The organism is Hymenobacter arcticus (genome assembly GCF_054779975.1).
Map to the genome: position 1 here is coordinate 1 of NZ_BAAGXF010000001.1, position 57,671 is coordinate 57,671.

Sequence of the window (57,671 nt, forward strand, 5' to 3'; positions counted from 1 at the left end):
GCGTTCATCCTGAGCCAGGATCAAACTCTCCATTGTAAAATATTCCTGCACCATGGCGAACCATGGCTGATGTCGAGTGCTAATCCTGCTCACGTATTGACGTCTCGTTGTCTAATTCGTTTCGCTTTGTGTGTGCTCCTAATTACTTAGCAGAACTACTTACTATTTGTCTATTTCCGTCATTCAAAGAACGTGCGTCGCTTCCAATTGAAGCAACCGTGTGGGCTGTTTTACCAGCCCTTTTCTTGCCGTTTGCAAGCCCTGTTTGTGATTGGGAGTGCAAAGGTAAACAACTTTTTTGACTTTCCAAATTTTGAGGAGAAAAGTTTTTTAAGGACTTTTCTGCCGTTTTGGGAGTCTGACCGCCTCCGGTTGAAGCGGGGTGCAAAATTACGAAGAATTTTTGATTTTTAAAATCTTTTTCGACTTTTTATTTTCGAGGCTGATTTTAGTTTCCCTGGCGCTGAGAGGCTAGTGAGCAGCCTTAGGCGGTTTGGGAGTGCAAAATTAAAGCTTTTTGTTGGCTTCGCAAGCTATAAGAATGAAGATGGCCAATAAAAACGGGGCTTACTTACTTTGGTTACAGCCTATTTATTTGTAATTGTGGCTGTTAGTCTTCAAAATTATTCCAAATGTTCTGCTGGACCTGTGAATCAAGACAGTGTATATACTGATTAATTGCTGAGTCTGCTTCTTACAAATAAGAAGTGGTAAGAGGCAGGCAGGGTACATCAGAAAATGCCTCAGCAGAGAGCGGAAGGCGCGACCCACCTTCTATAGATGCTATGGCTTACTCGGTAGATACTCCTGTATCTATTAGGCTGTCTTAATAGCCACCGGGCTGAATTATCTGTTATACTCGTCGTGAAGTGAGTTGCGAAAGTGCTGAGTAGAAAGTCCTAAACTTGCGTCATAGAATTGCACCTAAGTCCCGCTGAGCGCCAAGCCCTACGCGAGTTGCAAGGGCGATGTGGCAAGCGAGCGGACTATGTACCGGTAACGGTCGTGCTGCTGCTGAACAATGGCCGTTCTGTAGCCAGCATCGCCGATGATTTGGGCGTGTCCGTGACCACGGTCTACCGTTACGCCGGGGCCTACCAGGCCCAAGGACTGGCCGCCTTTGGCAAGTCCGACACCCAGGCCGGGGGGTACTGGGGCCTGCTGACCAGCGCCCAACTGGCCCACCTCTGCCAGGAACTGGGCCGCCACCTCTACACCGATTGTCGGCAAATCGCGGACTGGCTGGCCCTGACCTGCCACGTCCAGTACTCGGTTTCAGGCCTGACGGACCTGTTGCACCGCCTGGGTTTCTCCTATAAATTGACCACCGCCGTGCCCTGTGAGGCGGACGCGGCCCGGCAACACGCGTTTCTGGCCGACACCTTGCGGCCGTTGCTGGCCCAAGCCGCAGCGGGCACGGCGGCGGTGTATTTTGCCGATGCCGCCCACCCCACCCACGACACCCGCGCCACCCACGTGTGGACCGCCACGGGCCAGCAGCGCCCCCTGCTCACGGTCAGTGGACGCGAACGCGTCAACCTCAACGCGGTCCTGAACGCGGTGGTCGCTACCGAGCTCTACCTCGATGAAACCGACTGTGTGAATGCCAAAAGCACGCGCCGCTTGTACGAGCAACTGCTTGAAGCCCACCCTCAAGGCCCCGTCTACGTCGTCTGCGACAACGCCCGCTATTACAAAAACAAGGCCCTCGCTACCTGGCTGGCCGACACGCACTTGGTACAGGTTTTCTTGCCGCCCTATTCGCCCAATCTGAACCTGATTGAGCGCTTCTGGAAGTTCTTACGCCAACAAATCATCAACACCGCTTTTTACCGGACCAAAGGCGCGTTCAAAACGGCCGTGCTCGACTTTTTCACTCGGCTCGACGAGTTTGGGCCTGAACTCGCGTCTTTGTTAACACGGCTACCGAGGCCGTGGCCGCCCAAACCAAACGCAGCCTGGGCCTGAACTCGCGTCTTTGTTAACCCGCAATTTTCATGTTCTCGACGCGCAACCCACTTCGTGACGAGTATAGTATGCTTGTTACCGCTGCTGATAAGTCAGGTAGTCGAAATGGAGCCCGTTTTTTTGACGCAGCCAGCAGCTATAAAGGTATTAGCTTCCGCCTGCGCCATCACTGCCCGCAGTATACAGTAATTTTAGGCTGCGGCGCTCAATGCTTTGAGCTAGCCACGGAACTGGTAGGGCTAGTGTCTGTGTGGCGATATCTGCCAACCCAACGCTTACTTCCTCCTTCTCCCAGCAGAGGAAGCTTGCTGGGGCTACTACTATACATGGGCCTTCTCAACCAAGAAGCTGGGGCGAAAGCTCATCCTGTATTTTAGCAGCCAACAGCATATGGGCCTGCGCTCATATTATAATACACTATAGGCAGCCTGGCGATTGAAAATGACTGTTAGGTTGCTAATTAGTAATCGCCATTTGCACGGCGGCTGCTCCGTAGCGACTCACCGCTAGCCGGGCTGGTTGACCGGGTCGCAACTCTACTTTAAATAAGTAGTCAAACTCCTCATCCTTAATCTCCTGCACAGAGGCCGTTATACCCAGCGCAGTTAGAAGGGGTAGCAGGGTGTTGGAATGGCCCACTACGACTACCGTGCGGCCCGCATATTCTTTATACAGCATAATGGCTACTCCATTGGGGTCCTGCGCATTATATACTAGCGGGGTCAGGTTGGTAGCCTGGGCCAGGGGGGCCAGCGTAGCGCGGGTGCGGCGCGTATCGGTGGTGAAAAGAGCGGCCGGGTGGCGGCGGGCCAAACGCTTGGCTAATACTTGGGCACGGGCCTCACCAGCGGGCGTGAGAGGCGGGTCGGCGAGGCCAGGTGTGAGAACCTTTTCGGCGTGGCGCACGAGGTAGATGGTGGTAACGGGCGGCTTGGCAGCGGCCGGGCCAAAGGCTACCAGCAACACACTCACCATTAACACTATGTGTGAAAAAATAGCTTTCATAATACTACGCGAGGTAAGTCTCTCAGAGATAGCCGGCCAAAGGTAAACGCAAAAAAAGCGGACTACTCCTTGGGACAGCCCGCTTTTTGGCGGGGCACCGGCCCCGCCGATTAGCTGCTGCATGGCCACCCGCAAAAGGAGTAAGCAACGGCGCGCCGCCAACTATTTCTTCATCTTCATTTAACGCACACCATTTCTTCATCTTCATTTAACGAAGTAGTCCCGTATGTTGTACCATCATTCCTCCTTCACCCCTCCCCGCGCATGCACGTTCTGCTCGTTGAAGACGAAAAAAGCCTCCACCAAGAGGTGCGCCAGTTTCTGACGCAGGCCCAATACCTGGTCGATTCGGCCTATACCTACGCCGAGGCGTCGGAGAAGCTGTTTGTCAACTCCTACGACTTCGTGCTGCTCGACCTGGGCCTGCCTGGCGGCGATGGCCTCGACTTGCTGCGCGATGCCCGCCAGAGCGAAAAGCAAGAAGCTTCGTTCATCATCCTCACCGCGCGCGGTGCCCTCGACGACCGCATTAAGGGGCTCGACCTGGGAGCCGATGATTATTTACCCAAGCCCTTCTCTCTCTTAGAGTTGACGAGCCGCATGCAGGCCATCACGCGGCGCAAGTTTGGCTTAAAGCGGCCCGAGCTGGCCTTCGGCGACGCCTTTGTGATGGATGTGACGGCCCGCACCGTGCGCTACGGCAGCACGCCCGAGGTGCCCGGTCCCGAGGTGCCCCTCACTAAAAAAGAGTTTGACCTGCTGCACTACCTCCTCTTGCATCGCGGCCGCGTACTCACCCGCTTGCAGCTGGGCGAGCACCTGTGGGGCAACGTGCTGGAAGACGATTCGGACTCCAACTACATCGACGTGCACATCAAAAACGTGCGTAAGAAGCTGGCCCAATTCGGCGCGGCCGACTTTATCGAAACGGTGCGCGGCATTGGCTACCGGGCGGTGTAAGGTTGTTACCAAATAATGTAGCTAAGTAGCTAAAACAGAACGTCATGCTGAGCTTGCCGAAGCATCTCGCTCGCCTCGTTGGATTACTCCTACAGCGGCGCGAGCGAGATGCTTCGGCAAGCTCAGCATGACGTTCTGTTTTGCAGCCTGCCCGCCGACCTTTGCTTGAATTATGCGATTAGAAACCAAACTCGGCCTCTTCAACGGCCTCTCTAAGCTGCTGCTGGTGCTGCTGGGGGCGCTCTTTATTCCGCCCATTGTGCAGCGCGTGGCGGTGAGCCATACCGACCAGCGCCTGCACGACAAAAAGGTGGAGCTGCTGCACCTTATCGACCGCGATGGCCTGGCCGCCTTTCTGCGGGCCGAGCAGAGCGAGAGCTACGCCGATTATAATATTCTCAAGCAGGAGTACATCACCATTACGCCCCTGCCCAGCGCGCCCGGCAAGGTGCTGGCACCACCCATCGAGCGCATTTTTGAGGAGCGCCGCATGGTGGACAAGGAGGTGGAGGACTTCCGCATTCTGAGCTACGTGGCGGCCCTGGAGCCGGCTGCCACCGCGCCGCGCCGCTACCGCCTCGAAATCGGCTCGTCGCTGGCCACCGTGGAGCTGCTCACCGACACACTGCGGCGGTTGGCGCTGTGGGTGCTGGTGGCGGGCGCGCTCATCACTGTGTTTGCCGACGCCGCATTTGCCCACTACCTGCTGCGGCCGCTGCGCGAGCTACTCTCACGCAAGCTGCGCAGTATTCGGCAGCCGGGCGAGTTTTCGTTTGCCCGGCTCGATACAGATACCACCGACTTCCGGCAGCTCGACGACTCTCTCTCGGCCCTGATGCGGCAGCTTCAGATGTCGTTTGAGAAGGAGCGCGAGTTTATGAGCAACGTGAGCCACGAGCTGCTCACGCCTACCAGCATCTTGCAGTCGCGCTTTGAGAATATGCTGCAAGACCCTACGCTGCCCGAGCAGCACGGCCAGCAGATAGTGGAAAGCCAGCGCACCCTCTACCGCCTGCGCAACACCGTGCGCACGCTGCTGCTCATCGCCAACATCGAGAACGAGCAGTACCTGCGCGACGCCAATGTACCCCTCACCCAAACCGTACACGATGTGGCCGAGGAGCTTGACGACCGCCGCCAGCAGCGCGAAATCGACCTGCTCATCGACCTCAGCCCCGACTACGTGGTACCGCGCGCCAACGCCACGCTGCTGCACACGCTGCTGCGCAACCTGCTCAGCAACGCCATCAAGTACAACCACGAGGGCGGGCAGATTCGGGTGCTGGGCCGCCCCACCTCCACCGGCGGCTACACGCTGCGCGTAGAGGACGAAGGCCCTGGCATTGCGGCGGAAAACCTGCCGCTGCTCTTCGACCGCTTCCGGCGCTTCCACGCCACCGGGCCGCAGGCACCCGAGGGCTACGGCCTGGGCCTGCCCATCGCCCAAACTATTGCCACGTTTCACAAGGCCACGCTGCGCGCCGAGTCGGTGGTGGGGAAAGGCACGGCGTTTATTCTGGAGTTTGGGGCGGCTAGTTAAGCAACTAAGCAGCGTGCGTCATTGGTGAATGCTAACGCTCTTCTTAGATTGAGTTAAGGCTAAGATTTTCTAGGCCAGCCAGCAAAGTACTGAATCACTCTTTCGTGTCTTTACCCTGCTGATTGGTTAGAGCCATACGGGTTATCAGTTCGTTAGCCTGGAGCAACGCAAAGGAAACTTCTACCCCAGCTATCCGAAATAATCCCGCTGTTTGCAGCGGAAACCGCAGAATTGTCACTATTTTGGGCGGCGCTACCAAGGTAAAGTCGTAATATGGTAAGAGCAGAAAGCCTTTGGCAAAAAGATTCTCTTGCAGGAAAATACCCGTTTCAGAAAATGAGACATACATCCCATTTTGATAACTGGCCGCACCCACCACTACCGACACCAAGTCCATAAGAACGGGGCCCGTAGGGGTGCCATAGCGCTTATAAAGGTATTTCCAGCCCTTCTGAAAGGGATTGATGCGTAGTCGGCCCAACGCAACGTACCGAAAGGTGGCATAAAAGAACAACCCCTGACCTAGGAGCAAGAGCACCGTTAGCAGCCATTGGCCCAGAGAATAGCAAGAAAAGCAATAGAGCAACGCGTTCGGCATGGCAGCCAAATCGCATGCATAAATGCTCAGAAATATAGTAAACAGCATGATAGCTAGTCGATGAGAGCTATCCGCACCTGCGCCACCCGCTCCGCCACGCTGCCATCGAGCAAGGTGTAGGGGATGCCCAGCAGCTCCAGCTGCATCAGGATAGCGCCGTGCTGAAACTGCCGCAGCGCCTCGGGGCCGCGCCAGCCATCCTGCTCGAAAGGCACGGTGGGCAGGCACACGAAGGTGCGGGCGTAGCGGGTGGCGCACACCCGCGCCAGGGCCTGCAAGGCCGGGTCGCAGCGGTGAAAATAGTAGTAGGAATAGAGCGCAGTGGTGGCCGCGTTGGTATCGCAGATGAGCCAGCCGCGGGCCTGGGGCGTGGCCTCGTCTTCCAATTCCAGCTGGCGGCGGCCGATGTAGAGGAGGTCCTCGTAGGCCAGCGCGCCGTGCTTTTGCTCGTGCAGGGTGCGGCCGTATTCGGGTACCCAGGCGGTGCCCAGGGCCTCGGCCAGGGCAGTGGCCAGGGTGGTTTTGCCGCTGCTTTCGGCCCCCAGCAGCACCAGGCGGGGCACGGCGGCGGGCGGCACCGCGCCGTACTGGGCGGCAATGAAGGGGTGCAGGTACCGCGAATCGAGCAGGTGGTACGAGGTGGCATCGGCGGCCAGCGCGGCGCGTAGCCCGGTGCCACTCACGGGCACCTGCTGGCGCGGCTCATCTACCATCACGTGCGCCACGCCCAGGTGCTGGGCAAAGCCGGGGCCGTATTGCTCACTACTGAACACCAAGTCGATAGTCTCGGCGTGGCGCGCCAGCCACTGGCGCACAAACTCGCGCTGGGTGGGGTCGTCGGCCGCGTCGGGCGGAATACCGTCGGCGGCGGTGAGGGCAATAATGCGCAGCGGCGTGGGCCCAATGCGCGGGCCCTGCGCGTGGTCGTCGCCGCGGTAGAGCGCGCGCAGCCAGCCGGCGCGCGTGGGGGCCGGGTGCGTGGCATCGTCGGGGTTAGCATACACGAGTACCAGCAGCTCGGCCACTTGGGCGGCGGCGGTTTCAAGCAGCAGCTGATGGCCCCGATGCGGCGGCCAGAACTTACCTACCACGAGGCCCAGGGGATGCTTCATAAAGGAAAATGTAGGGTAAGCTTTAGCTGGCCGTTTCGGAGATTTTTAGTTGCAGGCTACTCAGCAATAATACTAGGGCAATTTACTAATAAACAATGACTTACTCAGCTAGTACTTCATCCCTACGCAGCTCGCGGCGCACCAGGCGCAGCAGCTGGTAGCGCTGGCGGGCCGCGTCGTAGCGCAGGGCCACGCCGGTGCCGGTGCTGGGCCACGCCCCGGCCGGGCTGGGGCTGCCCGCGCCGGCCCCCAGGGCGCGCCCCTGGCCGTCGAAGAGCGATACCTGGCCGGGCTGGGGCTCGGTGAGGGCAAGCACCTGGCGGGTGGGGCCGAAGTCGAACCACTGCACCGGCTTCTCGCCCGAGGTGAGCAGCTGGCGGCTCAGCAGCGGGGCCACGCCGGTGGGGCCGTATATGTCGAGCTGGCCGCCATCCTGGCGCACCACCACGAACGAGCCCACCCGCCCGCCGGCCGCCGGCACCAGCCGGAAACTGGCCGTGCGGCTCCAGGTGGCCACCCGGCGGCGGGCTACTACGTCGCCGCTTAGCGTAATAGTCAGCAGCTCACCGTGTTGGTTCACGGTGCGCAGTTGGCTGCGGGCCAGCGTGGGGCCCACGGCGGCCAGCAGCGGCCCATCGAGCCGGGCCCCGGCACTCACGGGGAAGCCGGGGTAGCGCCCCCCGGCCTGGTCGAAGGCATAGATGTAGCCGTTGCGCAGGGCGGCCACTACTACGTCGCGCCCGCCCACGGTGAGCAGCAGGGGCGGGCCGGCCAGCGGGGCCTCCAGGTGGTGGGGCCAGCCGGGGTAGCGGCGGCCGTTGGTATCAAACAGCAGTAGGTCGTGGCCGGCGGTGGCCACGACCAGGCGCGGCGAGGTACCGGCCGCCACGCTGGCCACCGTTACGGTATCGGGCAGGTTGAGCGGAAAGCCAGGGGCCTCGCGGCCATCAGCGGGGCTGAGCCAGTGCACCTGGTGCGGCGTGGCCAGCAGCAGGCGGCCGCGCACCAAGCGCGGGGCGGGGCCCACCACGGGGCCGGGCAGGCTATCGGCCCAGGCCAGGCTGGCGGTGCCGGTGGGCAGCAGGCGCAGCACGCCCAGCGAGTCGGCCACCAGGGCGGGGGCGGCCAGGGTGCCATCGGCGGCGGGGGCGGTGGGCAACAGCACCGGGCGGCCCGCCAGCGCCGTGCCAAAGCGCGTGCTCACGCCACTGCCCGTAGCGGCCGAGTCGGCGGCCAGTATCTGACTGGGGCGGCGCAGCAGCAGCTGGGCAAAATACTGGCTACCAGTACCTTCCTCCTCCGATGCCTGCTCAGGGGGCATGAGCTGCCAGGCCACCTGTGAAAAGTGCCGGAGCAGGCTTTCGTTGCGCAGCAGGCCGGCCCGGCGGTCTTCGGCCAGGCTGCCGAGCAGGGCGTTCCAGCCCTGGCGCACATCGGCCAGCAGCGTGAGGCGGGCCGTGGGCAGCGTGTGCTGCAGCAGCGCCACCTGGGTGGCCGAGCGGCTCCATACCTGCCCGGCGGCCACGTCGGCGAGATAGCTGCGCAGGCTGGCGTTATCACTCAGCACCAGGTAGTTATTCACAAATGCCGTGCTCAGCGCGCCGCCCGAGTCGGGCTGGCCGGGGGCGGGCAGCTTATCGGCCAGCGGCCCCAGCAGGGGGCCAGCGGCAAAGCCGGCCTCGTATATGGCGTAGCTGCCTACCCGCGCAAAGGCCGGCGAGGCCCCGCCCAGCCGCCGCAGCCGGGCCAGCCACTGGGCCGTGCGCTGCGGAGCAAGGCAGCGCAGCAGCGTGAGGCGGGCGGCGGGCACGCCCGGCGCGGCCGTGCCCAGGTAGACCAGCACCGCGCCGGGGGCCAGCGAAGCGCGTAGGCTGTCGAGGGCCTGGCGGGTGGCGCGGGCCGTGTCGGGGGCCAGCGGGCGGGGCAGGGCCAGCGGGCCGGCCACCGCCAGCACCAGGGCCGTGCGCTGGCTGAGTACCTCGGCCAGCGGGCGCAGCGACTGGGCGGGCTGGCCGCGCAGCTGCTGCTGCCACGAGTTGGCGGCGGTTTCGGGGTTGGCGAAACCGGTGAGGGCCACCTGGCCGGGACCGAAGCGCAGGCCCAGCAAGCCCTCGTGGGCCAGGCCCAGCGCCTGGTCGAGCAGGCCGTGGGTGCCGGGCTGAAACAGCACATCGAGCAGCCCCGGCAGCCGCCGGAAATTGACCAGCACCGTGGCATCTACGTCGGGCAGGCGCAGCAGGTCGGTACCCCCGAAGCCGGCCCGCACGGTGGGCGCGTCGGGGTGGTCGAGGCGGTGCACCACGGCCTCCAGCAGCGGCGCGTGGGTGCTCAGCAGCAGGTGGTTGCGGTAATTGAGCACCGTGAGCTTGCCCCCGGTGCGGGCAGTCAGCTCCTGCAGTTCGTAGCCCTCGTACTTCCGAATGCCGAAGGTGTAGCGCGGGTCGCGGCCCAGGGTTTCGAGCAGGCCCCGCGCCTGCCGATACTCGCGCACGCTGGTGAGCGGCAGCTGGTAGAGCACATCGACCTGGCCCGGCCTGGTAATATGCAACGACGTGATTACCAGTTTTTTACCTAAAAACGTTAGCAATCCCCGCTGCCGGCCCGTGACGGGGTTTACCGGCCGGCCGCCGTTGTCGAGGCTGTCGGCCAGGGCCAGCTGCCCGGCCACTTGCTGGTAGTAGCGCACGCCGGTGAGGTTGTCCCACACGCCGGCTTCCTGCAAGTGCTGCACCAGGGCAGCGTGGTCGTGGGTGGCCAGCACCAGCACGGCATCATCGGGCACCAAGGCGTAGGGGTCCACGGGCCGGGCGGCCAGCGTGCGGCGGTAGTAAACGTAAGTGGCCAACGAAAGCAGCAGAAACGCGGCCACCAGCAGGGCCAAGAGCTTGCGGGACATAGGGCAAAAGTAGGTCGGCCGCGCCGCAAGCCACTTAGCGCACAGTTAGCGCACAAGCGTGAGCGTGGCCTGCATGGTGTCGGGAAAGCGGGCGGCCGGGTTTTGCAGCACCAGAGCCACCGCCGTGTCGTCCACCTCCCCTTCCTCGCCGGAGCGCTTGCGGTAATGGAGCTTGATGCCGGCGGCGGGCAGCTCGTAATACGTCAGGTGTATCGTGGTGTCGCGGTCGCTGAGGGGCAGTTCGTAGCCGTCGGGCATTTGCAGAAACCGGTAGCCGGGGTGGCGGTTGTGCAGGCGCACGGCAATGGTGTGTAGCTCGCCGGGGTGGAAATTGACCGTATTGGCGCGGCCCAGCGTCAGGTCACGCTCGTAGGCCGTGTCGTCGGGGTTGGCAAACCAGTAGTGGGCGGGCGGGGCCGAGAAGTCTCCCGGCGGGTAGTCCACCACCAACCGGTAGTAGAGCCCCTTCTGGTTGCGGAAGCGCAGGCGGTAGCGGCCTTGCGCGTCGGTGCGCACCGAGTCGGTGGCGCGGGCGGCATTCGTCAGGTCGTAGCCAGTATTGCTGCGCACCGAGAGCAGCAGGCCCGGTATAGGCTGGCGCGTTTCGGCGTTCAGCACGGTGCCCTGCGCCACGGTCAGCTGGCCGGCGGGCGCGTCGTTGCTGTGGGTGCTCAGCCCAACAAATACAAGAAGCAATATATACCAGCCGCCACCGAAGAAGAAAAACAGCAGAAAGCCGCCAACCAACACGGCCGCGCCGCAGCCCAGCAGCCCCTTACCGTTGCGGGAGAGAAAAGAAGGGGGCATTGTTTCGTGCGGGTTAGCAGTGAAAACCAGCGGCCCGCCGGCCGCCGGGCCGCTGCAATGTACAGCAGCGTTGTTTCTTTGGTAAAAATCTGCCCTCACCCCTGCTTTTTATGACCGAGCCGCTACCCGTTTCCCCCACCACTCCCGCCGGCGACGCGCCCGGCCACTTCAAGCGCGCGCTCACGCTGTTCGACTCCGTGATGCTCGTGACGGGCTCCATGATTGGCTCGGGCATCTTCCTGGTGTCGGCCGATATTGCCCGGCAGGTAGGCTCGGCGGGCTGGCTGCTGGTGGTGTGGCTGCTTACGGGCCTCATCACCATGGCCGGCGCCATCAGCTACGGCGAGCTGGCGGCTATGTTCCCGAAGGTGGGCGGGCAGTACGTGTACCTGCGCGAGGCGTTTGGCAAGCTCACCGCGTTTTTATACGGCTGGACGCTGTTTCTCGTCATTCAGACCGGCGTAATCGCGGCCGTGGCCGTGGCGTTTGCCAAGTTCACGGGCGTGCTCCAGCCCTGGTTTTCGGTGAAGAACGTGCTATTCAACATCGGCCCGTTTCCGTTTAGCTCGGTGCAGCTGCTGGCCATTTTGCTCATCGTGGGCATCACGGCCATCAACGCCCGCGGCGTGCAGGCCGGCAAGCTGATTCAGAACGTGCTCAGCTCCACGAAGTTAGTGGCGCTGGCGCTACTCATCATCTTCGGCCTGCTGCTGGGTTTGAACGCCAGCGCGGTGCAGGCCAACTTCCACGACCTCTGGACGGCCACGCGCTCGCCCGCGCCGGGCGTGGCGGGCAGCATCGTGCCGCTGGGCCTGGGCAACCTGGTTATCGGCATCGGCATGGCCATGACGGGCTCGCTGTTTTCGTCCGATTCGTGGAATAATATCGGCTTTGCGGGCGAGGAAATCCAGAACCCCGAGCGCACCCTGGTGCGCAGCATGGCCATCGGCACGGCCATCGTGACGGTGCTCTACATCCTCATCAACATCGTGTACCTCTTGGTGTTACCGCTGCACGGCGCGCCCGAGGCCACCACGCTGGCCGGCCGCGGCATCCAGTACGCCACCGACGACCGCGTGGCCACGGCCGTGGCCGAGTCGGTAATGGGCCAGGCCGGGGCCTACGTGCTGGCTATCCTCATCATGCTCAGCACGTTCGGGGCCAACAACGGCATTATTCTAAGCGGTGCGCGGGCCTACTTCGCCATGGCCAAGGACGGGCTGTTTTTCCCCTCGCTGGCTACCCTCAACCGGACCGGCGTGCCAGGCCGGGCGCTGTGGGTGCAGTGCCTGTGGGCCTGCCTGCTCTGCCTCAGCGGCAGCTATGGGCAGCTGCTCAACTACGTCATGTTTTCGGTTATCTTGTTCTATCTCATCACGATAATCGGCATTTTTGTGCTGCGCCGCACCCGGCCCGACGCGCCCCGCCCCTACCGCGCCTGGGGTTACCCAGTGCTGCCGGGCATCTACGTGGCGCTGGCGGCGGCCTTCTGCATCATCTTGCTCGTGGCACCCGACACGGCCGAATACTCGCGCTACGGCTTGGGCCTGGTGGCGCTGGGCCTACCCGTGTATTTTCTGTTTGGGCGCCGCATGGCGTAGGGCAATTTGCAACCGCCCGCCCGTACCGAAGGCCCTGGGTTAACGTTGGCCGATATGCCTCTCAAGCACTTTATGTGCTTGTTTGAGGCCGAAACCCCGCTGCAAGTAGTCGCGCTGGGCGATACCATGCACCCGGCTAGTGGCTACGTTAACGAGGCAATAGTAGGCGAAGTCACGGAAGTAGGCCACCTCTTGGCTTACCCTTACGATTTCGCCGGGCTGGTCTTTTTCGAAGCAGTAGTACCGCAGGCGCGCATCACCTATCAGGGGCAGCAGTACCGGCTAACTGGTACTGCTAAATTCCTGGCGCGCCTTGTGCAGCGCGCCAGCGCACTGAATGCGGCCGCTGAGGGAATGCCGTTCACTGTTCTAACCACTTATTGACCGTCTTTCAAGAACACAAGAACAAAAAATCCCTGGCTCGTTGAAGCCAGGGATTTTTTGTTTATTGAGAATATGGCTATTGAAACGCAGCTTTCAGGCGCGTGGCGGCGTGGTCCTGGGCATCGTTGGCGAGCGGCACCACGGCGTAGGTGCCGAAGAACTCGTGCGTAGTGCCGGGGTACAGCGTGTATTCTACGCCCACGCCGGCGGTGGTCAGCTTATCGCGTAGCAGCTGGCCTTCGGTTTGCAGCGGGTCAATTTCGGCGGCGATGATGGTCGTAGTGGGCAGGCCCCGCAGGTCGGCTACGTCAACCAGCGACAGGAGGCGATTGTCGCCATCGGCGGGCGTAGTAAAGTACAACCCGGTGAAATACACAATGCCGGCCTTGTTGAGCGGCACCGCGTTGACGTACTGCTGGTAAGAGGCCGTATTCAGGTTGTTGTCGGCCACCGGGTACACTAGCAGCTCATGGATGGGCAGCGCCAAGCCGCGCTCGCGGGCCAAGATGCACACGGCAGCTGCCATGTTGCCACCGGCGCTTTCACCAGCAATGGCAATTTTGGCGGGATTGATGTTGAAGCTGGCCGCGTTCTCGCGCACGAACTTGTAGGCCGCGTAGGCGTCTTCGTGGGCCGCCGGAAACTTATTCATCGTTTCGGAAGCCAAGCGGTAGTCTACCGATATCACCACGGCCCCCGTGCGCTCGGCCAAGGCCTGCGCCGAGGGCTCGTACACGCTGAGCGAGCCGATAACCCAGCCGCCCCCGTGGTAGTACACAATGCCCGGCCGCGCGCCCGTAGCCGCTGCCGTGGGCGTATAAATGCGCACCGGAATGCCGTCGGGGGCCGAGCCGTTGGTAGCCGGGGCCGCCAGCACGCGTTGGCTCACCGTAACGGCGGGCGACGGTGCAATGCGGTTGTTTTTAGCTAGTTGCGCATTCACGGCGTCGGTTACGCTGTGGGTCATGCGGGCCTGGCGGGCAGTGAGGGTGGGTAGTGCGGGGTCGTTGAAGGCCACAAACTGCTCAATCACGGCCTGCATCTGGTCGTTGATAGTGGGCGCGTAGCTGGGCTTGGCACCCGTGGGCTGAATGAGGCTGGGCGAAGAATCGTTGTTTTTATCGCACGAAGCCAGGGGGCTGGCCAGAGCCGCGGCCAGGCCGGCCAACAGGAAGAAACGCGGGAGCGGCTTGCGCAAGCCCTGCGGCAAAAATGGGAGGCGAGGTTGTGACATAACCAGGAAATGTTTGGACTGCGGAATAAATTACCTTTTCCCCATACGCCCTTTCCCGACCAGAGAGTTGCCCCATCCCACCCGCTCTTCCCAAGTAAGCCGAATAGTAAAAAGGGCTACGCTGTTAAGCATAGCCCTTTATCACATTTTTTAAAATCTTTCTAAAACTCGGCCAGGCGCTAGCGGCGGGCGCGGCGGCCCGTGAGTTTGCCGCTGGGCTTGGGCAGCAGCGTCACGTTGAGGGGCTGGCCGTCGCTGCTGGTGGCCGTTTCGTCCTCGTAGCCGCCGTAGCCCACCGAGAAGGTGTTGGAGCCAGTGGGTACTTCGAGCGAGTAGCTGCCGCTGGCGTCGGTGCTGGTGCCTTTGCTGCTGCCGCGCAGCAGCACGGTAGCGCCAATAAGGGGGCGGCCGTTTTCGTCGAGGATGCGGCCGGCCTGGGTGCGGGTGGTGGGCGCGGCGGGGGCGACCGGGGGCTCGGGGGCTGGCACAGCGGCGGCTTCGGCAACGGGGGCAGTGGCGGGGGCCACCAGCGGAGCGCTGGGCAGGGCCCTGGCGGGCTTTATGCGGGCTACTACTTTGGCGGGGGCAGCGGCAGGTACCGGGGCCGGGGCGGCCACCGGGGCCACGGTGGGCGCAGCAACCAGCGCGGGTACGGCAGCTGGCGCGGCGGCCGTGGCTGCTTCCGGAGGGTGGCCACAACCAGCCAATGCCACCGCTACGGCCAGCCCAGCCAGACCCCAGGCCCGCGGCGGGCGGGCGGGCCTAGCAAAGACGCGTGAAGTAGCCTGGGCCAGGAACGAGCGAACGGTAAGCAGAGAATTCATAAGCGGGAACAAAAGGGGCAGCAAGATAAGGGGCCCCTTTCCAACGCCAAGCGCCCTGCATTCATTTTGCGTCGAAAGCAAATTTCCCGGCCGCGGACCGGGGAGGCCGCAACTGGGAAATTAACTTAGCAACGCAGAAAATCAGCTAGTTGCTGGTTTCATCCTGGTCTATTTTGGCGGGGCCGCTGGGCTCCTTTTCGCCAAACTCCTGGTCGTGCATCCGGATGCCTTCGCCCAGCTCGTAGCTGCCTTCCTCGGTGAAACCGGGGCCCTGGGCCTGCTCGCCGGCAGTGGCATGGTTGCTGCCGCCCTGCGGCTCGGTTTCGGAGCCGCCGATGTGCAGGTTTTCGAGCTGGTCCTTCTGGTCGTTACGCTGGGTGTAGCCGTTAGCCCCTACGTTGCGGTGGGCGCTGGCATCGTCGCTCTCCTTGCCATTGCTTTGGTCGCGCTGGTAGTCGCGTTCCTTTTGCAGCGCCTCATTCTTACCCGCCTCAATGGTGTTGGTGGGGTTTTGACCAGGAGATTCATTCTTGCGGCCTTCCTTGCCGGTTTGGGTGCCGTCTTCTTCGAATAGCTCGTCGCTGAGTATCATATCGGGGTGGGGAAATTTTACGTAAATGCACTGGATGGGCTGGCCTGCGCCGGCCCATTGGTGTACGCGCCGGCCGGGCCGAGGTTTGGCCCCCGGCGGCTGGCCACCCGTTTTATTTGTGTTTTCATTCGTAATACTTCCGCCCCGTGGATTTAGCCAAGTTATACCGCCCCCGCCTCTTCAATTCCTGGCAATTCATTGCCTTCACCGGCCTGCTTATGAGCGGCGGGGCCGAGCTACTCATCCGCTACCTGGTGCGCCGGCCGCTGCCCGCCGGCTACGGCTGGCTCTACGTGTGCTGGGCAGTGCTTTTCGTGGGCGGCGCATTGGTCAACCTATTTGGCAAGCCGGCTGAGCCGGGGCATCACCACCACTAGCCAGCGGGGGCTGGCGGCACAGCCCAAGCCCTACCAATTCAGGTTTTCGGAGCAGTTGGCGCCTATCTTTACATATCGACCGGCACCTGCCGGGTAACTACTGTTACTGACAGACGCACTACCTACTAGCCAAGGATGTTTCACTAACTTTCGTAGCGGCTAACGCGGTGGCTTTTACGCCGTTGCCCCCAATGCTGGCGGGGCGTGGGTTGCTCCAGGCAGCGCAGGCTCGCTTTTTACTTGTTTGCTTTTCTTTTACCCTTCACCCATACTTAATGATTTTTTCTTTACCCTTCCTGCAAACGACCTGCCGCCTTGGGCTGCGAGCGGCCCTCGGGGCGCTGCTTTTTGCCCATGCCCCGGCGGCGGCCGAAAATCTCACTACCCATAGCCTGCGCGAAGCCCTGACGGCCACCGGCACCCTGCGCCCCGGCGTGCAGGGCTCGTTCAGCACGACGGGCTTCGAGTTGCACCTCGACGCGGCGGGGCGGCCCTCGTTCCGGCCGGCCGGGCTGCGCACGGTGCTGGGCGCGGGCGATGCCAACTGGTCGACCGCCTTCGGCAATAGTAACGGGCCCGACGGACCCACTTCCGCGCTGGTCATCGACGCGCAGGGCAACCTCTATGTGGGTGGCTCCTTTAGCCACGTCGGCAGCGTAGCGGCCAACTACGTGGCCAAGTGGAACGGCACTACCTGGAGCACCCTGGGTACGGGCCTGGAATTCAACGTACTGGCCATGGTAATGGACGCCAGCGGCAACCTCTACGTGGGCGGCTCCTTCACGAAGGCCGGGGGCGTGAGCGCTACCCACGTAGCCCGCTGGAACGGCAGCGCCTGGAGCGCCCTGGGCGCGGGCCTGGGGTCCACCAACGTGTCTGACGGGACCACTGACGTAAGGGCCCTGGCCCTGGATGGGCGCGGCAACCTCTACGCGGGCGGCGACTTCCGCGTGTCCGGCACCGTGAGCGTCCGGCACGTAGCCCGCTGGAACGGTACCATCTGGAGCGCCCTGGGCGACGGCATAAGCAACGACGTGCGGGTGCTGGCCACCGACGCCGCCAACAACCTCTACGTGGGCGGGTACTTTGAAACGGCCGGGAGCGTGAGCGCCAACAACATAGCCAAGTGGAACGGCACCACCTGGAGCGCCCTGGGCAACGGCACCAACGACACCGTGCAGGCCCTGGCCCTCGATGGCAGCGGCAACATATACGCGGCGGGCTCCTTCACCATGGCCGGCGGTACCGCCGCCGCCGGCGTGGCCCGCTGGAACGGCACCGCCTGGAGCGCCCTGGGCGCGGGCCTGGCGGGCGGCGTGGGCTTCACCTACGCCCGGGCCCTGGCCCTCGACGGCACCGGCAACCTCTACGTGGGCGGGGGCTTTGCCACGGCCGGCGGAGTAGCGGCCAAAAACGTGGCCCGCTGGAACGGCACCACCTGGAGCGCCCTGGGCACCGGCGCCAACAACGCCGTGTACGTGGCCCGGGCCACCAGCACCGGCTGCTACGTCGGCGGCACCTTCACGGCGGTGGGCGACAACAGCAAGTTTATGACCCGCGTGGGCTTATACACCGCGACCCCGCTGGCTACTACCCCGGCTCGCGCCAGCCAGCCCCTCACCGTATTCCCCAACCCAGCCCACGCGGCCGTGGCCGTGAAGCTGCCCGCCAGCTGGCCTGCCGGGGCCACCACCCTCACCCTGACCGACGCGCTGGGCCGGGTGGTGCGTCGGCAGGCGCTGGCACTGCCCGCCGCTGGGGCACCGGCTTCGGTGCCGCTGGCTGGGCTGGCCCCAGGGCGCTACCTGCTGCAAGTGCAGGCCGCCGACCAGCTAGCCGCCGCCGCCGTGCTGGTCGAGTAGCCTACCCCAAGCGGCAAGCCGCCCAGTCTCAACCTACGCCGCCCGCCCGGGTCGCCCTGCTTGCCGGGGTGCCGGGGCGGGCGGTAAAGCGTGGGGGTTGGTAGAGGAAGTTGGCCGCTAGGTCGAGCGATGGCGGCGGCGCGCCTCATCCGTCAGCCACGCACCGCGCTGAGCCGTATAGGAGGGCTTGCCGGAAAAGTATGCCTCGCCGGGAACCGGCGGACCAGCCCCGGCCTTGCATCTATCTACTATGCGAATTATCGTGCCCCCCCTCGCAGCCGGGCTACTGGCCGTGCTGAGCCTGGCCGCCTGCGGCTCTAAAGACAAAGCCGCCGATGGCAAAGGCGGCAAAGATGGTGGGCCGCAGCCCATCAAGGACTACCCCGTGCTGGTGGTGCGGCCCGATACGGTGACACTCTACCAGGACTACCCCGCCACCATTCAGGGCCAGCAAAACGTGGAGATTCGGCCCAAGGTAGATGGCTTTGTCGAAGCCATTTACGTGGATGAAGGGGCCAGCGTGCGCAAGGGCCAGAAGCTTTTCCACATCTCGGCCCCGCAGTACGAGCAGGAGGTACGCACGGCCAGCGCGGGCATCAAAACCGCCCAGGCCGACGTGGACGCCGCCCGCATGGGCGTGCGCAAAGTGCAGCCGCTGGTGGCGCGCGGCATCATCAGCAAGTACGAGCTGGAGGCTGCGCAGTACACCCTCGAAAGCAAGCTGGCCGCCCTGGCCCAGGCCCGCGCCACGCTGGTAAATGCCCAAACCAACCTGGGCTACACCACCATCGTGAGCCCGGTAAACGGCGTGATGGGCACCATCCCCAACAAAATTGGGGCGCTGGTGAGCAGCACGTCCACCGACCCGCTCACCACAGTTTCGAGCATTGGCAACGTGTATGCCTACTTCTCGCTCAGTGAAAAAGCGCTGCTCAGCTTCGCCCGCCGCCGCTCGGGCAACACCCTCCAAGACAAGCTAGCTAAGGTGCCCGATGTGCGCCTGGTGCTGGCCGACGGCAGCGTGTACACCCACACCGGCCGCGTCGAAACGGCTATTGGTCAGATAAATACCGAAACCGGCACCAGCAGCTTCCGGGCCACCTTCCCCAATCCGCAGGGCCTGCTGCGCAGCGGCAGCAGCGGCTCGGTGCGCACGTTTCAGCCCGTGAAGGATGCCATTATCATCCCGCAAAGCGCTACGTATGAGCTGCAAGGCAAGCGCTTTGCCTACGTGCTGGGCCGCGACACGGCCGCCCACGCCGCCGCTATCACGGTAACGCCCACACCCGACGGCGACTCCTTTGTGGTGCAAAAGGGGCTGAAGGCCGGCCAGGAAGTGGTGCTCGAAGGCATCAGCGGGCTGAAGGAGGGCACAAAAATCAGGCCTAAGGTGGTAAAGAAGGCCACTACGGCGATGGCGGGGTAGCTAAACAGGAATCTACAATCATCTGTCATTGCGAGCGCAACGCAGTGGAGCGCGGCAATCGCACCAGAACGACACCTGCGCCAGTCGTTCGGCAATCGTTTTGGTGCGATTGCCGCGCTCCACTGCGTTGCGCTCGCAATGACAAACGGCTTTAATACAGCATATTACCTAGTGACTCACTTATGCTAAAAATATTCATTGAGCGCCCCGTGCTCTCCACCGTTATCTCGGTTATTCTGGTGCTGCTGGGCATCTTGGGGCTGCTGTCGCTACCCATTGCGCAGTACCCCGACATTTCGCCGCCCACGGTGCAGGTGTCGGCCAGCTACGCGGGGGCCAACGCCGACGTGGTGCTCAAAAGCGTGATTGTGCCGCTGGAAGAGCAGATAAACGGCGTGGAGGGTATGACCTACATGACCTCCACGGCCACCAACGACGGGGCGGGCACCATCCAGGTGTATTTCAACGTGGGCACCGACCCCGACCAGGCCGCCGTAGACGTGCAAAACCGGGTATCGAGCGCTACCAGCCTGCTGCCGCAGGAGGTGACCCTAGCTGGCGTAACGGTGCGTAAGCAGCAGAGCAGCAACCTGTTGATATTTGCCCTCTACAGCGACAACCCGGCCTACGACCAGACGTTTTTGCAGAACTACGCCCAGATTAACATTGTGCCCCAAATCAAGCGGGTGAATGGGGTGGGCAATTCCAACGCCTTTGGCTCGCGCGACTACGCCATGCGCGTCTGGCTGAAGCCCGATGTGATGGCCATCTACGGCCTCACGCCGGCCGATGTGACGGCGGCGCTGGCCGACCAGAACGTGGAGGCCGCCCCCGGCAAGTTTGGCGAAAACTCCGACCAGAGCTTTCAATACGTAATCAAGTACACCGGCAAGCTGCTCTCCACCGACCAGTTTGGCGACATCGTGCTCAAGGGCACGGCCCAGGGCCAGCTGCTGCGCCTCAAAGACGTGGCCCGCATTGAGCTGGGCGCGCAGGCCTACAGCAGCAACAGCGCCACTTTCGGCAAGCCCTCGGTGGGCATTTCGGTAAACCAGACACCGGGCTCCAACGCCCGCGAGGTTATCGAGAAGTCGATTGCCGTGCTGGCTGAGGCCGAGAAGTCGTTTCCAGCCGGTATCCACTATACTAACCTGGTGAATATCAATGACTTCCTAGATGCTTCGATTGACAAGGTAATCCACACGCTGATTGAGTGTTTTGCGCTGGTGTTTTTGGTGATTTTCATCTTTCTTCAGGATTTTCGCTCCACCATCATCCACGGCGTGTCGGTGCCGGTGTCCATTATCGGTACGTTCTTCTTTCTCAAGCTCTTCGGCTACAGCATTAACTTATTGACGCTCTTTGCGTTGGTGCTAGCCATTGGCATTGTGGTCGATGACGCCATTGTGGTGGTAGAAGCCGTGCACGCCAAGCTCGAAAGTGGCTATACCTCACCGCGCAAGGCCGCCATCGACGCCATGAGCGAGATAACGGGGGCCATTGTGAGCATCACGCTGGTGATGGCGGCGGTGTTTCTGCCGGTCACGTTTATCACCGGCTCGGTGGGCGTATTTTATAAGCAATTCGGGATAACGCTGGCGATAGCCATTCTTATTTCGGCCGTTAATGCCCTCACGCTGTGCCCCGCGCTGGCCGCGCTGTTTTTGCTGCCGCCGAATCACGAAGCCGATAAGCAGGCTGAGAAAAAGACCCTTATGCAGCGCTTTAGCGTAGCCTTCAACGCCGCTTACGATGCACTGGTGGATAAGTATACCCGCGCCGTGCAGTTCCTCATGGGCCGCCGGTGGCTGGCGCTGGCGGGCGTGGCGGGCTTCGGGGTGGCATTGTACTTTTTAATGACGAGCACCCCCAGTAGCTTCGTGCCCAACGAAGACATGGGCACCGTGTTTGTGAACGTGAGCCTGCCGCCGGCCTCCACCCTGGAGCGCACCACGGCCATTAATACGGAGGTAGATAGCCTGATTCGGACCATTCCGGCGGTGCGGGGCACGCTGCGCATCACGGGCCAAAACTTTTTGGCCGGCGCGGGCAGCGCCTACGGCATGGTGATTGTGCGCCTCAAGCCCTGGGACGAGCGCAAGGACATGAACAACGAGGCCGTTATCAAGAAGATAACCGAGCTCACGGCCCACATTCGGGCCGGCGACATTCGCAGCATTTCGCAGCCCACTATCACGGGCTTTGGCTCGACGGGCGGCTTCACGTTTCAGCTCCAGGACAAGGGCGGCCACACCACGGCCGAGTTCTACAAAGTGGCCCAGGACTTTCTGGCCAAGCTGGGCAAACGCCCGGAAATCCAGTTTGCCACCACAGCCTTCAACCCTGGCTTTCCGCAGTACCAACTCACCGTGAACGTGCCCAAAGTGAAGGAGGCCGGCCTCACCGAGAAGGACATTCTGAACGCCATGCAGGTGTTTTATGGTGGCTCCTACGCCTCCAACTTCAACCAGTTTGGCAAGCAGTACCGCGTGATGGTGCAGGCCGATACCGCATATCGCGCTAGCCCCGAGGGTCTTAGCAAGATATTCGTGCGCAACGCCACCGGCGCGATGGCCCCCATCACCGAGTTCGTAACCCTGACCCGCATCTACGGGCCCGAGAGCTTGTCGCGCTTCAACCTGTTCACGGCCATCTCAGTCAACGGCTCACCCAAGGAGGGAACCAGCTCGGGGCAGGCGCTGGTGGCCATTCAGGAAGTGGCGCAGCAGCTGCCGGCCGGCTACGGGTACGAGTTTTCGGGCATCAGCCGTGAAGAGCAAGGCAGCGGCAAGCAGTCGCTTTACATTTTTGCCTTGTCGCTGGTGTTTGTGTACCTGCTGCTAAGCGCGCAGTACGAGAGCTACATTCTGCCGTTTGCGGTGCTGCTTTCCATCCCTATCGGCCTGAGCGGCACGTACTTATTCGCCAAGATTTTTGGCATCGACAACAACATCTACCTCCAGATTTCCATCATCATGCTCATTGGCCTACTGGCCAAGAATGCGATTCTGATTATTGAATTCTCGCTGGGCCGGCGGCGCGACCACGGCCTGAGCATTGCCGAGGCCGCTATTGAAGGTGCCAAAGCCCGCCTGCGGCCGATTTTGATGACCTCGTTTGCCTTCGTGTTTGGCTTGCTGCCGCTGCTGTTTGCCAGCGGCGCGGGGGCCAACGGCAACCGTAGCATTGGGGCCGGGGCCATCGGCGGTATGCTGTTTGGCACGCTGGTGGGGGTGTTTTTTGTGCCGGTGCTGTTCCTCATTTTTGAGAGCTTGCAGGAGCGCATCAGCGGTCCGCCAAAAACGCAGGCGCAGCTGGAAGAAGAGGAACAAGGCGGTGGCCCACCCGAAAAGCAGGACGAGCAAGCGCCCAAAGAACCGCAGCCAGACCCGAAGCAGGTGCCCCAGCCGGCGCTGGCATAACCGCACGAGCCGCGCACAAAATAATCAGCATCCGTGATGACTACCAATAGATTACTTCGGCTGGCCGCCCCCGTGCTCCTGCTGGCCGCCGCCAGCGGCTGCGGCATCCTGCACCCCTACGGCCGGCCCGAAACGGCCACCACCGGCCTCTACCGCGGCGCCGCTACCACCGATACCACCACGCTGGCGCTGCGCCCCTGGCAGCAGCTTTTTACCGACCCGCTGCTGCAAAAGCTCATTGCCGAGGGCCTGGCCAACAACCGCAACCTGCAAGTGGCCGACGCCCGCATTGCGCAGGCGCAAGCGCTGCTTTCTCAGAGCCGGGCAGCCTTTTTGCCCAGTCTCAATGGGCGGGCTACCACCACGCTCTCGCGGGTGGGTGGGGCGTTTGTGGGCACTAGCACGGGGGGCAGCACCACCACTACCGGCGGCACTACTACGGGAGGCGGCACCACTACCGGGGGCGGCACTACCACGGGCGGCGGCACCACCGGTGGCGGAACGACTACGGGCGGTGGCACTACCACCGGTGGCGGAACTACCACGGGTGGCACCACTACCGGCGGCACTACGGGCACCACCGACCAATCGAACGTCATCACGGGCGGGGCGGCCCACCAATACTTACTGGGCCTGAGCAGCAGCTGGGAGGCCGATGTGTGGGGCAAGTTGCGCAGCACCCGCCGCTCCTACGCGGCGGCCGTGCTCCAGAGTGAGGCCTACCGGCGCGTGGTACTAACCCAGCTCATTGCCGACATTGCCGATAACTACTACTCCCTGCTGGCCCTCGATGCGCAGCTCGAAATAACCCGCCAAACGGTGCAAAACCGCATCAACGACGTGGAGGTGATGAAGCTGCTGCTCGAAGGCGACGTGGTAACCGGGGCCGCCGTGGTGCAAAGCGAAGCCCAGCGCTACGCCGCCGAAGTCACCATCCCCGACCTGCAACGCAGCACCCGCGAAACCGAAAACCTGCTGGCTACCTTGCTGGGCCGGGCCCCCGGCCCCATTGCGCGCGGCACCCTGGCCGACCAGGCTCCCGCCCCGCCCCTGCTCACGGGCGTGCCCGGCCAGCTGCTGCGCAACCGCCCCGACGTGCAGCAGGCCGAATTCGCCTTCGAGTCCACGTTTGAACAAACCAACGCGGCGCGCACCTACTTCTACCCCAGCTTCACGGTGACCGCCAACGGTGGCCTCACCAGTACCACCCTCGAAAACCTGTTTTCACCCACCGCCATTTTTGCTAGCCTGGTGGGCGGCCTCACACAACCCGTTTTCAATCAGGGCATTAACCGCCTGCGGCTGGCCCGCTCGCAGGCTTTGCAGCAAGAGTACCTCTACACCTACCAGCAAACCATGTTTGTGGCCGGCCAGGAGGTTTCCAACGCGCTGTTCTCGTACCAGAGCGCGGGCGAAAAAATGGCCATCCGCGCCCGCCAGCTCGACGCACTCAACAAATCGGTAGACTATACCAACGAGCTGCTGCGTGCCGGCTTCGCCAACTACACCGAGGTGCTCACCGCCCGCCAAAACCTGCTGCAAGCCCAGCTCAACGGCGTGAACGACCAACTACAACAGCGCCAGGCCGTTACGGACCTGTACCACGCGCTGGGCGGCGGCTGGCAGTAACAAAATCTCCTAGCAGGTCCACAACGTTTGTATGAAATTCTGTTGCAAATACAAATCTTTTATAGCTGACTAAATTTTTTCGGTCACTATAGTAATAGTCATCGCCTCTACGTTTCCCAAAAGCTCGTTCAAAAAATGACTATAGTGGACTGAGACATTTCTTAAACGTTGGTGGCTGTTGCAGAACTCAGGCTGGGTGCACGCGTAGCTAGCAAACGGTCTCGCCGAAGCTCCGGATTGGTCGACCGAGTGCTAAAATGATGCTTGCAGCGCCCTTGTGGCGGTGGGTAGAGGGCGATAGCCACGCGAGCGGTCTGTTTTGGCTGGTGCTTGAGCAGCTTCTTTAGATTGTACGCAATCGCGCTGAGCAGCATGGCCTTATGAGTTACCGCCCGGCCCTTCGTGCCGACCCGTTGTAGCCCATAGTGCTGCAAGAGGCTGCCAAAAACCGGTTCGACCGTGCGCTGTCGGACTCGACGCATCCGCTTACCTGCCCGACGCTGCTGCCGATGCCAGGCGCGGCGATACGCCGCGTCAAAGGCCGAGCGCACAAACTTCTGTTGGGGCGCTGAGGGGGTACAACTCATCTTCAACAGACACTGCTGGCAGTCCTGATAAGCCGCCCGATAGTTCTTGACCCAGTTTCCATCCTGGCTGGTCGCGTAATTGCGGAAAGGCAGCAACTTGCCGGCCGGGCAGCGAAACGAATCGGTCTCCGCTTCATAGGTAAAGCCTTCGGCAGCTGGTTTGTAGGCTCCAAAAACCGGAATCCAGGGCGTAATACTCCGCTGCTCTAGAAAGGCATAGTTGAAGCCGTTGGAGTAGCCCGTATCGGCTACGAAGTCCCGCATTAGTAACTCATTGGCCGATAGGCGAGTTTGTAGCCGGGGCACTAACTCCGGCACATAGGTGCTGTCGCGGCGGTCCGCGAAGTCTGCTTGGACATGGCTAATAATGCCGCTGGCCGTGTCCACAGCCACGCTACAGAGGTAGTTGAGGGCCCGCGCTTTGCCCGGTTTGACGGATATACGGGCCTCGGGGTCAGTGGGACTATCGTGCGTTTTATTACTCAGTAGCTGGGCCTTGGGGTGGCGGGCGCCCAGCCCACCCGGCGCAGCTTGCCGCTTGGCCCGCCGGGTCGCCTCGCGGCGCAGCTGGTGGGCGGGCGCGGCGCGCACGGCAGGTGCTGGCCCAGGAGCCACTTGCTCACCCGCTACCCGCAACGGCGGGGCTTCGCTCGCTTGCTTTTCGCGCAGGCTATCGAGGGAAGCGGCGGCTTTGACGGGGGCCGAGTCGACGACCTGCGTATCGCCCGCCACTAGCCCAGCGGCCACGCACTGCGCAAACACCTGGTCGAAGAGCTGCTCGAAGACGGCGGCCGGCTATAACTGGCGCGTGCGGCTGATGGTCGAGTGCCAGGGTAAATCTTCGTCTACTTCGTAGCCTAAGAAGTAGAGAATATCGAGCCGCAGGGCGCACTGCTCGATTAAGCGCCGGTCGCTGACGATATTTTCCAACCGGCCCACCAGCACGAGCTTGAAGAACACCACCGGCTCGAGCGAAGGCTGTCCGGTGTGACTGTAGACGAAGCGGGTCTGCTCACGCAGAAACTCCCGGTCTAGCACGTCGCGCAAGCGGCGGTAGAAATTATGTGTCGGCACGCGCTCCGACAAGCGGAAGCGCAGCACGACTTTATCGGCGAACTGCTTATGGCCCTGCATAGGCCTAAGATACCGCTGACCAGTCACCTACTTCTGCAACAGCCACCACCGTTTATAACACGTAAAATAAAGGCTACGCGTAATAAATCAGCAATTAGGGGTGCTTGCGCGAATTTTAGCGGTACATAAACACCGTGAAATCGCCCTCCCAGTAGTCGTCCAGCAGCACTACTTTGGAGGATAGCGTTTCGCAAAAAGCCACGATTTCGGCTGGGTCGAAGGCGGCCAGGGGGCCGCCGCCCGGGGGCTCCCAGCTGAGCAGGTTGAAGCCAAAGGCCCGCTGGCAGCTACCGTACAGGCGCTCAATGGCTTGGTGCACAAAGCGCGGGTCGCGGTGGCGGTAGCTCAGCGCGCCGCTGGCCAGCACGTAGTCGCTGAGGGGCAGCGGCACGTGCAGAAAATCACCCAGGCGCAGCGTAATGCCCGCGGCGTCCGCGTAGCGGGCCTGCGCCACGTCAAGCAGCTCCGGCATGTGCTCGATGCCCTGGTAAGCTACGTCCGTAAAAAGCTGTTTCAGAAAGGGATACAAATCGGCGTAGCCGCAGCCTACATCAAGCACCGAGCAGTGCGACAGGTCGCCAATCTGAACCAGGGTCTTAAACCGGGTTTGCTGGCCCACCGGGTGCCAGCCCAGCGCGCCGGGGCTGCCCGCCCCGTATTCGCGGATGCGCTGCCGGTGAAAACGAAAAACGGCGTTGGTATCGAGCAGCTTGTTGAGGCGGTTGCGCATGAGAAAGGTAGCGTACGTACTCCTGGCTTTCCCAGCCAAGATGGGCGGCCCCCCGGGCCCCAAGCCAGCGTGGCTTAGGGCCCGGGGGGCCGCGCTTATTTTTTGTTTGTAGCCCCGCTAAAATTACGGTACCTACGCCTTCGCTACCAGCCCGCGCAGCACTTCCTTGGTCTTGCGCACGTGGTCGGTGGCACCGCTCATCGAGTTGAAAATGTAGGCGATTTTGCCGTCCTTATCAATCACAAACGTGACGCGGCCGGGCAGCAAACCCAGCAGCGCGCGGGGTACCTCGTAGGCTTTGCGCAGCTGCCCGCCGCCATCGGCCAGCAACGGAAAAGGCAGCCGGTGCTTCTGGCTGAACTTCTGGTGCGAAGCCTCGCTATCGGAACTCACGCCCACTACTACCGCGCCCAGGTCCAGAAAATCGGCGTACTGGTCACGGAAGGCGCAGGCCTCAGCCGTGCAACCGGGCGTGTCGTCCTTGGGGTAGAAATAGAGGATAACTGGCTTGCCGCGCTGGTCGGCCAGGTGGAATGCGTCGCCCTTGTCAGTGGGCAACGTAAAATCGGGAGCGGAATCGCCTAGCTGAAGCATAATTTCAGTGGATAGTTGGTAATGAGCAATGAACAGTTGAAAGGTCAATTGTTCATTGCTCATTACCAACTGCTCATTACTTCGTGAGCCAACCATTGGCGTCCATCCAGTTTTGGAGGCGTTCCACCCACTGGTCCTTCGTGGTAGTGTTGTTCAGGCCGAAGCCGTGGCCGCCTTTGGGGTAGAGGTGCATTTCGGCGGGCACCCCGCGGCGGCGCAGCGCCTGGTAAAATACGAGGCTGTTTTGCACGGGCACCACGTTGTCGTCCTCCGCGTGCACCAGGAAGGTGGGCGGCGTTCGGGTGGTAACCTGCATATCGGCCGAGTACTGGCGCACCTGGTCAGGCGTGGGCGTGGCGCTCAGCAGGTTATCGCGCGAGCCAGCATGCTTGAGGCTGTCGCTGAAGCTAATAACCGGGTACAGCAGCACCAGAAACGCGGGCCGCACCGAGGCCGGGCCGGGGTTGTCGCCCACCGGCTGGGTGAAGTGCGTGCCCGCCGTAGCGGCCAAGTGGCCGCCTGCCGAGAAGCCCATTAGGCCAATGCGCTCGGGGTTGAGGTTGTACTTGGGGGCCAGCTGGCGCACCATGCGCAGGGCCTGCTGCGCATCGAGCAGCGGGGCAATGCTCTTGTCGGGCTGGCTTTGGCCATTGGGCAGGCGGTATTTCAGCACGAAGGCCGTCACGCCCAGCTCGTTGAGGCGCCGGGCCACGTCGTAGCCCTCGTGGCCGATGGCCAGCCGGGAGTAGCCGCCACCGGGGCAAATAACCACCGACGTGCCATTAGCCTTGGCGCGGTCGGGCACGAAAACCGTGAGCGTGGGCTGCACCACGTTGGCCACGCTCGTGCGGCCGTCGCTGGCCTCCGTGGTTTCCTTCACCTGGCTGGGCTTGGAATCGGGGATGGAGCCGGTGTAAAGCGGCAGCACGGGCGCGGCGGTGCCGGCGGCCGTAGTGGCGCCCGATACCGCTTGGGCGTGCAGGTGGGTGGTAGCAGTCAAGCTCATCAAACCGAGGGCAAGTAACAGGGTGTTTTTTTGCATACAAGTTAATTCGGCGAATAACGGGCGGGGCAATAGTGCCTCAGCAGGTGGGCGCTCGCGGCGCAGCCCACCTACTTTCGTGTATGAAAACGCACTATTCCAAATTTCGTTTTGCCCGGCCCTGGCCGCTGGTGGCCGCGCTGCTCGCCAGCTGCGCTCCCACAGCTAAAGTACCGGTGGCTACCGACCCACCCGTAGCCGCGGCGGCTGCCACTACCCCACCCGACTACCGCGCCCGGGCCGACGCCTTCCTAACGAGCTATACCGCTGATTATGTGCGGCTTTACACGCAGTCGAGCGAGGCCGAGTGGATGAGCAACACCCACATTGTGCCCGGCGACACCACCAACGCCAGCCGCACCGCCCGCGCCAACGAGCGCATGGCGGCCTTCGCGGGCAGCTCGGCCAACATTCAGAAAATAAAGGAATTATTAGCGCATAAAGACCAGCTTATCCCGCTGCAAACCAAGCAGCTCGAAACGGCCCTCTACAACGCCGCCAACTCGCCCCAAACCGTGGCCGACCTGGTGAAGCGCCGCATCAAAGCCGAGGCTGCCCAAACCGAAAAACTCTACGGTTTCGATTACCAATACGCGGGCAAGAGCGTCACTACCAATGATATAGATGGGCTGCTGCGCACTGAAAATGACCCGCGCAAGCGCCAGCAACTGTGGGAGGCCAGCAAGGAAATCGGCCCCACGCTCAAGCCTGGCCTGCTCAACTTGCGCGATTTGCGCAACCAGACTGTGCAGGCTCTGGGCTATCCCGACTTTTTTTCGTATCAGGCTAGTGACTACGGCCTTACGCGGGAAGAAATGATGACGCTCGTGCGCCAGCTCAACACCGAGCTGCGCCCCCTCTACCGCGAGCTGCACACCTACGCCCGCTATGAGTTGGCCAAAAAATACCACGCCCAGCCAGTGCCCGACTACCTACCCGCCTCCTGGCTGCCCAACCGCTGGGGCCAGGACTGGGGCAGCCTGGTGACGGTAAAAGGCATCAACCTCGACGCGGCCCTCGCCAAAAAAGGCCCCGAGTGGCCCGTGAAGCAGGCCGAGCGCTTTTATGAAAGCTTAGGATTCCCGGCCCTGCCCGCCAGCTTTTACGAGAAAAGCAGCCTCTACCCGCTGCCCGCCGGAGCCAGCTACAAGAAGAACAACCACGCCTCGGCCTGGCACATGGACCTGGGCCAGGACGTGCGCAGCCTGATGAGCGTGGAGCCCAACACCGAGTGGTACGAAACCACCCACCACGAGTTGGGCCACATCTACTACTACCTCACCTACACCAACCCCGATGTGCCGCCGCTGCTGCGCCAGGGTGCCAACCGCGCCTACCACGAGGCCTTGGGCAGCCTGATGGGCCTGGCCGCCCAGCAAAAGCCCTTTCTGGTGGGCCTGGGGCTTATTGGTGCCCAAATCAAAACCGACCAGACCCAGCAATTGCTCAAGGAAGCGCTGCAATACGTGCCGTTTATCCCCTTCGCCTCGGGTGTGATGAGCGAGTGGGAAAACGCGTTTTATGCCGAAAACCTGCCCGCCGACCAACTCAACGCCAAGTGGTGGGCCCTCTGCAAGCAGTACCAGGGTATGGTGCCGCCCACCACGCGCGGCGAAAACTTTCTCGACCCCGCCACCAAAACCCACATCAACGACGACCCCGCGCAGTACTACGACTACGCGCTGAGCTACATCATCCTGTTTCAGCTGCACGACCACATCGCCCGCAAAATCCTGCACCAGGACCCGCACGCTACCAACTACTACGGCAATAAGGAAGTCGGCCAGTTTTTGCAAGGCATCATGCGCCCCGGCAGCAGCCGCGACTGGCGCACCGTGCTCAAGGAAAAGACCGGCGAAGACCTCTCGGCCCGCGCCATGGTCGATTATTTCCAGCCGTTGATGGTGTATTTGAAAGAGCAGAACAAGGGGCGGAAATACACAATGTAATGCCCATGCCCCTGTAGAAATGGAGAAAATTCTTAGTTCGCTTTTAGCCGCCGCCCTGGCCCAGCCCTTGCACACATCGGCTAATGTGCAGGAAGAGGCCCGCGAAAATTTATGCTACTTTGCACTGGCTGAATCACAGCTGTCCTTATGCACAGCGCCGGCCCTTGAAGCTTGGCTGGAGGCTGTACTAGCCGGTAGGCGGCGGCAATTACAGCAGCAACGAGGCAGCGGCTACCCTATGCAATTCTATTGCTGGCACGATGCACTGGCTTCGCAGCTACGCTTCAGCTTAGTGTCGGCCGCCGCCCGGCTGCCCTTCGGCTGCTCAATCCGGTTGGTCGAGTCATCAATTGTAGTGCAGGAATTCATCACGCAGGAATACTTGATTTTCGACGAGAATCTTTTTAAGGCCGATTCAGCCACCGGGCAGCTAGCCACCGCGCAGGCGGTAGCCGAAGAATTTACACTACCGGTTTGGCGCACCCTAATCCCATGAAAAAGACAGCCGCGCACCAACCATATTCCACCCGGTTATGGTCGGCGCTCCTATTGCTGGTCGGCCTGACCGTATGCCAGCCAGTTCAGGCCCAAGCGCCCGCCGCGCCGCTGTGCATCGGCGAAACCTTCACGCTGGCCTCCAAATTGCTGGGCGAAACCCGGCGGCTCAACGTGCACTTGCCGCCCGTGTACCACGATTCGGCGGCCGTGCGGCTGCCCGTGTTGTATATGCCCGATGGCGGCTTGGCCGAAGACTTTCTGCACGTAGCGGGGCTAATGCAGGTGCTGGTGGGCAACGGTACCATGCGACCCTTCATCCTGGTGGGCATCGAAAACACCCAGCGCCGCCGCGACCTTACCGGCCCCACGGCCAATGCCGATGACAAGAAAATAGCGCCCCGCGTGGGCGGCTCGGCCGCCTTCCGCCAGTTTATCCGCCGCGAGCTGATGCCCGCCGTGCGCCAGCGCTACCGCACCACGTCCGAAACCGCGCTGGCCGGCGAGTCGCTGGCCGGGCTGTTCACGGTCGAAACCCTGCTGCTGGAACCCGATTTATTCGACACCTACCTCGCTTTCGACCCCAGCTTGTGGTGGAACAACGGCTTGCTAACCCAGCAGGCCGCCAGCCTATTGCCCGCCTACCACGGCCCCGCCAAAACGCTGTACCTGGCCACCAGCAGCCAGGGCGATACGACGGCCACGGCCCAGCTCGCCGCCCTGGCCAAGCTGGCTCCCCGGCCGGGCATCACCTGCTACTACGAGCCCCTGCGGGCCGAAACGCACGCCACCATCTACCACCCCGCCGCGCTGCGGGGCTTCCGGCTGGTGCTGAAGCCACCGGCGAAGCGGGCCGCGGAGTGAGCTAAGCCTTTCGGGCCGGTCCGCCAGCTAACGCCGGCGGACCGGCCCGAATACCGCTCCCAAGTTCTCTATAACTTACTTAATGTCAGTTAACTATAAAAAAGCCCGGCTAGCCGGGCTTTTTTATTTACAGCAGCAATCGCTAAGCCAGTCGCCGGGCCAACACCTTCGACACACTTTCGAGGCGGCGGATGATGGGCTGCGATATCTCCCTATCGCTCAGGTTAATACCCTGGCCACGGGTGGCGAGATAGCGGGCCAGGGCCGAGTTGTCATCCAGGGCCTTTGTGAGTTCGCGCTGGGCATCTTCCCACTCGCCCGACTGGTCGGCAATAATGTAGCGGTAGCGCAACTCGATGGTCTGGCTTACCAGGGCAGCTAGGCGGGTGAGCAGGTCGGCTTCAGCGGCCGAGAATCCGCGCTCCTCCCGGGCAATGAGGGCCAGCATCCCTAGGCGGGCATCATCGGCGGCTACTAGGGCCGCCCCGGCGTAAAAATTGAGCCCGAGGGCCTGCGCCACATCAGCCTTAATTAGGGTGCAACTCTCTGCTTTATAATCGGATAGCACAATATCTTGGCCCGCCAGGATAGCTGCCGAGCACATGCTTTCGTTGCGCACTAACCCCGGAATGCCGGTGGCCCCGGCAACGGCTTTAAACCATACGTAGTCGGCATCGACCAGCGAGATGAGGGCAATGGGCACCCCAAAAAGCTGCGCGGCCCAGGCCACGTAGTCATCAAAAATCTGCTCGGGCGTGGTGTTTACAATCTGAAACTGATGCAGCGTGCGCAGCCGGGCAGCGTCGTCGGCGGGTATCAGCGAATCGGGAAATGTCTTGGTCATTAATAATTTGCCTCGTTGCCGGGCAGGTCAATCAAAATAAATTGTGCATCGGTAACAGCCTCAATGTCAAGTACATCCTCGGCACTGAGGCGGGCCTGGTCGTTGGGGCTCAACAGCGTGCCGTTGACCCGAATGCTGCCCTGCTTCACGTATATAAAGGTAAGCCGGATAGGAAACGTTTTAAACGTCAGATTTTTAGCACAATCTAGGTTGCTCCAGTAGATGGTGCTGTTCGAATTCAGGTACACCACATTCTCCAGCACGCGCTGGCCCGAGGCCAGGGGCACCAGCTGATTTTTGTGGCTGTCCACGAAGTTCAGTTCTTGGCGCTCGTAGCTGGGGGCCAGGCCCTTTTGGCTGGGCATAAACCACAGCTGGTAGAGGTGCAGGGGCTTGTCTTGGCGGTTCATCTCGCTATGGGCCACGCCCGTGCCGGATGTGATGCGCTGCACCTCCCCGGCCCCAATGGCGGTGCGGTTGCCCATGGTATCCTCGTGGCTCACCTCGCCTTCGAGCACCAGCGTCACAATTTCCATCTCGGAGTGCGGGTGCTGCGGAAAGCCGTTCTGCGGCGCAATTGTGTCGTCGTTGAATACCCGCAACGGCCCGAAGTGCTGGTTGTTCCGGTCGAAATAATCGGCAAACGAGAACAGGAAATACGAGCTAAGCCACGCCGTAGGGGCGGCGTGGTGGCGGGCGGCGGCAGAAATGTGAGCGAGCATAAGGCGAAAAAAAGGAAGCGGGCCGGGGTAGCCGGCCCAACAGTTTCCTTAAAACTGCAAATTGCCCATTGGGGTTGCTCTGCGCCTGCCCGGTGGGTGGGGCAGGCAGCGCGACCGGAGCCTTTTCGGCTCTTCCAAAACTACTCCTACGCCACTGCAAACCCGGCTGCAAAAGCCCACCGCAACGCCCCAAACGTTTGCGGAAAACCGAGGAGGCCAAGTAGTAGCCAACACGCTGATTTCCCATTATTTTACTAAAACTACGGGCTTATTTTAAAAGCTATTTTCTTGACAATCATTTTTATACAAATTCACTAGCACTGCAAAAAAGCCTACATTCTGTAGCAGTAAAGCCAGGAATTTCTGCTAACATTGCGGCACCTTTTCCCACCCAATCTCCCATTTTATGCAATACCCCTTTGCTGGGTCCGCGCGCCTTGCTGGCGCGGCGGCACTGCTATTCCTGGCCAGCTGCGCCAAGGATGCCACTATCACGGGCACCGGCCCGGCCCCCACCCCAACTACCACTGCCGCCCCCAATGCCACCGCCACCAACGGCGTGATGATGCAGGCCTTTTACTGGGACGTGCCCCAGACCACCAGCGGCCAAACCTGGTGGCAGGTGCTCGGCGGCAAGGCCAGCGAGCTGAAAACGGCCGGCATCACGGCCCTGTGGCTACCGCCCGCCTACAAAGGCAGCGGCGTGAACGACGTGGGCTACGGCGTGTACGACCGCTACGACCTGGGCGAGTTCAACCAGAAAGGCACCGTAGCCACGCACTACGGCACGCTGAGCCAGCTGCAAAGCTGCATTTCGGCGCTGCATGGCCAGGGCGTGCAGGTGTATGAAGACATGGTAATGAACCACTTGACTTCGGCCGATGCGCAGGAGCAGTTCAACGTGGGCGGCACCAACTACAACGTGTACACCAGCTTCACCTACCCCGGCCGGGCCAACAAGTACAGCACCTACCAGTGGCACTACTATAATTTCAACGGCACCCAGCAGGCTCCCAACAACGGCTGGTACCAGTGGAACGCCTATGATTTCCAACCCTACGCCAACGGCGATGCTTACGACAACCTGCTGGGCTCCGAAATCCGCTACGCCGACCAGAACCAGGTGACCGAAACTATCAAGTGGGGCAACTGGATGACCACCACGCTGGGCCTCGACGGCTACCGCCTCGATGCCACCAAGCACATGCTCACCTCCTTTGTAAATACCTGGCTCGACAACGTGAAGGGCTCTTCGGGCCGCTTCGCGGTGAGCGAGGCGTGGTTTCGCAACCTGAGTGATATGAACAACTACGCCACGGCCACGGGTGGGCGCACGAGCTTATTTGACGTGCCGCTGCACTACACATTTACCGATATGAGTAATGGCAACGGCTCGTGGGATATGCGCGGGCTGCAATTCGCGGGTTTCACCGAGGCCAATGGGGCGCTCTCCGTATCGTTCGTGGATAACCACGACACCGACCAGACCGGCGGCGCACTCTTCTCGCCAGTGGCCAACCTTAAGATGTTGGCCTACGCCTACATCCTGACCCGCGAGAAGGGCTACCCCTGCGTGTTCTACAAGGATTATTACAACTACGGCCTGGGTGGTCAGATTAAAACCCTCATCAGCGTTCGCAAAGCCAACGCCTACGGCGCGTCCTATGAGTACACCAGCGTGGACGATGCCGATTACTACGCCTACTCGCGAGCCGGCGACAGCACCCACAAAGGCCTGATGCTCATTCTCAACGATGGCGGCGGCGCGCGCACCAAGGGCATCACCTCACCCTTCAAAAACGCTACCCTCACCGACAAAACCGGCAATTACGCCGGCACCATCACCACCGATGCCAACGGCTACGGCAACTTCCCAGTGCAGGCCCGCAGCTGGTCGGCCTGGGTGCCCAACTAAGAAAACGAGGCAAAAAAGAACGTCCTGCTTACCTGGCGTCCGCAAGCGGACGCCAGGTAAGCAGGACGTTCTTTTTTGCCCTATTCCCTGGCAAGGCCGCACCTTTGCAACCGCAACCATACCCCCACCCATGACCACAGCCACCCGCCTCGAACACGATTTCCTGGGCGAATTGCCCATTCCCCACGACGCTTACTACGGTATCCAAACCCTGCGAGCGCTCGATAACTTCCACATCACGGGCATTCCCATCAAGGTCGAGCCGCTGTTTGTGCAGGCGCTGGCCTTCGTCAAAAAAGGCGCCGCCCTGACTAATAAAGACCTTGGCGTGCTCGACCCCACCATTGCCGACTACATCGCCCAGGCCTGCGACCGCGTGGCCAGCGGCGAGTTTGATAATCAATTTCTCACCGACATGATTCAGGGCGGGGCCGGCACCTCCGTCAACATGAATGCCAACGAGGTAATCGCCAACGTGGCCCTGGAGCTGATGGGCCACCAGAAGGGCGAGTACCAGTACTGCCACCCCAACAACCACGTAAACTGCTCGCAATCAACCAACGACGCCTATCCCACCGCCTTCCGCATCGCGCTCAATAATAAATTGGCTGGCTACCGCGACACGCTGGCCCTACTCGCCGACGCGTTTTTTGCCAAGGGCCAGGAGTTTCGCAACGTGCTCAAGATGGGCCGCACCCAGCTCCAGGACGCCGTGCCCATGAGCATGGGCGACGAGTTTAACGCCTTTGCCACCAACCTGCGCGAGGAGCTGCTGCGCATCGACGACTCGCGCCGCCTCATTGCCGAAATCAACATGGGCGCCACCGCCATCGGCACCCGCATCAACACGCCGCCCGGCTACGCGGGCCTCGTCACCCAGCACCTGCGCCAGATTACGGGCCTCGACCTCAGCCTGGCCGGCGACCTCATCGAGGCCACCTACGACACCGGGGCCTACGTGCAGCTCTCGGGCGTGCTCAAGCGCACGGCCGTGAAGCTCAGCAAGATATGCAACGACCTGCGCCTACTATCGTCGGGCCCGCGCTGCGGCATCAACGAAATCAACCTGCCCGCCTTGCAGCCCGGCAGTAGCATCATGCCCGGCAAGGTGAACCCTGTGGTGCCCGAGGTGGTCAACCAAACGGCCTTCTACGTCATCGGGGCCGACCTCACCGTGACCATGGCCGCCGAGGCTGGCCAGCTGCAACTCAATGTAATGGAGCCAGTTATCTCGTTCGCGCTGTTTACTAGCATTTCCTACATGACCAACGCCTGCCGCACGCTGCGCGAAAAGTGCGTGCTCGGCATCACCGCCAACGTGGAGCACGCCGCTAGCCTCGTCTACAATAGCATCGGCATCGTGACCCAGCTCAACCCCGTGCTCGGCTACGAAACCAGCGCCAGCATCGCCAAGGAAGCCCTCGCCACCGGTAAGTCGGTGCACGACATCGCCGTAACTGAGCGCAACTTGTTGACCCAAGAGAAATGGGACGAGATTTTCACGTTTGAGAATTTGATTCGGCCGGTGTTTATCAAATAGCTGTATTTTATTGAAAATCAATATAAAAAGCCGCCTGTCATGCTGAGCCTGCGAAGCATCCTATCGCGCCAGAACAAGTCGTTCTACGGTGATAAGATGCTTCGCAGGCTCAGCATGACAGGCGGCTTTTTTGCAGTAATCTACTACCAGTTACGCCGTCGTCGGAAACTCAATTTCCCGCGCCAACTCGGCATACCACTCCGCACCGTATTTCCGCTCCAGCGGCTCCTTCAAAAACTTATAGACCGGCACGCCCAGCTTGGCTCCAAACGAGCAGGCCGGCGAGCAAATATCCCAACGGTCGTAGTTGAGCGCCTCAAAGCCCTCGTACTTCGTCACCCGAATCGGATACAAGTGGCAGCTAATGGGCTTCTTAAACGTGGTAGCCCCCGCCAGATACGCCTGCTCGATGCCGCATTTCAAAATGCCCAAATCATCGTAGAGCGCGTAGGCGCACTCCCGGTCGTTGATGGTGGTGGTGCTGTAATCGTCTTCCCAGTCCTTGATATAAAGGCCCTGCTCCGCAATGGCTTGCTTGCCGGCTTCGGTCAGGAAAGGCGCAATCTTGGGGTATTCGTTTTTCAGAATCTCCAGCTCTTCCAGCTCCAGCGGCGCGCCGAGGTCGCCCTCCACGCAGCACGCGCCCTTGCAGGCATCGAGGTTGCAGACGAAGAAGTTCTGGGCCACATCGTCGGAGATAACGGTATTTTGGATAACAATCATAACGTGGGGCGAATTTATCGGCGATAGAAAGCGGTTAGTAAGGCGGCGCGAAGCGCGGGCGTTGCCTAAAAACGGTAGCACAAAGATACCGCCCTGCCACCCGCCCAACTTATCTTTGTCAGCTAGCCGCCCCCGGCCCCCAGCGCCATTTTATCCGTGCGGCTCCCATTCCCCTCAAAAGCTAACAGCTAGCAGCTAAGAGCTGCTTAAAAGCTCCCGCTAACAGCTTCATTCCGATGGCTTTAGATTATCACGCTCTCCTCAACCCCTCGCAGGCCGCGGCCGTTCTCCAAACCGAAGGCCCCTGCATGATTATCGCCGGTGCCGGCTCGGGCAAAACGCGGGTGCTCACCTACCGCATCGCCCACTTGCTGGAGCAGGGCGTGGACCCCTTCAACATCCTGGCCCTCACCTTCACCAACAAGGCCGCCAAGGAAATGCGCGCCCGCATCGAAAAGGTAGTGGGCCCCAACGCTAAAAACCTGTGGATGGGCACCTTCCACTCCGTGTTTGCCAAAATTCTGCGTTCCGAGGCCGATAAAATCGGCTACCCGCGCTCGTTCACCATCTACGACACGCAGGACAGCAAAACCCTCCTCGGCCAGATTGTGAAGGAGTTGGAGCTGGATGATAAACTCTACAAAACCAGCACGGTACTTGGGCGCATTTCGGCCGCCAAAAACAAGCTCGTTTCGGTGGCGCAGTACCTCAACGACCCCGTTATCAAGCAGGACGATGAGGCCGCGATGCGCCCCAAAATCGGCGTTATCTACCAGCAGTACGCCGCCCGCTGCTTCAAGGCCGGCGCCATGGATTTCGACGACCTGCTCTTCCAAACCAACGTCCTGTTCCGCGACCATGCCGACGTGTTGAATAAATACCAGAACAAATTCCGGTTTGTGATGGTGGACGAGTACCAGGACACCAACTATTCGCAGTACTTAATTACCCGCAAACTGGCGGCTAAAGAGCGGAATATCTGCGTAGTAGGCGACGATGCGCAGAGTATCTACGCCTTCCGCGGTGCGGATATTACCAATATTCTTAATTTCGAAAAAGACTATCCCGAACTCAACGTATTTAAATTGGAGCAGAATTATCGCTCCACTAAAAACATCGTGTGGGCGGCTAATTCGGTTATTAAAAACAACCAGGCGCAGCTGCGCAAAGACGTTTTTTCGGACAACGAGGACGGTAATTTAATTGAAGTAATTAAAGCTTCTTCCGATAACGAAGAAGGCAAGTTAGTTGCCCAATCCATTTACGAGGACAAGATGAACCAGCATCTATCCTACGATAATTTCGCCATTCTCTACCGCACCAACGCCCAAAGCCGGGCGATGGAAGAATCGCTGCGCAAATTAAATATCCGCTACAAAATCGTGGGTGGCCTGAGCTTTTATCAGCGCAAGGAAATCAAGGACTTGGTGGCTTATTTGCGCCTCACGGTGAACCCGAACGATGAGCAGGCGCTGCGCCGGGTAATTAATTACCCGAAGCGCGGCATCGGCGACACCACCATCAGCAAATTAATTAATTCGGCCGAAGAAGCCAACCACACGCTGTGGGAAGTGGTGAGCAACGCCGAGCAATTTCTACCGGCGCGGGTATCGAACCCGGTCGTGGGTTTTGCCGAAAAAATAAAGAGCTACACTGCCGTCGCCGCCAAGGAAGACGCCTTTGAAGCCGCCAAATTCATTGCCAAAAACTCAGGCATGATTGAGGAGTTGTACGCCGACAAAACCATCGAGGGCTTGTCGCGCTACGAGAACATTCAGGAGCTGCTCAACGGCATTAAGGAATACGTGGACGACCACGAGCGCGAGGACAAGTCGCTGGGCGCGTTTCTGCAAGACATTGCCCTAGTTACGGATTCCGACCTGAAGGACGCCGCCCAGGAAGGCGAGGCCGTGACGATGATGACCATTCACTCGGCTAAGGGCCTGGAATTCAGAAATGTGTACATCGTGGGTATGGAAGAAAACCTCTTCCCCAGCCAGATGATGATAACCTCGCGCGCCGACCTGGAGGAGGAGCGCCGCCTGTTTTACGTGGCCATCACGCGGGCCGAAAAGAAGCTCACGCTCAGCTACGCCACCTCGCGCTACCAGTGGGGCAACCTGCGCAGCTGCGAGAAGAGCCGCTTTCTGGATGAGATTGACCCTCAGTACCTTAATGTGAAGTTTGCCGCCGGCCCGGCGGTGGGCGAGTCGCCGTTTCAGCACGTGTTTGAGCGCCGCTCGAACCTGGTGGCGGCCCCGCCCCGTAAAACGGTGGCGACCAAGTACGTGGCCCCGGCCGATTTCCAACCCTCCGACACGAGTAACTTGCAGGCCGGCCAGCGCGTCGAGCACGCCAAGTTCGGTTTTGGCCAGGTAGCCAGCCTCGAAAAGCAGAACGGCACCGTGAAAGCCATCATCCAGTTTGAGGAAGTAGGCGAGAAAACGCTGCTGCTGAGCTTCGCTAAGCTACGGGTGCTGTAAAGCTCTCGTACTGAATTTGCTGACTTGAAATTGGATTTTACTGGAGTACTTAATACGCTTGGTAAATTTCAATTTTAACTCCTCGCCAAAGGCTGTGCGAATTAATATCTAAGAATTAAATGCAAGAAATCCCCACCCAACTGCCCTTCCACCAGCAACTGCTGGTGCGCGAATACGGGCAAAGCACCTACCAGCTCATCCTGGGCCTGGCTCAGATTGAGGACGTGGCCGAGCGCACGCGCCGCGCCGCTGGCATTGTGCAGCTGATGCTGCGCCTGCGCCCCAGCCTGCGCGACCAGCCCGATATTCAGACGCGCCTCTGGAACCACCTGCACGCGCTGGCCGGCCCCGACGTGGCCCTCGACGCACCCGTGACCCTGTCGCCGCCGCGCCTGCACCTCGAAAAGCCCAAGCGCCTCGACTACCCGCGCCAGGCCCCCAAGCTCAAGGCCTACGGCCGCGGCATTGAGGCGCTCATCACCAAGGTATTGACCATCGAAGACGCCGCCGAGCGCGAGCAGGCCACCATCCAGATTGGGCGCACGATGAAGTTCCTCTACCGCCAGCACAACAAGGAGAATGCCAAGGACGTAACCATCATCCGGCACCTGGGCGAGCTATCGGGCGGGCAGTTGAAGCTGGATGCGCAAGTCGTGGCCGACCAAGGCTTGTTTGAGTTGGCAGCGCTGCCGGCTGCTACTGCCGCCGCGGGTCAGCCGGCGCGCGCCACCGGCAGCGGCCAAGCGGGTGCCAACCGCTTCGAAAACCGCGAGCGCCGCACCGAACGGGCTGACCGGCCCGAAGGCTCCACCAGCGCCGGTGGCAATGGGAACAACAACAAAAAACGGGACAAGAAACGGGGCAAGAAATTTCGCTCCGAGCCTCAGCAGCCGCCGCAGTAGCTCCGGTAAGCTGTTAGCTGATAGCCGTTAGCTGTTAGCCTTTCCAAGTGTAGTATACTATCAACCAAGAAGCTAATAGCTAACGGCTATCAGCTAATAGCTAAAATCAAAGAATGGCTGCTTTTGAAGTACGTGGTGGGAACAAGTTGCGGGGCGAGATAATCCCGCAAGGAGCTAAGAATGAGGCGCTTCAGATTTTGTGCGCGGTGCTGCTCAGCCCCGACCCCATCACCATTAGCAACGTGCCCAATATCCGGGACGTCAACAAGCTCATCGAGCTTCTGCGCGACCTGGGGGTGAAAGTGGGCCAGCTGGCCCCCGACACCTACATTTTTCAGGCCGAGGACGTGCGCCTCGACTACCTCGACACGCCCGAGTTTGTGGCCCAGGCCCGCGAGCTGCGCGGCTCCGTGATGATACTGGGCCCGCTGCTGGCCCGCTACGGCCGCGCCCAGCTACCCAAGCCCGGCGGCGACAAAATCGGCCGTCGCCCGCTCGATACGCACTTTGTGGGCCTCGAAAAATTAGGTGCCCATCTCACGCTGGAAGGACCTGATTTTTACCGCCTTACCGTGCCCGCCGGCAAGCTGCAAGGCGCGTCTATGCTGCTCGACGAAGCCAGCGTAACTGGCACCGCTAATATTCTGATGGCCGCCGTGCTGGCCGAAGGCACCACCAGCATCTACAACGCCGCCTGCGAGCCCTACTTGCAGCAGCTTTGCCGCATGCTGGTGCGCATGGGCGCTAAGATTCAGGGCATTGGCTCCAACTTGCTCACCATTGAGGGCGTAGCCAGCCTCGGCGGCACCGAGCACCGCATGCTGCCCGACATGATTGAAATCGGCTCCTTCATCGGCCTGGCGGCCATGACGGGCTCCGAAATCACTATCAAGGACTGCCAGATTCCGGAGCTGGGTATCATCCCCGACACATTCCGCAAGCTGGGCATTCAGCTGGAGTTTCGCGGCGATGACATTTACGTGCCAGCCCAAGACCACTACGAACTGAGCACCTACCTCGACGGCTCCATCCTGACCGTGAGCGACCACACCTGGCCGGGCTTCACGCCTGATTTGCTGAGTATTATCCTCGTGGTAGCCACCCAGGCCAAAGGCACGGTGCTCATTCACCAAAAGATGTTTGAGTCGCGCCTGTTTTTCGTGGATAAGCTTATTGACATGGGTGCGCAAATCATCCTCTGCGACCCGCACCGCGCCACCGTTATCGGGCTCGACAAGCGCGCCGCCCTGCGCGGCATCACCATGTCGTCGCCCGATATCCGGGCTGGCGTGGCCCTGCTTATTGCCGCGCTCAGCGCCGAGGGCAAGAGTACTATCCTCAACGTGGAGCAGATTGACCGCGGCTACCAGAACATCGACGAGCGCCTGAACGCGCTGGGCGCTGATATTCGCCGCGTATAATTTAATTGAATACAACTACCTGTTTTACACGTAGTTGTATTCAGCAAAACTTTATAATGAAAAAGCCCAGCCGCACAACGGCTGGGCTTTTTATTTGCCCAATGGGTTACCCGCTTGGGGAAATTGGATAAAGAGGCAGCTGCGCCGCTGAGTTTTTCCATCTTCAGCTTTCCCCCTCCATATTTTGATGAAACGCCTGATTTATCCCGTCCTCTTCGGACTGGGGCTGGCTGGGTGCAGCCAAGCCAAAACGGAAATGACGGAGGCAGCTGCCACCGAAACAGCAGCTAACCAAATGGTTACGCCCGAAGCAACACCTCGCCAGGCGCAAGCTACTGCCGCTGCCCCCACCTCAGCCGCCCCCACTACTCCCACCGCCGCCCCCAACGTAGTGTACCAGGGAGAATTGGACTTAGCCGTGGATGATTTCGCGCAAGCCTCGGACAATATCGACCGCCTGCTGCTCCGCCACAAGTCGTACCTGAGCACGGCGCACGAAACGCGGGCCGATGGCCAGCACCGCCAGGAAATGACGCTCAAGGTGCTACCCACCGAGTTTGCAGGCCTCGTGGCAGACCTCGGCAAGCTCGGGCGCATCGAAAACAAAGACATTTCCTCGGCCGATGTGACGGCCGACATGCTGCAAGCCGCCGCCAGCGTAGCCACCCAGCAGGCTACCGAAATCAAGTACCAGCAACTGCTAACCCACACTACCAGCCCGGCCGAGGTTCGCCGCCTCGAAGAGCAAACCCACCAGCTGCGGCTAACCCTGGCAGCTGACCAAGCTCGCTTGCAACAGTTCAGCGCCCGCAGCACCTGGGCTACCCTCACGCTCCGCTACTTCCAGGTGCTCCCTGAGGCCACGCCGTCTGTGGTAGCGCCCGTTTTTGCTCCCCAATTTCTAGCGGCTTTTTACCGCGGCTGGTCATTTTTACTGAGCGTGCTCGTGGTGCTCACCAACGTGTGGCCGCTACTGCTGCTGGGCGGCCTGAGCATGGGAGCCGTGCGGTGGTGGCGGCTGCGCCACCCAATTGCAGGTTGAGCTACTGCATTTTCAGGGTAGCTACTACGGCCGGCGTGTGCATAATCCGCAGTTGTGGCATCTGATGGCTTGAAGCAGCTACTACTTAGCCCCAACTAGCCACTGAGGTCAGCGGCTATCTTTTCACTAATCTATCGCATTGACTATGAAACACTTGCTTGGATTATCCATTAGCATAGCCTTGCTCACCCAAACCGGTTGCGGCCAAAGGCAAAAGGGTAGCGATGCGACCGAAGCCGCACCAGTTACTCTTAATGCACCTCTGGTAACGAATCAAGGCGAGGGGGCCGCTGACCAAGCTGAAGCGCCGCAGGCGATAGAGGTGAGCGGTAGCCCCGCCCCGCCACCCCCGTCGGCCGCACCCATCGCAACGCCAATCCCCACCGCAGCTACCGCCACGCGCCTGCTCATCTACCACGCCGATATCCGGCTCAAAACCACTGCCTTAGCCCGTGCCACTGCGCGCCTCGATAGCCTGGTGCGGCGCAGCAGCGGCTACCTGAGCGCCGCCGCCGAAACCCACGCCGATGGCGAATGGCGCCAGGAAACCACCATTCGGGTGCCGCCCCGGCAGTTTCAAGCCTTGCTAAGCGGTCTGGCGGGCCTGGGCACCGTGGAAGAAAAAAAGCTGAGTACCGACGACGTAACGGCTGAGCATGCCGACGTGGCCGCCCGCCTGCAAGCCAAGCGGGCCGTAGAGCGCCAGTACACGGCCCTGCTCAGCAAAGCCCAGAGAATCAAGGATATCCTGGATATCGAGGAGAAGCTGGGCGAGGTGCGCGAGACAATCGAGGCCACCGAAAGCCGCCTCAAAACCCTCAATGATGAGGTAGCCTACGCTACCATTACGCTCACGCTCTACCAGCCCGTAACACAAACTGTGCCCGACGCTCCTATCGTATCGCTGGGCAGCCGCACCGTCGAGGCGTTCTATGGGGGCTGGCAGATGCTGATTTCACTGCTGCTGGGCGTGCTCAATCTGTGGCCACTGGTGCTGGGCGCGGGCATTACCGGCTGGTGGCTGTGGCGGCGGCGGCAGGCCAAGCGGCGGCCAGCGCAGCCCACTCCTACCATAGCCGCCTAACGCAAACGGCCCCGTTGAACAGCTGTTCAACGGGGCCGTTTGCGTTGGCGTAACTCAACTGGCAGGGAAGGACCACTAGTCGATTACCATGTCCACGACGGTGGTTACCAGCGACAGCGCCAAGCTGAAAATCAGCGCGCTAACCAAGCCGGTTACCGAGAAGCTGGTCATTAGGAAATCAGCTAGCTTAACGATTATCACGTTGATAATCAGCAGGAAAATCCCCAGCGTCAACACCGTAATCGGAAAGCCAATTATCTTCAGTATCGGCTTCACGGTCGCGTTGAGCAGGCCCATCACGATGACCAAAATGGCGGCGCTCCCTACGCCATCGAGGCGCACATTGGGCAGCACGTGCGCCAAGCCGTAGGTGAGCACGGCCGTTAGAATGAATTTGATGAGAATCTTACCCATGTCGTAATTAATTTATTTTTAGATACTTACACCCTGCGTTGCGCTAGCTTTGCAGGCTATTTCTTCTTATTCTTTTCATCTGCCGAGCCCAGGCCCTTGGCTACCAGGCGGCCCTGCGAAACGGCCATCCAGTTGCAAAGCTGATACAGTAGGCGGGCGCCCACAATGGCGTTCCACTCGGTGTCGCCGGGCGCTACCTCGTTGAGGTCGAAGCCGATAATGGTGCGGCCCGAGCGCACAATCATGCGCAGCAGGTAGGTAGCTTCCTCAAATTCCAGGCCGCCGGGCACGGGCGTGCCGGTGCCGGGGCACAGCTTGGGGTCGAGGCCGTCGATGTCGAAGCTGATGTAGACTTTCTGGGGCAGCTGGGCGATGATTTTGCCGCACACCTTTTTCCACGATTTCTTCACAAATTTCTCCTCGCTCATAAACCGCTGGCCGAACAGTGCCACCCGGCCCACCGAATGCTCGATGAGGTCGGCCTCCTGCTGGCACATATCCCGAATGCCGACCTGCACCAGTTTCTTCACCTGCGGTAGCTCCAAGGCATTGTACATGATGCTGGCGTGCGAGTATTGAAAGCCCTCATAGGCGGGGCGCAGGTCACAGTGGGCATCTATTTGCAGGATGCCAAAGCCGTCGGGGTGGCGCTCGGCCAGCGCGTGCAGGTAGCCCAGCGGCGTACTGTGGTCGCCACCGAGCACAGCCACGGCCTTACCGGCGTCGAGGAGCGCGCCGGTTTTGGCCTTCAGCCACTGGATGAGCTTGTCACCTTCGGACTTGATGTGGGCCGGCGTGTTTTCGTGCTGGGTTGCGCTTTCGGCGGGCTGGCCGTCTTCGAGCCAGCCGATATAATTGGCGGCCAGGGGGCGCAGGTCGCGGCTGGCCTGGGCAATTACCTCGTCTTCGTCCTCCATCGCCAGGCCCAGCTTCCAGGCTTCGGGCAGGTCGGGGTCGTAGAGGTCCACTTGCAGCGAAGCCTCGCGGATAGCGGCGGGGCCCTGGGCGGTGCCGGCGCGGTAGCTCACGGTCACTTCCCACGGCACGGGTACTACCACCACCTGAGCTTCGGCGGGCGTGAAGGGCAGCCCAAACAAGCCCCCGGCGGTATCGCCGAGCGCATTGGGGTCAAAATTGGCGATTTTTTGCGCGAGCGTAGATTCGGACACGGTGAAAAAGAAACACCAGGCCGCTAGTGCCTGGTGGGTGAAAAAGAAAGAATACTGGCTGGTTGCCAACCAACCCAACTGAGAAGCAAAGCACTACCTATGAAGTACTTACAACGCCGACTGCGTTTTGCCCAGGAAGTCGTAGGTGCGGATTATTTCCAGGATTTTTTCAAAAGTAGCGCGGTCAAAAAACAACATCAGGGGCAACTCAACCGAATTTTCCTTATCCGAAAACTGCGTGATAACTGAGAAAATAAGTGGTTGCAACGTTTCCGGGTCGGGCATGAGGTTTTGCAGCGCCTCGGCCAGGTCGCCGCCCGGCGCTAGCGGTGGTGCGCCGTAAATATTGGCCTTCAGGATGTTAGCCAGCTGCGTTACCAGCGCCCCGGTGATGATATTACTAATTTCCAGCAGCAACGACTCTTGTAATTCGTTGAGCTGCAAGGAGTCGCCTACCTGCATGCGCAAGCATACCCGCGAGAGCCGCTGAATGTGCTGGCCCGAAAAGAACATGAAGGTCGAGCCGTTGAAATCGCCCCGGATATCACTCTGAATAGCTACGTAGCGCGTCTGATAATCACGCACCCGCTCAATAATATTGCTACTGGGCAGCAAATCCAAGTTGGGCACCTCCAGCATTACCCGCTCCTGCGCAATTACGGCAAAGCTATCCGCCGCCCGGGCCAGACCGATATTGAGGATTTCGCGGATAATATCGCGCTCTAACTCATTCATTGATACATTCATAACAGCTTGGTTCGTAGCAGCGGCGGCCAAGGCCGGCAAATTAATACGGAAAAGAGCGGGGAGCGGCTAAATTCAGGGTCTTTTAGCCAAAAACAGGCGCGTGAGGGCAGGCACGTCCAGCACCAGGCATAGTTGCCCACTGCCCAATAGCGTGACGCCCCCAAAAAGGTCGATAGTATCGAGTGGCTTGCTAAGTGACTTTACCACAATATTTTGCTGGCGCAGAAAGCGGTCGATGAGCAAACCCAGCCGGCGGTTGTTGTAGCTCACTACCAGCACTTGGTGCTGGTAGTGAAGGCCGCCGTCGGTGGGCAGGTCGGCACGGGTAGCGCGGGGCAGCAGCTCATCGCCTTCGGAGTAGAGCAATTGCCGCAGGGGCACCAGCGGCACATTTTCGTCCTGAATACGGGTCATCAATAGACCACCCACGGCAAAAATCTCGTCGTTGGGCAGGGCCAGCACGGTGTCGGTGTGCAGCAGGGGCACGGCGTAGGCACGGTCATCCAACTCGATAAGCAGCGCGCCCTTCACGGCAATGGAAGTCGGCAGCACCAGCGTAAACGTGGTACCCTTACCTAGCTCCGAGTTGACGCGCAAGCGGCCGCCGAGCGAATCGATGGCCAGCTTTACCACGTCGAGGCCCACGCCCCGGCCCGAAATATCGGTTATTTTCTCGGCCATCGAAAAACCGGGCTCAAACAGCAGCGCCCACACGGCTTGCTCATCGAGCAAGGCGGCGGCTTCGGCCGTTACCAGCTTGTTGCGAATCGCCTTTTTGCGGACGGCCTCGGTGTCGATACCCCGGCCATCATCTTGCACCTGAATCAGCACGTCGTCGCGCTCGGTGAGCGCTGAGATGCGCAGCTTGCCCACGGCGGGCTTGCCGGCGGCCTGCCGGGTTTCGGGGGTTTCGAGGCCGTGGCTCACGGCATTGCGCACAATGTGCAGCAGCGCATCGGTGATGAGCTGCAACACGTTACGGTCAATCTGCACGTCCTGGCCAGCCAGCGAAAGCTCTACCTGCTTGTTCTCGGTCGAAGCTACATCGCGCACCACACGCGGAAACTTATTCAGCAGCACCCCCGCTCCTACCAGCCGCACATCCATCACGGAGTACTGCAAGTCATCAGAAATGCGGAATAGGTGCTGCGCCGTGGCTTGCAGGGCCGGGTGGCCCAGCTCGGCGGCCAGCGTCAGGATGCGGTCGCGGTCAATTACCAGCTCTCCCACCAGATTAAGCAGATTATCAAGCTTTTTGACGGGAATATAGACCAGGTCTGACAGCTCCAGCTTACGGGCGGCGTCGGCGTCGACTTCTTCCTCGGTGGGGGCTGCCTGGGCTTCCACCACTTCTTCCCCCTGAATCAGGCGCTCCAGGCTTTCGAGCAGCGGCGTAGCGTCGCCCGATTCCTGGTTCGCGCCCACAGCCCGAATCATACTGCCCAGCATATCCACGGCCCGGAACGTCAGCGGTACCAGCGCCCCATTGAAGGTGCGCTCATTGCCCCGAATCTGCCCGAAGAGCGTCTCCATTTTATGGGCTACCTCGCCCATGTCCATGAAACCCATGGCGCGGGCATTGGCCTTGAGGTTGTGCATAAGCCGGAACAGCTCATTCAGCGCTCCCGGCTCGTTGGGGTTGCGCTCCAACTCACTGAGGTGCTGCGACATAGCGTCGTAGTACTCCAGTGCCTCCGCCATAAACAGCTCCCGGTACTCTTGTTCCCGCGCCGTCATAACTTGTTGGCTAACATGGTATTGCGCAAATCCTTTACTAAACCTACTTTCTCGCTAGCAGCACCCACCGGCTGGTTAGAGCTGCCGAAAGGCCCTGCTGAAACGGATAGCGTAGGAAAATGAAGGAGAAACAAAGGTGTAATACTAGCGGTGGAGGAATACGACTAATGGCCAACCGGCTGGCTTTCCAGAGAAAGCCAGCCGGTTGGCTTCGTTCTTTAGGCTATTGAGCTATCGCCTTGCAACGCGCTACCCACTATTTCGAGTACCCGTTCTTCAGAGAAAGGCTTCACAATATAGGCGAGCGCGCCGTTCTCAATGGCCTCATTCACAATGGTTTCCTGACCTACGGCCGAGCACATAACCACTTTGGCGTCGGGCTGCTGCAAGCGAATGCCCTTGAGCACGTCGAGGCCCGTGTTGTCAGGCAAAATCACGTCGAGCGTGATGAGGTCGGGGGTGGTTGCTACCGCCATTTCCAGGGCCTGCTGGCCATTGGCGGCTTCGCCCACTACATCGTAGCCGGCGTCGGTGAGCATATTCTTGAGCATCGTCCGCATGTAGAACGAGTCATCGACGATGAGAATGCGCTTATTCATTAAATCTAAAGCTAAGAAGTGAGGAGTAGAAAGGGGGATAGTAACGGTAACCGTGGCCGCCGGCTGACGCGTCTACGGCTATTGCGAGCCGGAGGGTGCATCGGCGTTAGCGGCGGCAGCCGTACCAGGGCGGGCAGGCTTGGCAGCGGCTTGACCCGGCAGGCGCATTATCTCACTGGGAGACAGCAGCTTGAGCATATCCAGCACAATAATGACGCTTTGGTCGCCGGGCAGCCGGGCAATGCCTTCCAGGTATTTTTCGCGCTGCCCGCTGTCCTGCACAAACTCAGGGGCTGGCTCAATGGCACTGACCGGGATGGTAACCGGGCGCGGTACCTCGCGCACCAGCAGCCCCAGGGTGTAGTCGGGGGCTTCCACGGCCAGGGTGTAGGAAAAGTCAGGCACTGGCCGGCCGGCCGGCCGGAGCTCAAACCGCTCCTCCAGGTCTACCACGGCAATGATGTCGCCGCGTAAGTTGGTGATACCCTTGATAAAGGGCGGCGTTTTGGGCATCCGCACCACTTCGGGCGTGATGGTTACCTCCTTCACCTGCTCAATGCGGATGCCATAATCCTCATCGCCCAGGCGAAAAACAATGAGCTGCACCACCGCTTCGGGAGCGGCCGGCGCGGCCCGGCCCGAAGAAGTAGCCGGACGATTTGCAGCGGAATCAGCCATGAAAATTACCTAAACGCGGTATCGAATGCAGCGCTACTGCGAGCGCAAAAAATAAAAATGCGAGTTTATTTGGCTTTTGCCTTCCGCGGGCGGTTTGAGGCCGAATTGCTCGCTTCCGGCTGCGGGGCTGCACTAACGGCTGAGCTGGCCTTGGCACGGCGCGCGGCGGGTTTGACCGGCTCCGTAGTATGGGCCGTAGCCATTGTGGCTGCCGAAGTGAGACGACGCATGCGGCCATTGCTGGCGTGGCTAGTGCCGGCGCTATCAGCTACGGGGGCGCTGGCGGTTGTGGGGCGCGCCTGGGTGGCGGGGGTAGCCTTTGGAGCCGGGGTAGCGACGGGCACAACAACCGGCGCGGCAGCCCTGGTTAGCGGGCGGCGTACCATGCGGCGCACGGGCTCGGGCTCTGGTTCGGGCTCCGGCTCGGGGGCGTAGTCGAAGAGCTGGAAGGTTTCGAGGCCGTCCTGTAAGTCGTCGGCAATGTCGGAGAGGCGCTGCGAAGAAGCCGTCAGCTCCTGCATGGAGGAGGAGAGCTGGCGGGCCGTACCGGCCACCTGCTGGGTGCCAGTGGCGGTTTGCTCGGCAATGGCTACCACTTCTTCCACGTACTTCACCACGTCGCCAATGGAGGTCTGCTGCAAGGCCGTGGCCGTGAGAATGTCGCGCGAAGTGCGCAGCGTTTCGCCGCTACTGGTGGCAATGTTCTTAAAGGCCGCGCTGGCCTCAAAAGTGGCGTTTTTGCCCTTGAGCACCCGGCTTTCCATGGCGCTGATGGCGGCGGCGGCGCTGGTGGTATCCTTTTTTACGTCTTCCACGAGCGTCGCAATCTCGTTGGCCGACTTGCGCGAGCCTTCGGCCAGCTTGCGGATTTCCTCGGCTACCACGGCAAAGCCGCGGCCAGCTTCGCCAGCACGGGCCGCTTCGATAGCGGCGTTGAGGGCCAGCAGGTTGGTTTGTGAGGCGATATCGGTAATCACGCCCAGCGACTTGCTGATTTCCTGCGAGCGAGTCGAGAGAACTTCGATGGTGCGCGAGGTTTGGGTGGCGGCCCCGGAGATTTCCTCCATGTTTTTCACCACTTCGGCTACCGTTTTCAGGCCTTGCTGTGAGGTTTGCTCACCCATGATGGCCGACTTGTTCACCACGTCGGCCTTGTTGGCCGTTTCCTTGGTGGCCGTCATGATTTCCTCAATCAGCTTAAAGGCCTGGTCGGTTTTGAGTGCCTGGTTCTGCGCGCCTTCGGCCATTTGTTGCATGGCCAAGGCCACGTCAACCGTTACCCGGCTCATTTCCTGGCCTTTATCTACCATTTCTTCCGAAGAAGTGCCCACCACCTGCGCCGATTCGTTGATTTCGCCGAGCAGGGCGTTCAGCGTTTCCACGGCCTGGTTGAGCGAGCTGGACATGGCCAGAATATCGCCGGTGGTCTGGATTTCCACCATCTGCGTGAGGTCGCCTTCCGAGATGGCGCGCACCACGCGGCTCACTTCGAGCACCGGCAGGGCGATGCTCTCAATCAGCGCGTTAAGCGTATCCACGAGCTCTTTCCACGAGCCCGACACGCCACCCACCGTGGCGCGCTCGGTGAGCTTGCCCTCGGCACCGGCCACGCGGGCCACCCGGCTTACTTCGGAGGCCAGGCGGTTGAGGTCGTCCACCATCCGGTTGATGGTCTGGGCCAGGTCGGCTACTTCGCCGGCGGCTTCCAACATCAACTTCTGGGTAAGGTCACCCTGCGAAACGGCCGTTACAATCTTCACAATGCCCCGCACCTGAATGGTGAGGTTGGAGGCCATCGTGTTCACGTTGTCGGTCAGGTCTTTCCACACGCCGCTCACGTTGGGCACGTTAGCCTGGCCGCCGAGCTGGCCCTCGGTGCCCACTTCCACGGCCACGCGGGTTACCTCGCCGGCGAAGATGTTGAGCGAGTCCACCATCTGGTTGATGTTGTCCTTGAGGTCGAGCAACTCGCCGCGCACGTCAACCGACACCTTCTGGCTGAGGTCGCCGCGGGCTACGGCAGTGGTTACGTTGGCAATGTCGCGCACCTGGCTGGTGAGCGAGGCCGCCATCGTGTTCACGTTGTCGGTCAGGTCTTTCCAGGTGCCTTTCACGCCGGGCACGTTGGCCTGGCCACCGAGCTTACCGTCGGTACCTACTTCGCGGGCTACCCGGGTTACTTCGTCGCCGAACACGTTCAGCGAGTCCACCATCTGGTTGAGGTTTTCCTTGAGCTGCAACAGCTCGCCGCGCACGTTCACGGTTATTTTCTGGCTCAAGTCGCCGCGCGATACGGCGGTGGCCACGTTGGCAATGTCCCGCACCTGACTGGTAAGGTTGCTAGCCATCGTGTTCACGTTGTCGGTCAGGTCTTTCCAAGTGCCCGATACGCGGGGTACGTTGGCCTGGCCGCCCAGAATGCCCTCGGTGCCCACCTCCCGCGCCACGCGGGTTACCTCGCCGGCAAAGATGTTGAGCGAGTCAACCATCTGATTCAGAATGTTTTTCAGGTCGAGAATCTCACCCTGCACGTCTACCGTCATTTTCTGGCTGAGGTCGCCGCGGGCTACGGCGGTAGCCACATTGGCAATGTCGCGCACCTGGCTGGTGAGCGAGGCGGCCATCGTGTTCACGTTGTCGGTCAGGTCTTTCCACACGCCGCCCACGCGGGGCACCACGGCCTGGCCACCCAGCTTGCCCTCGGTGCCTACTTCGCGGGCTACGCGGGTTACCTCATCACCGAAGATGTTGAGTGAGTCAACCATCTGATTCAGAATGTTTTTCAATTCCAGAATCTCGCCCTTCACGTTCACCGTCATCTTCTGGCTGAGGTCGCCGCGGGCCACGGCGGTGGCCACATTGGCAATGTCGCGCACCTGAGAAGTCAGGTTGGCGGCCATGTTGTTCACGTTGTCGGTCAGGTCTTTCCAGGTGCCGCTCACGCCGGGCACGCTGGCCTGGCCGCCGAGCTTGCCCTCGGTGCCCACGTCGAGGGCCACGCGGGTTACCTCGCCGGCAAACAGATTGAGCGAGTCCACCATCTGGTTGAGGTTCTGCTTGAGCTGCAAGAGCTCGCCCTTCACGTCCACTGTCATTTTCTGGCTGAGGTCGCCGCGGGCTACGGCGGTGGTCACGTTGGCAATGTCGCGCACCTGGCTGGTGAGCGAAGCGGCCATCGTGTTCACGTTATCAGTGAGTTCCTTCCACACGCCGCCCACATTGGGCACCACGGCCTGGCCACCCAGCCGGCCCTCGGTACCCACCTCCTGCGCCACGCGGCTTACTTCGCCAGCAAACACGTTGAGGTTGTCGATGGTGCGGTTGATGGTTTCGGCCATCACCTTGAAGTCGCCCGACACCGGAATCTGGAAGCTCTCGTCTAGGTTGCCGCGGCTGATGTTTTTCAGCACCTTGCCCACTTCCAGCACCGGCACGGCAATGGAATCCACCAGGCCGTTGATGTTGTTAATCATGTCGCGCCAGAAACCCGCCGCGCCGTCGGCCGAGGCGCGGGCTTTCAGGTTGCCCTCTACCCCGGCCACCTTTGAGATGCGTGACACCTCCCCGCCTACGCCGCCAATCATCTCCACCATCGAATTATACGCCTCGGCGATTTCGGAGAAGATATCGTCGTTTTGCTTGGTCAGGCGCACCGATACGTCGCCTTTCTTAAAGGCATCGAGGGCGAAGAGCACCCGGTTGAGCTGCTCGTTGACGTAGTCGGTATCGGTGAGGCCTACGTTGCGGGTCTTGCCGCGCTTGCGGGTCGTGTTGTCGTCGGCAAACGTACCGGTTTCGTCGGGGCGCGCGGCCTCATCAACTTCAGTTACCGGGGCCGTGTTTTTCTTGGCGGAAGCCATGTGGGGAGAGCGCAGGGAAGGTGGGGCGAGCCGGGGCCCGCAGTGGATACCAACAAAAGTAGGTGCGCGGGGCAATCCGACAATGCTGGCTGGTTCGAAGGTAGCTTGCAGGCCCGAGTTGGCGCCGGGTTGGCTTTAGCCGTGCATCTTTGTCCCCGTTTTTAACTTTTCGGGGCAGGTCCGCGTTCACAACATCCGACGCCAGCCCGTTTTCCCGCCTCTTTTCGTTCCGCATGGTCAAGAATCTAGTTATTGTCGAGTCGCCCGCCAAGGCCAAAACCATTGAAGGCTACCTCGGTCCCGACTTTGTGGTGCGCTCCAGCTACGGGCACGTCCGCGACCTGCCCAAGGACAACAATGCCGTGGACGTGGCCAACGGTTTCAAGCCCACCTACGTGGTGGATGCCGACAAGCGCGAGCTGATTTCGCAGCTCAAAAAGCTGTCGAAAGAAGCCGAGATGGTGTGGCTGGCGAGTGACGATGACCGCGAGGGTGAGGCCATTTCGTGGCACCTTTCCGAGACGCTTAACCTCAAGGCGGAGAAGACGAAGCGCATCGTGTTTCGCGAAATTACCAAGCCCGCCATTCTGGCCGCGATTCAGAACCCGCGCGAGATTAACATCAACCTGGTGAATGCCCAGCAGGCCCGCCGCGTGCTCGACCGCCTCGTGGGCTTCGAGCTCAGCCCCGTGCTGTGGCGCAAGGTAAAAGCCGGCTTGAGCGCAGGGCGGGTGCAGAGCGTGGCCGTGCGCCTAGTGGTAGACCGCGAGCGCGAAATCAACAAGCACACCAGCACCAGCGCCTACCGCGTGGTGGCCCGCTTCGACGCCGGCCAGGGTACCACCCTGGAGGCCGAGCTGCCGACCCGCTACAAAACCCGCGAGGAGGCCGAGTCTTTCCTTACGCGCTGCATCAGAGCGACATACAGTATTAATAGCCTCGATAAAAAACCGGGTAAGCGCACGCCCGCCGCGCCGTTCACGACTTCTACGTTGCAGCAGGAAGCCTCGCGCAAGTTGGGCTTCTCGGTGGCCCAGACCATGACGGTGGCCCAGAAGCTGTACGAAGCCGGCCGTATCAGCTACATGCGGACCGACTCGGTAAACCTATCGGAAGAGGCCCGCAAGGGTGCCCTGGAGGCCATTACGGCCGCCTACGGGGCCGAGTACGCCCTGGAGCGCCAGTTCAAAACCAAGTCGGCCAGCGCCCAGGAGGCCCACGAAGCCATCCGGCCCACCGATTTTACGCTGCTGAAAGCCGGGGCCGATGCCTCGGAGCAGCGCCTCTACGACCTCATTCGTAAGCGCGCCATGGGCTCGCAGATGGCCGATGCGCTCATCGAGCGCACCACGGCCGTTATTGGCATCAGCACCCAGCCGGGCACCACGTTTTCGGCTACTGGTGAGGTCATTACCTTCGAAGGCTTTCTGAAAGCCTACGCCGAAAGCAAGGACGACGACGACGCGCCCGCCGAGGGCGAAAGCTCGTTTTCGCGCGGCCTGCCGCCGCTGAGCGTGGGCCAGAACCTACCGCTGCAAACCCTCACCGCCACCGAGCGCTTTTCGAGCCCGCCCGCTCGCTACACGGAGGCGTCGCTGGTGAAAAAGCTGGAGGAGATGGGCATCGGCCGCCCCAGCACTTACGCCCCCACCATTAGCGTGGTGCAGAAGCGCGGCTACGTCGAAAAAGACTCGCGCGAAGGCAAGGAGCGCAAGATTTACGCGCTGGCTTTGGTAGGCAACGAGGTCACGACCGAGCAGCGCCCCGAAACCTACGGCGCCGATAAAGCCAAGCTCTTCCCAACCGATACTGCCTTGGTAGTCACCGACTTCCTGGTTGACCACTTCCCCGATATTGTGGACTTTCAGTTCACGGCCAAGGTGGAGGACGAGTTTGACCAGATTGCCAATGGCCGCGAGGATTGGAGCCACATGCTGGCCGGCTTCTACGAGCCTTTCCACGCCAGCGTGGAGCGTGGGCAGGATATTGAGCGGAGCACGCTCAGCAGCACCCGCGAAATTGGCCTGCACCCCGAAACCGGCGAAAAAATAACCGCTCGCCTCGGCAAATACGGTCCCTACGTGGCGCTGGGCGACACCGAAGGCGAAACTAAGCCCGCCTATGCCAACCTGCGTAAGGGCATGTTTATCGAAACCATCACTCTGGAAGAAGCGCTGGATTTGTTTAAGCTGCCGCGGGCCGTGGGCGATTTTGAGGACAAGACCATGACGGCCGCGCTCGGCCGCTTCGGCCCTTACATCCGCCACGACAGCAAGTTTTACTCGCTCACCAAGGAGCAGGACCCGCACACCATCACGGGCGAGGAAGCCGTGGTGCTCATTGAAGCCAAGCGCAAACTGGATGCCGAGCGCCTGATTAAAAGTTTTGAGGAAAATCCTGATATTCAAGTACTTAATGGTCGCTTCGGTCCATACATCGTGGCGGGCAAGAAGAACGTGAAGATTCCGAAGGGCGAAGAGCCCACCGAACTCACCTTGGAGCGCTGCCTGGAACTAGCCGCCGCAACGCCCGACAAGCCCGCCAAAGGCGGCCGCTTCGGCAAGAAAGCCGCTGCAGAAAAGCCCGCCAAAGAGGCCGATGCCCCCGCCAAAAAAGCGGCCAAAGCACCGGCCGCTAAGAAGCCGGCGGCCAAGAAAAAAGCGCCAGCTAAAAAGCCCACCACAGCCACCAAAAAACCAGCAGCCAAGAAAGCTGCCGCTACCGAATAAGCTACCCTACTTGCTACTGCCAGAGCCTCGCCTAATCGGCGGGGCTCTTTTGCGTTATACAATTTACGCCCAGCAGGGCGTTACAGAGCCGCTTTCAGTCTCCTAGCTCGTGATTCTCAAATACCTCAGCTTATGCGTGCTACTTGGTGCCGCGCCGGTAGTACAGCCCCCGGCCGCCATGCCCACTTACCCATGGCTCGCTACGCCGCCGGCCGCCGCCCAAAGCCTGGCCCAGCGCGTAGCGCCGCCGGCCGGGTGCCGGCGCGTGGCAGTGGCACCCGGCTCGTGGGGTGCGTGGCTGCGCGGGCTGCCGTTGCGGCCAGCCGGCACGCTGGCCCGGCTATACAATAGGCAACTAAAAGATAACCAGAAAGTAGTAGCGGCCGTGCTAGATATCGACCCCGGTACCAAGGACTTGCAGCAATGCGCCGACGCCGTTATCCGGCTGCGGGCCGAATATTTATTCAGTCAGAATCCGAATAAGATTCATTTTCACCTGACCACCGGCTACGATGCCTGGTTTTCGGACTACGTGGCTGGTACCACGTTTCAGGTGCGGGGCGAGGAAGTGCGGCCCGCGCCCAAGCCGGCCGAGGCACCCACCCACGCGGCGCTGGGCCGCTATCTGTTGCCGGTATTTGGCTACGCGGGCACGCTTTCGCTGAGCCGCGAGGTGCAGCCGATAGCCTTGGCCAAAGCGCAGCCCGGCGATATACTGGTGCACGGTGGCAGTCCCGGCCACGCCGTGCTGGTAGCCGACGTAGCCGAAAACCCGCGCTCCGGCCAGCGGTATATGCTATTGATGCAGAGCTATATGCCGGCCCAAAACATTCACCTGCTGCGCAATGTGAGCCACCCGGCACTGGGCGCGTGGTTTGCCGTGCCCGGCCCAGCCGAAGTGAAGTTTGACACGCCCGAGTGGACGTTCAAGCGCACAGAGCTAGGCCGCCTCGATTGATTGTAGGGTAAGCTTTAGCTTGCCGCGGCGGCGGGCAGCAAGCTAAGGATTACCCTACTCTTACTTGAATTGCGACTGCCGGATGCTCCAAAGGCTTGTTATGAAGGTGGCTCTACATCACCGAAATGCTTTGGACATTTCCCGTAACGCTATGAACAATAGCATAATACCGAAGCGGCGGCAGCTGCGCTTCATAAGCAATCATGTGCCACCGCGCCGCATCATCATCGCGCACGAAACCAGGTAATTGCCCACTCATCAGCAAGTTGCCAGGCATGGGCAGCGGCACCAGTTGTCCCCGATACACTAATTTCCCGCTAAAGCTGTGTACTGGAAATACATCCCGCTCCCCGGTTTCCAGTACCACTTGCACTTCGCCTATTACGCCTGCATGCGTCCAGAATCGCAAGCCAAGCTGGTCGTAGATATACAACAAGCTCTGTAACACACCTTTGTGGTACAGGGGCAACAC

46 protein-coding genes (1 of these 46 running past the window's edge) are annotated in these 57,671 nt (G+C 60.9%); 22 read left to right on the forward strand and 24 right to left on the reverse strand.

The window, feature by feature from the left end:
- Window positions 1-918 precede the first annotated feature (918 nt).
- Window positions 919-1,968: an IS630 family transposase gene (locus ACYVGC_RS00005; RefSeq protein ID WP_460581718.1), complete on the forward strand. Its 1,050-nt coding sequence runs from the start codon at window positions 919-921 to the stop codon at window positions 1,966-1,968.
- Between the two features lie 456 nt (window positions 1,969-2,424).
- Here ACYVGC_RS00005 and ACYVGC_RS00010 read toward each other — a convergent pair whose 3' ends face one another.
- Window positions 2,425-2,973 (reverse strand): histidine phosphatase family protein, encoded by a 549-nt coding sequence (locus ACYVGC_RS00010; RefSeq protein WP_460581719.1) that lies wholly within the window; start codon window positions 2,971-2,973, stop codon window positions 2,425-2,427.
- Between the two features lie 264 nt (window positions 2,974-3,237).
- On the opposite strand from ACYVGC_RS00010, the gene ACYVGC_RS00015 reads away from it, so the two are divergent.
- Window positions 3,238-3,933 carry a response regulator transcription factor gene (locus ACYVGC_RS00015; RefSeq protein ID WP_460581720.1) on the forward strand — a complete coding sequence of 232 codons (696 nt, stop codon included), beginning with the start codon at window positions 3,238-3,240 and terminating at the stop codon, window positions 3,931-3,933.
- Between the two features lie 172 nt (window positions 3,934-4,105).
- Window positions 4,106-5,473 (forward strand): sensor histidine kinase, encoded by a 1,368-nt coding sequence (locus ACYVGC_RS00020; protein ID WP_460581721.1) that lies wholly within the window; start codon window positions 4,106-4,108, stop codon window positions 5,471-5,473.
- Window positions 5,474-5,567: 94 nt separating this feature from the next.
- Here the strand turns inward: ACYVGC_RS00020 and ACYVGC_RS00025 are convergent, their stop codons facing one another.
- The 4 genes from ACYVGC_RS00025 to ACYVGC_RS00040 all read right to left on the reverse strand — a co-directional run bounded on the left by ACYVGC_RS00025 (window position 5,568) and on the right by ACYVGC_RS00040 (window position 10,886).
- A complete protein-coding gene (locus tag ACYVGC_RS00025; protein ID WP_460581722.1) occupies window positions 5,568-6,119 on the reverse strand; it encodes a hypothetical protein in 552 nt (183 codons plus the stop codon).
- Between the two features lie 5 nt (window positions 6,120-6,124).
- Complete coding sequence (locus tag ACYVGC_RS00030) at window positions 6,125-7,183, reverse strand: AAA family ATPase (RefSeq protein WP_460581723.1); 1,059 nt, start codon at window positions 7,181-7,183, stop codon at window positions 6,125-6,127.
- A gap of 100 nt (window positions 7,184-7,283) precedes the next feature.
- Entirely contained in the window at window positions 7,284-10,079 is a 2,796-nt protein-coding gene (locus ACYVGC_RS00035; protein ID WP_460581724.1) for a hypothetical protein, read from the reverse strand.
- 45 nt (window positions 10,080-10,124) lie between these two features.
- Window positions 10,125-10,886 carry a peptidase associated/transthyretin-like domain-containing protein gene (locus ACYVGC_RS00040; RefSeq protein ID WP_460581725.1) on the reverse strand — a complete coding sequence of 254 codons (762 nt, stop codon included), beginning with the start codon at window positions 10,884-10,886 and terminating at the stop codon, window positions 10,125-10,127.
- Between the two features lie 110 nt (window positions 10,887-10,996).
- Between ACYVGC_RS00040 and ACYVGC_RS00045 the strand changes: the two genes are divergently transcribed.
- Complete coding sequence (locus ACYVGC_RS00045) at window positions 10,997-12,487, forward strand: APC family permease (protein ID WP_460581726.1); 1,491 nt, start codon at window positions 10,997-10,999, stop codon at window positions 12,485-12,487.
- Between the two features lie 54 nt (window positions 12,488-12,541).
- The gene (locus ACYVGC_RS00050; protein ID WP_460581727.1) at window positions 12,542-12,871 is read left to right on the forward strand and encodes a hypothetical protein; all 330 of its coding nucleotides are present in this window, start codon (window positions 12,542-12,544) and stop codon (window positions 12,869-12,871) included.
- Window positions 12,872-12,947: 76 nt separating this feature from the next.
- On the opposite strand, the gene ACYVGC_RS00055 is transcribed toward ACYVGC_RS00050, so the two are convergent.
- The 3 genes from ACYVGC_RS00055 to ACYVGC_RS00065 all read right to left on the reverse strand — a co-directional run bounded on the left by ACYVGC_RS00055 (window position 12,948) and on the right by ACYVGC_RS00065 (window position 15,521).
- Window positions 12,948-14,105, reverse strand: coding sequence for an alpha/beta hydrolase (locus ACYVGC_RS00055; protein ID WP_460581728.1), 1,158 nt, complete (start codon window positions 14,103-14,105; stop codon window positions 12,948-12,950).
- A gap of 179 nt (window positions 14,106-14,284) precedes the next feature.
- A complete protein-coding gene (locus tag ACYVGC_RS00060; protein ID WP_460581729.1) occupies window positions 14,285-14,929 on the reverse strand; it encodes a carboxypeptidase-like regulatory domain-containing protein in 645 nt (214 codons plus the stop codon).
- Between the two features lie 145 nt (window positions 14,930-15,074).
- Window positions 15,075-15,521, reverse strand: coding sequence for a hypothetical protein (locus ACYVGC_RS00065; protein ID WP_460581730.1), 447 nt, complete (start codon window positions 15,519-15,521; stop codon window positions 15,075-15,077).
- Between the two features lie 146 nt (window positions 15,522-15,667).
- Here ACYVGC_RS00065 and ACYVGC_RS00070 point away from each other — a divergent pair, with 146 nt between their 5' ends.
- The 5 genes from ACYVGC_RS00070 (at window position 15,668) to ACYVGC_RS00090 (ending at window position 24,237) form a co-directional block, all read left to right on the forward strand.
- On the forward strand, window positions 15,668-15,898 hold the full coding sequence (locus ACYVGC_RS00070; protein ID WP_460581731.1) for a hypothetical protein: 231 nt from the start codon (window positions 15,668-15,670) through the stop codon (window positions 15,896-15,898).
- 275 nt (window positions 15,899-16,173) lie between these two features.
- Complete coding sequence (locus ACYVGC_RS00075) at window positions 16,174-17,760, forward strand: NHL repeat-containing protein (RefSeq protein WP_460581732.1); 1,587 nt, start codon at window positions 16,174-16,176, stop codon at window positions 17,758-17,760.
- Window positions 17,761-18,022: 262 nt separating this feature from the next.
- A complete protein-coding gene (locus ACYVGC_RS00080; RefSeq protein ID WP_460581733.1) occupies window positions 18,023-19,186 on the forward strand; it encodes an efflux RND transporter periplasmic adaptor subunit in 1,164 nt (387 codons plus the stop codon).
- A gap of 182 nt (window positions 19,187-19,368) precedes the next feature.
- On the forward strand, window positions 19,369-22,608 hold the full coding sequence (locus ACYVGC_RS00085) for an efflux RND transporter permease subunit (protein ID WP_460581734.1): 3,240 nt from the start codon (window positions 19,369-19,371) through the stop codon (window positions 22,606-22,608).
- Between the two features lie 36 nt (window positions 22,609-22,644).
- Window positions 22,645-24,237, forward strand: a complete 1,593-nt coding sequence (locus tag ACYVGC_RS00090) for an outer membrane factor lipoprotein domain-containing protein (RefSeq protein ID WP_460581735.1) — start codon at window positions 22,645-22,647, stop codon at window positions 24,235-24,237.
- A gap of 161 nt (window positions 24,238-24,398) precedes the next feature.
- Here ACYVGC_RS00090 and ACYVGC_RS00095 read toward each other — a convergent pair whose 3' ends face one another.
- From ACYVGC_RS00095 to ACYVGC_RS00115, 5 genes are all read right to left on the reverse strand, one after another.
- Complete coding sequence (locus ACYVGC_RS00095) at window positions 24,399-25,586, reverse strand: transposase (protein WP_460581736.1); 1,188 nt, start codon at window positions 25,584-25,586, stop codon at window positions 24,399-24,401.
- A gap of 33 nt (window positions 25,587-25,619) precedes the next feature.
- Window positions 25,620-25,958, reverse strand: a complete 339-nt coding sequence (locus ACYVGC_RS00100; RefSeq protein ID WP_460581737.1) for a transposase — start codon at window positions 25,956-25,958, stop codon at window positions 25,620-25,622.
- Window positions 25,959-26,073: 115 nt separating this feature from the next.
- On the reverse strand, window positions 26,074-26,688 hold the full coding sequence (locus ACYVGC_RS00105) for a class I SAM-dependent methyltransferase (protein WP_460581738.1): 615 nt from the start codon (window positions 26,686-26,688) through the stop codon (window positions 26,074-26,076).
- A gap of 132 nt (window positions 26,689-26,820) precedes the next feature.
- Entirely contained in the window at window positions 26,821-27,282 is a 462-nt protein-coding gene (locus ACYVGC_RS00110; protein WP_460581739.1) for a peroxiredoxin, read from the reverse strand.
- Window positions 27,283-27,358: 76 nt separating this feature from the next.
- Window positions 27,359-28,324: an alpha/beta hydrolase gene (locus ACYVGC_RS00115; protein WP_460581740.1), complete on the reverse strand. Its 966-nt coding sequence runs from the start codon at window positions 28,322-28,324 to the stop codon at window positions 27,359-27,361.
- Window positions 28,325-28,407: 83 nt separating this feature from the next.
- On the opposite strand from ACYVGC_RS00115, the gene ACYVGC_RS00120 reads away from it, so the two are divergent.
- The 3 genes from ACYVGC_RS00120 (at window position 28,408) to ACYVGC_RS00130 (ending at window position 31,632) form a co-directional block, all read left to right on the forward strand.
- Window positions 28,408-30,273, forward strand: coding sequence for a M2 family metallopeptidase (locus tag ACYVGC_RS00120; RefSeq protein WP_460581741.1), 1,866 nt, complete (start codon window positions 28,408-28,410; stop codon window positions 30,271-30,273).
- Window positions 30,274-30,511: 238 nt separating this feature from the next.
- Window positions 30,512-30,769, forward strand: a complete 258-nt coding sequence (locus ACYVGC_RS00125; protein ID WP_460581742.1) for a hypothetical protein — start codon at window positions 30,512-30,514, stop codon at window positions 30,767-30,769.
- Window positions 30,766-31,632: an alpha/beta hydrolase gene (locus ACYVGC_RS00130; protein WP_460581743.1), complete on the forward strand. Its 867-nt coding sequence runs from the start codon at window positions 30,766-30,768 to the stop codon at window positions 31,630-31,632. Before ACYVGC_RS00125 ends, ACYVGC_RS00130 begins: the two co-directional genes overlap by 4 nt.
- Window positions 31,633-31,774: 142 nt before the next feature.
- Here ACYVGC_RS00130 and ACYVGC_RS00135 read toward each other — a convergent pair whose 3' ends face one another.
- Together ACYVGC_RS00135 and ACYVGC_RS00140 are read right to left on the reverse strand one after the other, a co-directional pair.
- Window positions 31,775-32,476, reverse strand: coding sequence for a GAF domain-containing protein (locus tag ACYVGC_RS00135; RefSeq protein WP_460581744.1), 702 nt, complete (start codon window positions 32,474-32,476; stop codon window positions 31,775-31,777).
- Entirely contained in the window at window positions 32,476-33,198 is a 723-nt protein-coding gene (locus ACYVGC_RS00140) for a pirin family protein (protein ID WP_460581745.1), read from the reverse strand. The genes ACYVGC_RS00135 and ACYVGC_RS00140 overlap by 1 nt, the downstream gene beginning before the upstream one ends.
- Before the next feature lie 406 nt (window positions 33,199-33,604).
- Between ACYVGC_RS00140 and ACYVGC_RS00145 the strand changes: the two genes are divergently transcribed.
- Both ACYVGC_RS00145 and aspA read left to right on the forward strand, forming a co-directional pair.
- Window positions 33,605-35,113, forward strand: a complete 1,509-nt coding sequence (locus tag ACYVGC_RS00145) for an alpha-amylase (protein ID WP_460581746.1) — start codon at window positions 33,605-33,607, stop codon at window positions 35,111-35,113.
- Between the two features lie 130 nt (window positions 35,114-35,243).
- Complete coding sequence (gene aspA / locus ACYVGC_RS00150; protein WP_460581747.1) at window positions 35,244-36,653, forward strand: aspartate ammonia-lyase; 1,410 nt, start codon at window positions 35,244-35,246, stop codon at window positions 36,651-36,653.
- A gap of 150 nt (window positions 36,654-36,803) precedes the next feature.
- Here the strand turns inward: aspA and ACYVGC_RS00155 are convergent, their stop codons facing one another.
- Window positions 36,804-37,376 (reverse strand): DUF3109 family protein, encoded by a 573-nt coding sequence (locus ACYVGC_RS00155; RefSeq protein WP_460581748.1) that lies wholly within the window; start codon window positions 37,374-37,376, stop codon window positions 36,804-36,806.
- Between the two features lie 236 nt (window positions 37,377-37,612).
- Here ACYVGC_RS00155 and ACYVGC_RS00160 point away from each other — a divergent pair, with 236 nt between their 5' ends.
- From ACYVGC_RS00160 to ACYVGC_RS00180, 5 genes are all read left to right on the forward strand, one after another.
- Complete coding sequence (locus ACYVGC_RS00160) at window positions 37,613-39,859, forward strand: ATP-dependent helicase (protein WP_460581749.1); 2,247 nt, start codon at window positions 37,613-37,615, stop codon at window positions 39,857-39,859.
- A gap of 119 nt (window positions 39,860-39,978) precedes the next feature.
- A complete protein-coding gene (locus tag ACYVGC_RS00165) occupies window positions 39,979-40,761 on the forward strand; it encodes a DUF4290 domain-containing protein (RefSeq protein ID WP_460581750.1) in 783 nt (260 codons plus the stop codon).
- A gap of 113 nt (window positions 40,762-40,874) precedes the next feature.
- A complete protein-coding gene (murA, locus tag ACYVGC_RS00170; RefSeq protein ID WP_460581751.1) occupies window positions 40,875-42,182 on the forward strand; it encodes a UDP-N-acetylglucosamine 1-carboxyvinyltransferase in 1,308 nt (435 codons plus the stop codon).
- Between the two features lie 187 nt (window positions 42,183-42,369).
- Window positions 42,370-43,224 (forward strand): DUF4349 domain-containing protein, encoded by an 855-nt coding sequence (locus tag ACYVGC_RS00175; RefSeq protein WP_460581752.1) that lies wholly within the window; start codon window positions 42,370-42,372, stop codon window positions 43,222-43,224.
- Between the two features lie 145 nt (window positions 43,225-43,369).
- The gene (locus tag ACYVGC_RS00180; RefSeq protein WP_460581753.1) at window positions 43,370-44,308 is read left to right on the forward strand and encodes a DUF4349 domain-containing protein; all 939 of its coding nucleotides are present in this window, start codon (window positions 43,370-43,372) and stop codon (window positions 44,306-44,308) included.
- 75 nt (window positions 44,309-44,383) lie between these two features.
- Here ACYVGC_RS00180 and ACYVGC_RS00185 read toward each other — a convergent pair whose 3' ends face one another.
- From ACYVGC_RS00185 to ACYVGC_RS00215, 7 genes are all read right to left on the reverse strand, one after another.
- Window positions 44,384-44,722 (reverse strand): phage holin family protein, encoded by a 339-nt coding sequence (locus ACYVGC_RS00185; protein ID WP_460581754.1) that lies wholly within the window; start codon window positions 44,720-44,722, stop codon window positions 44,384-44,386.
- 56 nt (window positions 44,723-44,778) lie between these two features.
- A complete protein-coding gene (locus ACYVGC_RS00190; RefSeq protein WP_460581755.1) occupies window positions 44,779-45,891 on the reverse strand; it encodes an agmatinase family protein in 1,113 nt (370 codons plus the stop codon).
- Between the two features lie 108 nt (window positions 45,892-45,999).
- Entirely contained in the window at window positions 46,000-46,626 is a 627-nt protein-coding gene (locus ACYVGC_RS00195) for a chemotaxis protein CheC (RefSeq protein ID WP_460581756.1), read from the reverse strand.
- Between the two features lie 84 nt (window positions 46,627-46,710).
- Window positions 46,711-48,375, reverse strand: coding sequence for a chemotaxis protein CheA (locus tag ACYVGC_RS00200; RefSeq protein WP_460581757.1), 1,665 nt, complete (start codon window positions 48,373-48,375; stop codon window positions 46,711-46,713).
- 218 nt (window positions 48,376-48,593) lie between these two features.
- Window positions 48,594-48,974, reverse strand: coding sequence for a response regulator (locus tag ACYVGC_RS00205; RefSeq protein ID WP_460581758.1), 381 nt, complete (start codon window positions 48,972-48,974; stop codon window positions 48,594-48,596).
- A 78-nt stretch (window positions 48,975-49,052) separates the two neighbouring features.
- Complete coding sequence (locus tag ACYVGC_RS00210) at window positions 49,053-49,652, reverse strand: chemotaxis protein CheW (RefSeq protein WP_460581759.1); 600 nt, start codon at window positions 49,650-49,652, stop codon at window positions 49,053-49,055.
- Between the two features lie 65 nt (window positions 49,653-49,717).
- Entirely contained in the window at window positions 49,718-53,512 is a 3,795-nt protein-coding gene (locus tag ACYVGC_RS00215; protein WP_460581760.1) for a methyl-accepting chemotaxis protein, read from the reverse strand.
- 233 nt (window positions 53,513-53,745) lie between these two features.
- Between ACYVGC_RS00215 and topA the strand changes: the two genes are divergently transcribed.
- Entirely contained in the window at window positions 53,746-56,241 is a 2,496-nt protein-coding gene (gene topA, locus ACYVGC_RS00220; RefSeq protein WP_460581761.1) for a type I DNA topoisomerase, read from the forward strand.
- A gap of 109 nt (window positions 56,242-56,350) precedes the next feature.
- A complete protein-coding gene (locus tag ACYVGC_RS00225; RefSeq protein WP_460581762.1) occupies window positions 56,351-57,199 on the forward strand; it encodes a DUF4846 domain-containing protein in 849 nt (282 codons plus the stop codon).
- A gap of 112 nt (window positions 57,200-57,311) precedes the next feature.
- Here the strand turns inward: ACYVGC_RS00225 and ACYVGC_RS00230 are convergent, their stop codons facing one another.
- Window positions 57,312-57,671, reverse strand: the 3' portion of a protein-coding gene (locus tag ACYVGC_RS00230) for a DUF7738 domain-containing protein (RefSeq protein ID WP_460581763.1). It continues 123 nt past the right edge of the window; the window shows 360 of its 483 coding nt (coding positions 124-483); its start codon lies beyond the right edge, outside the window; it ends in the stop codon at window positions 57,312-57,314.

Excerpts from the sequence above, each read along its gene's own strand:
- ACYVGC_RS00010 (WP_460581719.1), bottom strand. The coding sequence starts at position 2,973 with ATGAAAGCTATTTTTTCACACATAGTGTTAATGGTGAGTGTGTTGCTG.
- ACYVGC_RS00015 (WP_460581720.1), top strand. The coding sequence starts at position 3,238 with ATGCACGTTCTGCTCGTTGAAGACGAAAAAAGCCTCCACCAAGAGGTG.
- ACYVGC_RS00020 (WP_460581721.1), top strand. The coding sequence starts at position 4,106 with ATGCGATTAGAAACCAAACTCGGCCTCTTCAACGGCCTCTCTAAGCTG.
- ACYVGC_RS00025 (WP_460581722.1), bottom strand. The coding sequence starts at position 6,119 with ATGCTGTTTACTATATTTCTGAGCATTTATGCATGCGATTTGGCTGCC.
- ACYVGC_RS00030 (WP_460581723.1), bottom strand. The coding sequence starts at position 7,183 with ATGAAGCATCCCCTGGGCCTCGTGGTAGGTAAGTTCTGGCCGCCGCAT.
- ACYVGC_RS00035 (WP_460581724.1), bottom strand. The coding sequence starts at position 10,079 with ATGTCCCGCAAGCTCTTGGCCCTGCTGGTGGCCGCGTTTCTGCTGCTT.
- ACYVGC_RS00040 (WP_460581725.1), bottom strand. The coding sequence starts at position 10,886 with ATGCCCCCTTCTTTTCTCTCCCGCAACGGTAAGGGGCTGCTGGGCTGC.
- ACYVGC_RS00045 (WP_460581726.1), top strand. The coding sequence starts at position 10,997 with ATGACCGAGCCGCTACCCGTTTCCCCCACCACTCCCGCCGGCGACGCG.
- ACYVGC_RS00050 (WP_460581727.1), top strand. The coding sequence starts at position 12,542 with ATGCCTCTCAAGCACTTTATGTGCTTGTTTGAGGCCGAAACCCCGCTG.
- ACYVGC_RS00055 (WP_460581728.1), bottom strand. The coding sequence starts at position 14,105 with ATGTCACAACCTCGCCTCCCATTTTTGCCGCAGGGCTTGCGCAAGCCG.
- ACYVGC_RS00060 (WP_460581729.1), bottom strand. The coding sequence starts at position 14,929 with ATGAATTCTCTGCTTACCGTTCGCTCGTTCCTGGCCCAGGCTACTTCA.
- ACYVGC_RS00065 (WP_460581730.1), bottom strand. The coding sequence starts at position 15,521 with ATGATACTCAGCGACGAGCTATTCGAAGAAGACGGCACCCAAACCGGC.
- ACYVGC_RS00075 (WP_460581732.1), top strand. The coding sequence starts at position 16,174 with ATGATTTTTTCTTTACCCTTCCTGCAAACGACCTGCCGCCTTGGGCTG.
- ACYVGC_RS00085 (WP_460581734.1), top strand. The coding sequence starts at position 19,369 with ATGCTAAAAATATTCATTGAGCGCCCCGTGCTCTCCACCGTTATCTCG.
- ACYVGC_RS00090 (WP_460581735.1), top strand. The coding sequence starts at position 22,645 with ATGACTACCAATAGATTACTTCGGCTGGCCGCCCCCGTGCTCCTGCTG.
- ACYVGC_RS00100 (WP_460581737.1), bottom strand. The coding sequence starts at position 25,958 with ATGCAGGGCCATAAGCAGTTCGCCGATAAAGTCGTGCTGCGCTTCCGC.
- ACYVGC_RS00105 (WP_460581738.1), bottom strand. The coding sequence starts at position 26,688 with ATGCGCAACCGCCTCAACAAGCTGCTCGATACCAACGCCGTTTTTCGT.
- ACYVGC_RS00110 (WP_460581739.1), bottom strand. The coding sequence starts at position 27,282 with ATGCTTCAGCTAGGCGATTCCGCTCCCGATTTTACGTTGCCCACTGAC.
- ACYVGC_RS00115 (WP_460581740.1), bottom strand. The coding sequence starts at position 28,324 with ATGCAAAAAAACACCCTGTTACTTGCCCTCGGTTTGATGAGCTTGACT.
- ACYVGC_RS00120 (WP_460581741.1), top strand. The coding sequence starts at position 28,408 with ATGAAAACGCACTATTCCAAATTTCGTTTTGCCCGGCCCTGGCCGCTG.
- ACYVGC_RS00125 (WP_460581742.1), top strand. The coding sequence starts at position 30,512 with ATGCAATTCTATTGCTGGCACGATGCACTGGCTTCGCAGCTACGCTTC.
- ACYVGC_RS00130 (WP_460581743.1), top strand. The coding sequence starts at position 30,766 with ATGAAAAAGACAGCCGCGCACCAACCATATTCCACCCGGTTATGGTCG.
- ACYVGC_RS00135 (WP_460581744.1), bottom strand. The coding sequence starts at position 32,476 with ATGACCAAGACATTTCCCGATTCGCTGATACCCGCCGACGACGCTGCC.
- ACYVGC_RS00140 (WP_460581745.1), bottom strand. The coding sequence starts at position 33,198 with ATGCTCGCTCACATTTCTGCCGCCGCCCGCCACCACGCCGCCCCTACG.
- ACYVGC_RS00145 (WP_460581746.1), top strand. The coding sequence starts at position 33,605 with ATGCAATACCCCTTTGCTGGGTCCGCGCGCCTTGCTGGCGCGGCGGCA.
- aspA (WP_460581747.1), top strand. The coding sequence starts at position 35,244 with ATGACCACAGCCACCCGCCTCGAACACGATTTCCTGGGCGAATTGCCC.
- ACYVGC_RS00155 (WP_460581748.1), bottom strand. The coding sequence starts at position 37,376 with ATGATTGTTATCCAAAATACCGTTATCTCCGACGATGTGGCCCAGAAC.
- ACYVGC_RS00160 (WP_460581749.1), top strand. The coding sequence starts at position 37,613 with ATGGCTTTAGATTATCACGCTCTCCTCAACCCCTCGCAGGCCGCGGCC.
- ACYVGC_RS00165 (WP_460581750.1), top strand. The coding sequence starts at position 39,979 with ATGCAAGAAATCCCCACCCAACTGCCCTTCCACCAGCAACTGCTGGTG.
- murA (WP_460581751.1), top strand. The coding sequence starts at position 40,875 with ATGGCTGCTTTTGAAGTACGTGGTGGGAACAAGTTGCGGGGCGAGATA.
- ACYVGC_RS00175 (WP_460581752.1), top strand. The coding sequence starts at position 42,370 with ATGAAACGCCTGATTTATCCCGTCCTCTTCGGACTGGGGCTGGCTGGG.
- ACYVGC_RS00180 (WP_460581753.1), top strand. The coding sequence starts at position 43,370 with ATGAAACACTTGCTTGGATTATCCATTAGCATAGCCTTGCTCACCCAA.
- ACYVGC_RS00185 (WP_460581754.1), bottom strand. The coding sequence starts at position 44,722 with ATGGGTAAGATTCTCATCAAATTCATTCTAACGGCCGTGCTCACCTAC.
- ACYVGC_RS00195 (WP_460581756.1), bottom strand. The coding sequence starts at position 46,626 with ATGAATGAGTTAGAGCGCGATATTATCCGCGAAATCCTCAATATCGGT.
- ACYVGC_RS00200 (WP_460581757.1), bottom strand. The coding sequence starts at position 48,375 with ATGACGGCGCGGGAACAAGAGTACCGGGAGCTGTTTATGGCGGAGGCA.
- ACYVGC_RS00205 (WP_460581758.1), bottom strand. The coding sequence starts at position 48,974 with ATGAATAAGCGCATTCTCATCGTCGATGACTCGTTCTACATGCGGACG.
- ACYVGC_RS00210 (WP_460581759.1), bottom strand. The coding sequence starts at position 49,652 with ATGGCTGATTCCGCTGCAAATCGTCCGGCTACTTCTTCGGGCCGGGCC.
- ACYVGC_RS00215 (WP_460581760.1), bottom strand. The coding sequence starts at position 53,512 with ATGGCTTCCGCCAAGAAAAACACGGCCCCGGTAACTGAAGTTGATGAG.
- topA (WP_460581761.1), top strand. The coding sequence starts at position 53,746 with ATGGTCAAGAATCTAGTTATTGTCGAGTCGCCCGCCAAGGCCAAAACC.